Raw genomic sequence first — 47,727 nt, forward strand, 5'->3', positions numbered from 1 at the left:
GCACCGTGCCCTCGCTCGCGAAGGACAGCGTCCTGGACGGCACGGCCGACCTCGCCTGGGGCGGGCCGATGCGGCTGCTGCTCGCGCACGACAAGGACCCCGGCTGCCCGCTGCGGCTGTTCGGCGCGGTGGTCATGGGCGATCCGTTCTTCCTGATCGGACGCGGCGAACGGCCGGGCTTCCGGCTCACCGACCTCGCGACGATGACGCTGGGCTCGGTCAGCGAGGTGCCGACGCCCTGGTGGTGCCTGCAGGACGACATCCGCCGCGCCGGGCTCGACCCCGATACCGTGGCGCGCGTGACCGACCGGAGCATGGCGGAGAACGCCGCCGCGGTCGCCGCGGGCACGCTCGACGTCGCGCAGGTCTTCGAGCCGATCGCGAGCGCCATGGAGATCGCCGGCACCGCGCGGGCCTGGCATGCGCAGGCTAGCCGCGGCCCGACCTCCTACACGGCCTTTTACGGCCGCGCGGATGTCATCGCGGCGAAGCGCCCGGGCTTCGAGGCTATGGTGCGTGGCCTCGCCGCGACCCTCCGCTGGTTTGCGGCGGCGTCACCGCGCGACATCACAACGACGATCCGGCCGTTCTTCGAGGATCTCGACGAGGCGGCCGCGATGCGGGCCATCGGCCGCTATCGCGATCTCGGCGTCTGGACCGCGACGCCGCGCTTTCCGCGCGAAGCCCTGGAGCGGCTCGAAACAGCGATGCTGTCCGCCGGCGCGATCAGCCGCACGCCCGGCTATGGCGGGCTGGTGGCCGAGGAGGTGACCGAGGCCGCGCTCGGTTGATCTCGGATCGCGCCTGGTCGAGATCGGCCAGGCGCGACGACCGGGTCAGGCCGAAGCCCCGCCGGCGCCCTACCGCGCGCCCGCTACCATCCGCACTGCCGACGGCGCCGGCAGTTCGATCTCGATCGCAAGCGTCGACATGTCGCCGCCGCGGTCGAGGTTCACATTCACCTTCCCAGGGTCGATGGCGACGTAGCGCGCCACAACGGCGACGAGGTCCTGCTGGAGCTTCGGCAGGAAGTCCTCCCGCGTGCGGCCGATGCGCTCATGCGCGAGAACGATCTGCAGCCGCTCCTTGGCGGCGGACGCGCTGGCCGGCTGCTCCTGCCGGCGGCCGCGGAAGTAGTCGAGCCAGCTCATTATGCGGCCCTCCCGCCGAACAGGCGCTTGAACAGGCCCTTCTTCTCGGCCTCGATGAAGCGGTGCGGCTTCTCCTCGCCGAGGAAGCGCGAGACCGCGTCGGCATAGGCTTGGCCGGCCATGCTCTCGGCATCCAGGATCACCGGCGTGCCGGTGTTCGACGCTTTCAGCACGCTCTCGCTTTCCGGGATCACGCCGAGCAGCGGGATCGACAGAATCTCCTGGATGTCCTCGAGCTTCAGCATCTCGCCACGCTCGACGCGCACGGGATCGAAGCGGGTGACGAGCAGATGCTCCTTCACCGGATCCTTCTTCTCCTCGGCACGCTTCGAGCGCGACTGCAGCACGCCGAGGATGCGATCGCTGTCACGGACCGACGACACCTCGGGGTTCGTCACCACCACGGCCTGGTCGGCGAAGTAGAGCGCGAGCAGCGCGCCCTTCTCGATGCCGGCAGGGCTGTCGCAGAGGATGTAGTCGAAATCCTTCGACAGCTCCTCGATGATCTTCGCCACGCCGTCCCTGGTCAGCGCATCCTTGTCCCGCGTCTGCGACGCCGGGAGGATGGAGAGCGTGTCGACGCGCTTGTCGCGGATCAGCGCCTGGTTCAGCCGCGCCTCGCCGCTGATGACGTTGACGATGTCGAACACCACGCGCCGCTCGACCCCCATGATGAGGTCGAGGTTGCGCAGCCCGACGTCGAAGTCGATGACGACGGTCTTCTTGCCCCGCTGCGCGAGGCCGGTGGCGAAGGCTGCGGAAGACGTTGTCTTGCCCACGCCCCCCTTGCCCGATGTGACGACGACGACCTGTGCCATGTCCCCTGCCTCCTCGATTCAATCCCCTGCCGGCATCCCGGAGACCGCTCCCCCACCCGGCCATCCTGCACGCGCAGAATGGCGGGGTGGCCGGGTGGGGGAGCGGGCCGGTGCCGGTATCATCCTTCAGCCGATCGGGTCGAAGCGCATGCGCTCACCCATCAGCCGCACCTGCACCGCCTTGCCGATCGGTGCCCCTGTCAGCCCGTCGCGCACGGCGTAGTAGCCGGCGATCGAGATGAGCTCAGGGTCAAAATTCTGTGCGAAGACCCGCGCCTCCGCATTGTTCCCGCCACCGGCGATCGCGCGGCCGCGCAATGCGCCATAGACGTGAATGTTGCCGTCCGCGATGACCTCGCCCCCCGCATTGACGGTGGAGGTGACGATCAGGTCGCCTCCCGCGGCATAGATGCGCTGGCCGGCACGCACCGGCTGGTCGTGGACCATGGTCGGGCGGGCCGTGCCGGGGGGCGGCGGGGGCGGTGCCGCCGGTTCAGGCGCGGCGGCCGGCTGCGGCGGGGGCGCGGCAGCCAGCGGTGCCTCGTCCTCCCGCCCGCCGATCGAACGCACCGGCGGCAGACCCAGCGACATCGCCGCGTTGCGCAGTTCCGGCGATCCGCCAGTGGTGCCGATCGGCACGATGGTCAGTTCCCGCAACCCGGCAATCAGCCCGGCGAAATCCACTTCATGCGCGGGCAGCGCGATGTCATCGAGGCCCAGGACCACGGGCGCGAAGCGGAGGAAGCCAGGGGCGCGGCGGAACTGGTCGCCGATCGCCGGCACCACCGCCTCCGGCCGTGGGTCGAGCAGGCGCAGGACGAGCAGGTTGAAATTCGCACCGCGCAGGCGGAACGGTTCCAGTCGGGGCGACGTTTCGGGCCTGGGCGCGGCGGACATGAGGCTCCCGAGAGAGTTCGTCTGGTAGCCGGAACCATACGGATTGTGTCCGAAGGTCCGTGGCAGACACCAGATATAGCGTTTGGGGTTCCCCAGGCGAAGTGCACCGTCCGGTGCCCCTGCCCGGGCAACGGGTTATGGCGCGAAGTTCGCAGCCAACGCCAGGGGCGAATCGGCGGGGCTGGCGAGCCGGGGACGCATCCCGCAGGATGGCGCCCATCCCGGAGGTCCGCCTTGCACCCGATTACGCTCAACGAACCCTTCCGCGCGGTCTTCTACGCGCCTTTCTATGTCGCCGAAGCGCGCGGCCTGTTCGCCGCGGAGGGCGTTGAGGTGCGCCGCCTGACCGCGGGCGACCCGACCAAGGCAGCGGAGAACCTGCTCTCGGGTGCCGCGGACATCGCCTGGTCGGGACCGATGCGGCCGATGATGCTGCGGGATCGCGACCCCGCCTGCCCCCTGCGCTCCTTCTGCGCGGTCGTGATGAAGGACCCGTTCCTGCTGATCGGCCGCGGCCCGCGCCCGGACTTCACGCTGTCCGATTTGCCGGCGCTGCGCTTCGGGTCCGTCAGCGAGGTGCCGACGCCGTGGTGGTGCCTGCAGGATGACCTGCGCCAGGCCGGCATCGACCCGGCTGCGCTGAACCGCGTGACGGACCGCAGCATGGCGCAGAATGTCGCCGCCGTGCTGGGCGGCGAGCTCGACGTCGCGCAGGCCTTCGAGCCCCACGCCGCCCTGGCCGAGGCGCAGGGTGGCGCCGTGTGGCATCGCGCAGCCGATCGCGGCCCGTCCGCCTACACCGCCTTCTACGCGACCGAAGCGCGCATCGCCGAGCGCCGTACCGAATTCGAGGCGATGATTCGCGCCATGGCGGCATCGCTGCGCTGGATGGCGGCGGCGTCGCCCGCTGCCATCGCCGCGACGATCGCGCCGCTGTTCCCCGACGTGCCCGATACGGCGCTGACGACGGCGATCGCGCGGTACCGGGGCCTCGAACTCTGGCCGACCGACCCGCATTTCCCGCGCGCGGCCTTCGAGCAACTCCGCCGTGCGATGACCACCGCCGGCATCCTCACCGGCGCGCCGAGCTTCGAGACCTGCGTGGACGAAGCGATCGTGACCCGCGCGCTGGGCGGCTGAGGTGCCTGCGGCGCCGCGCGGCACCCGCGCCGACTACCGCTTCTTCCTGCCGATCCCGACGCGCTGGATGGACAACGACGTCTACGGCCATGTGAACAACGTCACCTACTACTCGTGGTTCGACACGGTGGTGGCGCGGTTCCTGATCGACAGCGGCTTCCTGCATGTCCCGACCGCGCCGGTGATCGGCCTGGTGGTCGAGACGCAGTGCCGCTACTTCGCGCCCATCGCCTTTCCCGACACCATCACCGCCGGGCTGCGCTGCGGCCGTGCCGGCAATACCTCGGTGCGCTACGAGATCGCCATCTTCCGCAACGGGGAGGAGGAAGCGAGCGCCGAGGGGCATTTCGTCCATGTCTATGTGGACCGCGCGACCCAGAAACAGCCGACGCCGCTGCCTGCCGCACTGCGCGACGCCCTCGCCGGCATCACGGCGGCCTGACCCCCCGGCTTGCACGCCCGTCGCGGCGGCGCGATCAAGGCAGCACGAACAGGAGACGCCATCATGAGCCAGACCACGCCGCCGCTGAAGCGGCTCGCTATCCTCGACGACTACCAGGGCGTGGCGAAGGCCATGGGCCCCTGGGACAAGCTGCCTGGTGTCGAGGTGACTGTGTTCCGCGACACGATCACTGACCGGGATGCGCTGGCGAAGCGGCTGGAGCCTTTCGACACCATCCTCGCGATGCGCGAGCGCACCCCCTTCCCGCGCGCGCTGATCGAGCGCCTGCCGAACCTCCGCCTGCTGATCACCACCGCGGCGCGCAACCGCTCGATCGACGCGGCGGCCTGCATGGAACGCGGCGTCGTCTTCTGCGGCACGGGGTCCTTCGGCGACCCGACGACGGACATCACCTGGGGCCTGATCCTGAACCTGATGCGCGACCTTCCCGCTCAGCAGGCCTCGCTGCGCGCCGGCGGCTGGCAGACCTCGGTCGGCACCGGGACGGAGGGCAAGACGCTCGGCGTCATCGGCCTCGGCAAGCTCGGTGCGCGGGCGGCGAAGGTCGGGCTCGCCATGGGCATGAAGGTCGTCGCCTGGAGCCAGAACCTCACCGACGAACGCGCCGCCGAGGTGGGCGTGACGCGCGTCGACAAGGCGACGCTGCTGTCCACCGCGGATGTGGTGACGCTGCACCTGATCCTGTCCGACCGCTCGCGCGGCATCATCGGCGCGGCGGATCTCGCGCAGATGAAGCCCACCGCCTACATCGTGAACACCAGCCGCGGCCCGCTGATCGACCAGGATGCGCTGATTGCCGCGCTGAAGGCCGGGACCATCGCCGGTGCCGGCATCGACGTGTACGACGTCGAGCCGCTGCCGAAGGACCACCCGATCCTGTCCGCGCCGAACACGGTGCTGACGCCGCATCTCGGCTACGTCACGCAGCAGAACTACACCGCCTACTACAAGGGCGCGGTCGAGGCGATCGAGGCCTTCAACGCCGGCGCGCCGGTGCGCGTCATCACGCCGTGACCTCGCCCTACGCTCTCGCCGAGAGCTGGTCCTCCTGGCCGCGCGCGCAGCGCGACCAGGCGTACAGCAACGCCGATGTGGTGCCGGACGCGGCCGAGCAGGTCGCTGCACGCAACGCGCTGTCCGCCGCCTTCCGCGCCGCGCATCCCGGGCATCTCGACCTGCCCTATGGCGACGCGGAGCGCGAACGCTGGGACCTGTTCCCCGGCGCCGATCCGGCCGCACCCTGTCTGGTCTTCATCCATGGCGGCTATTGGCAGCGCAACCGGCGGGAGGATTTCGCCATCCTCGCGCAGGGCGCGCTGGCCATGGGCTGGTCGGCGGCACTGCCCGGCTACACGCTGGCACCGGACGCGTCACTGACCGGCATCGCCTGGCAGATGAGCCGCGCGATCGACTGGCTGGCGCAGAGCGGTCCTGCGCATGGCATCGCCGGACCGATCGTCGTGTCCGGCTGGTCGGCGGGCGGGCATCTTGCTGCGCTGGCGGCGGAGCATCCGGCGGTGACGGCGGCGCTCGCCATCTCGGGCGTCTATGAGCTGTCGCCGATCCGCGACACCTACCTCAACGACAAGCTGTCGCTGACGGAGGCCGAAATCACCGATCTCTCGCCGATCCGCCGGCCGGTGGTGGCGAAGCCCATCGCCATCGCCTATGGCGGCGCCGAATTGCCGGAACTGCGACGCCAGTCGCGGACGTTCCATCGCCTGCGGGCCGAGGCGCAGGCGCCGGGGCCGCTGATTCCGATTCCCGGCGCGGACCATTTCCGCATGCTGGAATCGCTGTGGAACGCGGATGGCGCGCTGACCCGCGCGGCGGCCGAGCTGCTGCGCTGAACGGACGTCGCCGCCCTCAGGTCAACCCTGCGCGGCGCAGCCCTTCGACGTAGTGGTCGAGGTCCGCTGGCGCCTGGAAGGGTGCGCGTTCGCGCGCCTTCACCAGGTCGAAATCCGGCTCCATGGAACAGAGCCGCGTCCGTACCTCCGTCGCCTCCTTGGTCCGGCCCATGTAGCCCAGCGCCGAGAGCCAGATCTTGTAGGGGAAGGTGAATCCGGTGTGCAGCGCGGTGACCTGGCGGGCGGCGTTGTCCACCTCCTCATGCCGGTGCAGCAGCAGCAGCGGCACGAGCCGCGCGGAATCGAAGAAGAAGGCGTGCGGGTGCAGCGGCGCTAGGCGCTTGTATTTATCCCACCGCCGCAGCGCCTCCACATGCTCGCCCCGATAGGACAGGGTCAGCGCGGAGAAGACCCAGGCCATCGGCAGGTTGGGATTGAGCGCAAGGGCACGCTCATAGAGCGATACGGCCTCGGCGACCCGATGGTGCAGGAAGGCGCGAACATGGCCGAGGATGGCCAGCGCCTGCGCATCCGACGGATCGAGCGCCACGGCACGGGACGCCAGTTCCTCGCTCTTCGCCAGCACCTCGCCGCCCGCCGGCGCCCAGCCCTGCCCGACCAGGAACAGATGCCAGTAGGCGTGCCAGGCGAAGGCCGGCGCGTAATCGGGCTCGAGCCGCGTCGCCTCGGTCAGCAGGCTGCCGGCGAGTTCGTAGGATTCCCGGTCCAGCCGGTAGATCGCCGGGATCGCGCGCAACAGCAGGTCGTAGGCGGTCGGCATGACCGACTGGCGGGCGGCGGCGCGGTTCGCCTCGATCAGCAGGATCTCGGGGTCGACGCGCGCCACGACCTCGGCGGCGATCTCGTCCTGCAGCGCAAGCAGGTCGCCGGCATCGCGGTCGAAGCGCTCGGCCCAGACGACCGCCTCGGGCGGGCGGTGGTCGGTCAGGCGCAGCGTCACGCGCACCCGCCCGGCGGCGCGCTGCACCGTCCCTGACAGGGTGAAGTCGAGATCGAGCGCCCCTTGCGGCCGTTCCTGCCGCTCCGCCGCCGCAACCGAGGCGGAATCGACCAGCACCAGCCACCGGAAGCGCGCAAGTGCTGCGGTGATTTCCCCGGCGAGGCCCAGCGAGGTTCCCGAATCCCCTTCGTCCCCCAGCACCTTGAAAGGCAGCACGCCGAGCCGGGCACCGCGCAGCGTGGTGCGCCGAACCGGCTGCGGCGGCTGGGCGGGGACCTGCCCGCGCAGCGATTCGGCAAGCGCCGCCGTCTCCGGGGATGGTGCGCTGCGGAACCGCTCGGCGAAGACGCGGCGGCATTCCTCCCAGGCGGCGAAGGCGGCGCCCCGGTCGCCACGCTCGGCCTCGGCACGGATCATGATGCGCCAGACCGGCTCCTGCGCCGGGTCGATGGCAAGGACTCGCCGCGCCTCCTGCGCCCGGGCCTCGGCGGTGGTGGTGGCTGCGAGGCGGCTGGACGCCGCTTCGAGAGCGACCTCCCGCAGCCGCCGGCGCTGTTCGCCCAGCCAGGCGTCGAAGGCAACGTCGAGTCCGTCCAGGTCCGACAGCAGTTCCGCCTGGAGCAGGTTCAACGCCTCCACCCGGTCACGCGCCAGGGCCGGCAGGGCGCGGGCGTCGGTCCAGACGGCCTCATCGTTCAGCGCGATGGTCTCGCGGGTGGCGACGATCAGGCCGCGGCCCTCGGCACCGAAGGCATCCTGCAGTTCATGCAAGGCTTGGCGGAGGGATCCGCGCGCCTGTTCCTCCCCGCGCCGGCTCCAGAGCAGGTCGGCGAGACGCTGGCGGGAAACGAGGTTCGGCGATTCGAGGGCGAGGACGGCGAGAACCGCTCGCGTCTTGCGCGAGCGCGGCAGGAGCGGCTCGCCCGTGACCGCACGCGCGTCCATGCGGCCGAGCATGGTGATGCGGACCCGAATAGCCGGGGGCGTGACCATCGGCACCGCCGACAGATCAGTCGCGGTGGGAGGTCTGTCCTGGTTGGAACGCACGGCGAAGTCAGACATGATCACGCTGTCTTAACGCGCTGCTGGACATTCACCAACCGCCCTGATGCCAAGTCACGAGATGCTGGCCGCCCCGGGTGCCGGAGATGCGGCGCGGGGGCCGCGATACGATGCGGCCCGCAGCCCGATCCATACACGCAAGAAGCCCCCATCGTTACTCGCCTAGTGGTTGCGTCTTCCACCGTGAATTGCGCGTGAACCACGTTAGAGTCGCATGAAACTCCCGTTCATCTGAGTCATGGTCAAGGCCTTTAAGCCCGACTTCAGAAGATAACCCTGATCAATTTCCTACTACCAAATATAGATTAAATAAAAAATCCTGCTAGTAGGAATGTTTGCTTGTTATACCAATAAATCAACGCCAAGTTGAAGGGGTCTGGCAGGGCCTGACGGCCCACCCTGAACCCTGGAGACTCATCATGGCCACCACTTCCAAGATCCTTGATTCTGGCAAGGTCCGCATGGGCGCCGGCGTCCGCGCCCCGAAGGCCTCCGTCGCCGACAAGGGCACCGTTCGCATCGGCGCCGGCGTCCGCACCCCGAAGGCCTCCGTCGCCGACAAGGGCACCGTCCGCATCGGCGCCGGCGTCCGCACCCCGAAGGCCTCTGTCGCTGACCAGGGCACCGTTCGCATTGGCGCCGGCGTCCGCACCCCGAAGGCCTCTGTCGCCGACAAGGGCACCGTTCGCATCGGCGCCGGCGTCCGCACCCCGAAGGCCTCCGTCGCCGACAAGGGCACCGTCCGCATGGGCGCCGGCGTCCGCGCTCCGAAGGCCTCCGTCGCCGACAAGGGCACCGTTCGCATCGGCGCCGGCGTCCGCACCCCGAAGGCTTCCGTCGCCGATCAGGGCACCGTCCGCATCGGCGCTGGCGTCCGCACCCCGAAGGCCTCCGTCGCCGACAAGGGCACCGTCCGCATCGGCGCCGGCGTCCGCCGCGCCTGATTTCCGGAGCAGGGGACTCCCAGTGGGAGTCCCCGCCCCTGTCTCGCGCGCCACCAAGGACCCGTCTGATGTCCCAGGACCGCAACGCCCCGATCGTCGCCTTCCATCGCCTGATCCCGGGGATCCCGGCGCCCGAGCGCGCCGACCGTTCCGGCCTCGGCGGCCTGCCGACGCGCGCCTTTCGCTATTGCGACGCTGTAACCACCGCCGCCGGCTTCGGCTGGCACATCACCGCCCCGCTCGACCTGTCCCTGATGTGGGACGGCCACGAGGTTCTCTGGACCTGCGAGGAACTCGAGCATGAATGGATGCCGCTCGGCCTCGGCGCCGTGCAGTATCCGCATTTCCGCGCGCGCTTCGATGAGGAAGTGCCCGAGGACATCCGCGGCTTCTCTCCACCCTTCCTGACCGGCCTGCCCGAGCCCGGCGTCGTCCAGATGTGGACCGGCCTGTTCGTGCGCACCGCGCCGGGCTGGTCGCTGCTGTCGCGCGCGCCGGCCAACCTGCCGCGCTCCCCGCATTACGAGCAGTTCGAAGGTGTCGTCGAATTCGACAAATGGTTCGGGCCGCTGTTCACCAACATCCGGCTGACCCGCACCGACACACCGGTCGAGATCAACCAGCTCCGCCCCATCCTGCAGGTCCAGCCCATCCCGCAATTCGCCTATGCCGATGCGGTCATGAACGCCTCGACCACCACGGACGCCTTCACGCAGTGGGGCGATGCGGAATGGGACCTCTATCGCGAGAGCGTCGTCGCGCCCGCGAGCGTTGAGGAACACAAGCCCGGCCATTACGCCGCCGAGGTGCGCCGCCAGCGCCGCGGCCAGGGTTGCCCCTTCGCGGCCATGGCCGCCGCCCGGGAGGCTGGGCCGACCTCCTGAACCCCCGGGGTCGGCTCGGTCCGAGGCCGTCGGTTCTCGCGAACCGGCGGCTTCGATCGTTCTGCGGACAGGCGCAGCCGCGCGTGCTTGCATGCCCGCACCAGCGGCGCATCATCGCCCTCCGTCAGGAGGAACGACCATGAATGATGTCGCCGAGATCGCGGACACGCCCGCGCTGGACGCGAAACACATTGCGGAGCTGGGCCGCCAGCTGACCGAGCTGCTCCGCCTGCGTACCCTGCCCTTCGGCATGAAGCTGTTCGCCGATGCCGAGGAGATGGCGAAGGTGCCGGGCCTGCGCCGGCCGCCCGAAGGCAAGACCTTCTCGACGTGCCAGCTCGTCACCCAGGCCCGCATCGCGGGCTTCACCATGGGCATCACCACGGCGAACGTGCCGGGCTTCTCGAATTGCGGCGGCGTCATCGGACTGAACGAGCCCTCCGAACTCTACCTGTCGGGCCGCAAGTTCGAGGGCGTGTGGTTCCAGAACCGCGAGGCCGCCGCCCTGCACCAGGCGCAGATGCCACGCGTCCCGCCGCGCTATGCCGGCCTTGTCGTCTCTCCGCTGCGCAGCGCGCGGCTCGACCCGCCCGACATCTGCCTGTTCTACGCGAACCCGGCGCAGATGATCCTGTTCGTCAACGGGCTGCAGTGGAAGAACTACAAGCGCTTCGACTTCTCCATCACCGGGGAGAGCGCCTGCGCCGATTCCTGGGGCAAGGCGCTGCGCGACAACGCGCCGTCCCTCTCCATCCCCTGCTACGCCGAGCGCCGCTATGGCGGCGTCGCCGATGACGAGATGCTGATGGCGCTGCCGCCGGCCGACCTGGCCATCGCGGTCGAAGGGCTGATCGGCCTGTCGAAGGCCGGGCTGCGGTATCCGATCATGCCCTATGGCCCGCAGGCCGATCCCGGCGAGGGGATGGCGAAGTCCTACGCCGGGAAAAGCTGAGCCTTCAGGACCGAACGATCAGCCGGTTCGTGTAGGCGTCGACCGAGCCGGCATCGTCGCGGCGCAACGGCGTGTAGTCGAAGCAGCCGATCGGCAGCAGCGAGTACTGCACCTGGAGCAGGAGCCGCGCCGACTGCCGCGGCGGCACGCCGCGGTGCACCCCTGCCACGTCCCCGGCGAAGGTGGTGCCCGGCGGGCCGCAGATGGTGGCGACGCTGTCCTTGCCGAACCGCGCTGTCAGTGATTCCAACGTGAAGCGCTCATTCCTCAGCGCCGCGCGGCTGGTGTGGCTGCCGCGGAGGTATTCGTGCGGCCCGGCGCCGGCATCGACTTCCGTCAGGTAGACGAAGACCTTCACCGTCCGCCAGTCGTCGCAGTCGCGGTGCCATTGCTGGACATCCTCGACGCCCTCGCCCCGCGGGAAGGACCAGCGTACGCCGAGGCTGGAAAGCGTCGGCTTGCATCCGAGATAGGCCCCGGCGAGGCCGAGCAGGTCCGGATGGTTGACGGCGGCGAGCACGTGCGGGCAGTCGAGCACGGTCGACAGGTCATAGGCGGCCGCACGCGTGCCGTTGGGCACCTCGCCGAGTGTCGCCCGCCGTCCGCCCGACAGTGTCATCGGCGCCGCGAGGAAGTAGTCACGGACCTCCCGCAGCTGGTCCGCATCGAACATGGGATCCAGAACGGCGATGCCGTCGCGGCGCAGCGTGGCCAGTTCACGCTGCATGCCAGTTGGCGTTGCCGCGCCCTGCCGGCTCCGGATGAAGAAGGTGATTGCCCCGGTGATGGCGCGCCGAACCGGGCGAGGCGTGACCACCCGCTGCGCGTAATAGGTCAGCGCGTGACCCATCTGAAACCCGGCCCGTCTCGGGTCGAGTTGCGCATATGGAATCATCGGCCAGCCTCCCAGGCCGGCATGGATCGCCAGTAGACGCACCGCATTTGCAGTCCCTCCTGCCGATCCGCCCGCGTGAGATGACACGCAGTCGCAAGTCCGATCGCAGTCAGAACGATCCGCTTACCACTCCTGCCGCTTCAAGTTACGTCTCTGTTATGTAACGAATAATGGAATGAATCGGCGTTGCGCCGATGCATGCCGGCCGCTCCCGCCGTGCACGCTAGACGGACCGGGTGATTCCGCCATCCACGCGCAAGTTCTGGCCGGTGATGTACCCCGCGCCATCCGAGGCCAGGAAACCGACGGTCGCAGCGATCTCCTCGACGCGGCCATAGCGGCCCATCGGGATCGCCGGCAGGCGTTCCTGGCGCACCGGCAGGCTGTCGATGAACCCGGGCAGCAGGTTGTTCATCCGCACATTGTCCGCCGCATAGCGGTCGGCGAACAGCTTGGCATAGGCGGCAAGCCCCGCCCGGAACACGCCGGAGGTCGGGAAGGCCGGATCGGGCTCGAAGGCCGCGAAGGTCGAGATGTTGATGATCGCCCCGCCCTTCTGGGCGACCATGACCGGCGCGACCAGGCGCGTTGGCCGGACCACGTTCATGAAATAGACGTCGAGGCCGCGATGCCAGTCCTCGTCCGTCAGGTCGAGCACCGGCCCGCGCGGTCCATGCCCGGCGCTGTTGACCAGCACGTCGATGCGGCCCCAGCGCGCCATGGCGGCGTCCACCAGCCGCTTGAGGTCGTCATTCGACTGGTTCGAGCCGGTCACGCCGATGCCGCCGAGCTCGGCTGCCAGCGCCTCCCCCTTGCCGGAGGAGGAGAGGATGCCGACGGCGAAGCCGTCCGAGGCCAACCGCCGCGCCGCCGCGGCCCCCATGCCGCTGCCGCCCGCCGTGACGAGCGCCACCTTCACTGCCGCCATCATTTCCCCCCCTGGAAGACGATGCGCCCGCCCCGTCAGCGGCGGGCGCATGTTGCACTCACTCGCCCGCCGACATCTTGATCGGCGGATTCACGTCCGAGGGCAGCGGGCAGACATAGGGATGCGCCGAGGTGCGCGCCTTGTGATCCGCCTTGGCCGCCGCGAGCAGTTCCGGCTTCTGGATCGCGTCGATCGCCGTTCCGGCCATGATCTTCGCGACATGCACGAGGCCCTTGTGGGCGATGCCCGACTTGCCCTGCGCGGTCAGCTGCCAGGAATGCCCCGGCGTGCCGATCGCATAGGTCGCCCCGCGCGCCTGCACCGTCGGCACCGCCCAGGAGACATCGCCGACGTCGGTCGAGCCGACGCCGCCCTTCCCCTTGGCATCCAGCGGCACGATGATGTCGCAGAGCGGCTTGTCGCGATCGACGCCGAGCCCATGGCGACTGAAGGCCGCGGCGATGTCCTCGTCGGACAGCGTGCCCTGGATCTGCTTGGCATAGGCGCGGTCGGCATCGTCGAACTGCGGCGCGCCGAGGCGCTGCATGTTGTCGTACATTGCCTGTTCCAGCGGCGTGTTCGCCAGCAGGTTCGACACGGCGGAGACAACCTTGGTCTTCACCGAGGTCTCGGTCATCAGCGCCGCGCCGTCGCCGATCTTGCGCACGCGGGCCACCAGGGCGTTCAGCCCCACCAGGTCGCGCGCGCGGATCAGGTAGCGCACCGTCGCTGAGCCCTGCACCACGTTCGGCGCGATGCCGCCCGCGTCCAGATAGGCATAGTGGATGCGCGCATCGGACGGCATGTGCTCGCGCATGTAGTTGACACCGACATTCATCAGCTCGACGGCATCGAGCGCCGAGCGCCCGAGTTCGGGCGCCGCCGCGGCGTGTGACGACCGGCCCGTGAAGGTGAAGTCGATGCGCGTGTTGGCCAGCGACACCGCCTCGTTGACGCCGGTGAAGGCAGCCGGGTGCCAGCAGATCGCCATGTCCACATCGTCGAAGGCGCCGTCGCGGACCATGAAGCCCTTGGCCGCGCCGCCTTCCTCGGCGGGGCATCCATAGTAGCGCACGCGCGCCTTGATGCCGTTCTCCGCCAGCCAGTCCTTCACGGCCGAGGCCGCAAGCAGGGACGCCGCGCCCAACAGGTTGTGACCGCAGCCATGGCCCGACCCGTCACCGGGCAGCGGCTTGTGCTCGGCGACGCCGGCCTCGTTCGACAGGCCCGGCAGCGCGTCATACTCGCCGAGGATGGCGATGACGGGACCGCCCTCCCCCGCCTCGCCCATCACGGCGGTCGGGATGCCGGCGACGTCCTTCGTCACGCGAAAGCCGTGCTGCTCCAGCAGGGCGGTGTGCTCGGCGCAGGAACGGGCCTCGGCGTAGCAGAGCTCCGGCATGCCCCAGACGCGGTCGGCCAGTCCGATGGCATCCGGTGCCTTGGCATCGACCAGGCGCCAAATCTGTTCGGAGTTCTGCATGGCTCGGGTTCCTCAGCTACGGCAGAAGGGACGGATGGCGTCGCATGGGATGACCGGGGTGACAAGACGCTGCCTTGCATCCCGGCCTTGCAGGGACTGGAATGTTCCGCACGACGGTGGAGGCTTCGGCATGATCTCTCGGCGCATCCTGGCGGGCGCGGCGCTTGGCCTGCTTGCGGCCCCCGCCCTGGCGCAGTCGCCGCGGCCGCGCGGTCCGTTCTGGCCGGGCGGGGCGCGCCTCGCCGTCGGCGTCTGCATGATGTTCGAGGCGGATGGTGGCCAGCCCGGGCAGTGGCAGCCAGGGCCGCCTGGCACCGCGGGCCGCTTTCCGAACCTCCCCGCCATCCAGCAGCGGACCTATGGCGCGATCGAGGGCGCGCCGCGCCTGCTCGACCTGTTCGACCGCGTCGGCATCCGCGTCTCCTCCTTCATGATCGGCGAAAGCATCCAGCGCTACCCCGACCTCGCACGGGAAATCGTCGCGCGCGGCCATGAGGCCGGCGGCCGCGCCATCCGGCACGCCCCGCAATTCCACCTGTCCAAGGAGGCCGAGCGCGAATTCCTGCGCGAAGGGTTCGAGGCGCTGCGCGTCGCGACCGGGCTTTGGCCGAAAGGCTTCAACGCGCAGGGACTGCAAGGCAGCGTGAACACCAACGACCTCCTGCAGGAGCTCGGCCTGATCTATTCCATCGATGACCGCACGCGCGACGAGCCGTGGATCCAGACCGTCAACGGCGACAAGGATTTCTGCCTCGTCCCGTATATCGGGCACGTCAACGACCTCGGCTTCTTCCAGAACCAGCAGCGCAGCCTTGCGGACTACGAGCAGATGCTGAAGCAGGAATTCGAGACGCTTTATGCCGAAGGTGCCGCACGCCGGCGGATGATGAGCGTGCCGCTGCATGATTTCGTCGCCGGTCGGCCGGCGGTGATGCCCTCGGTGGAGCGCTTCCTGCGCTGGGCGGCGTCGCATCCCGGCGTGTGGTTCGCGCGGCGGGATGAGATCGCGGAATGGGCACTCGGGCCGGGGCAGGCGTTGACGCCGCGAGGGGCGCCGGTGATCCCCGGGTGAGGGTTGCGCCCTTTCGCGCGAAAGGGCGGGTCAGAGAGGGGCGCCGCTCTATCGCTCCGTCAGCGAGCGCGCACCCGCACGGCGAGCGGCGACAGCGGTTGGCGGCGACCGCGGACCGGCGGGTCGCCGCGGTGTTCCTGGAGCATGACGGCCGCACCGATCTGCACCGAGCCGAAGGTCAGGCCCACGAAGAACCACAGCAGCGCGATCACCGGCAGGCCGCCCTGCGTCAGGATCAGCCGCCCCACCCCGCCCGGATCGGCCCAGAGCAGGGCGGCGACGAAAATCGCAGATAGGCCGAAGCCCACGAGCCCATGGAGGATCATGAAGCGGACGGCGACGGGGATGCGGCGCAGGGACATCGGGGCCTCCTCGACCTCGGTGCCAGAGATAGGACCGCCGCCCCTCCGCCACAACGCGCTCATCCCCCCTTCACACCGCCCGCCGTCAGCCCCGCCACGATCTGCTTCTGCGCCAGCAGCGTCAGCAGCAGCACCGGTGCCGTCACCAGCAGCGCTGCCGCCGAGAGCGGGCCCCAGGAGATCTGCTCGAAGGTCAGCATGTTGTTGACGGCGACGGGCAGCGTCCGCGTCTCCCGCCCTGCCAGCACCATCGCGAAGATGAAGTTGTTCCAGGAGAAGATGAAGGCGAGGATGGTCGCCACGGTGATGCCGGGCTTCGCGAGCGGCATCGCGACATGGCGGAAGGCCTGCCAGATCGTCGCGCCATCGACCAGCGCGGCTTCTTCCAACTCCGCCGGCAGCCCCTCGAAGAAGCCCATCATGATCCACACCACGATGGGCACGGTGATGACCAAATGCGTGATGACGATCGGTGCGAGCGTACCCGTCAAGCCGATCCACTGGAACAGCAGGAACAGCGGGATCAGGTAGGACAGGCCCGGCGTGATGCGGGCGATCAGGATGACGACGGCGGCCTTCGTCGCCTTCATCTTGGCGATACCATACCCCGCCGGCACGCCGAGCAGGATGGCGAGCCCGGTCGCCGAGAAGGACACGATCACCGAATTGATCGCGTATTTCAGGAAGTTGTTGCGTTCGAACACCTGGACGAAATTGTCCATCACCGGCGGGTTCGGGATGAACACCGGCGGGTAGTCGGTGTTGTCGAGCTCGGTCTTCAGCGACAGCGACAGCATCCACAGGAACACGGTGATCGCGGGCGCGACCAGCATCACCACGCCGAAGCCGAATCCGATGTTCCAGGCGATGCGCTTGACCTTCCGCATCACGCGTCCTTCACCCGCGCTCGGGTCCACAGCAGCACCATCGCCAGCAGGATGATGATGGCGAAGAACACGACCACGACGGCGGAGGCATAGCCGAGGTTGTAGTAGGCGAAGGCCTGCAGATAGAGGAAGATGTTGATGGTCTCGCTGGCCGTGCCCGGTCCGCCCTGCGTGATGACGTAGATCGTGTCGAAGGCCTTCAGCGCATCGATGGTGCGGATGATCAGCGCGACGACGAGGAACGGCGCGAGCAGCGGCAGGGTGATGTGCCAGAAGGCCTGCCACGGCGTGGCCCCGTCGATCTTCGCCGCCTCATACGGATCGATCGGCAGGGAAGCCAGGCCACCAAGCAGGATCAGCATCACCAGCGGCGTCCAGTGCCAGACCTCGACCATCACCAGCGTCGGGATGACGGTCTCGGGCGAATAGACCCACATGGACGGCGGCAGCCCCACCTGCTGCAGCAGCCAGTTCAGCACGCCGAGTTGCGGGTGGAACATCATCGTCCAGACCAGCGCGACGGCGACGGGTGTCGCCATCATCGGCAGGATGAAGATGGTGCGCGCCAGCCCGCGCAGCGGGAACTTCCGCGCGAAGGCGAGCGCCGCCAGCAGCCCCAGCACCATCGGGATCACCACCGACAGGCCGGTGAAGTACAGCGTGCGCATGATCGACAGCAGGAATCGCTCGTCGGAGACCAGCTTCACATAGTTCGCCGATCCCACCCATTCGCGCGCGCCGCCGAGCTTGAAGTCGTGCATCGACATGTACACGGTGAAGACCCAGGGGAAGATGATGGTGCCGAGCACCACCGCCCCGCAGGGCACCACGAACCACCAGTAGCGGCGGGCGTAGTTCTGTCGGCGGCGAGGCCTGGCCCCTGCCGCCGTGCCGTCCAGCGTGGCCGCGCTGCCTGCCATCGGCTCAGCTCTCGCGTTCGGACTGCTCGAGGACCGGGCGGAAGGCTTCGGTCGCGCGGCGCAGTTCCGTCGCGACGTCGGCACCGCCGATGGTGTTGGTCAGCGCCGAGCCCAGCGTATCGCGGAACTCCGTGACGGGCACGATCTCCGGCAGGCCGGGGCGGCTGATGCGCGCGCTCTCGATCAGCGTGTTGAAGAATTCGCGCGAGAAGCGGGACTGGCTGATCGCCTCCTCGTTCCGATACGCCGAGGTGCGCGCCGGCGAGCCCGCGCCGGACGTCAGGTAGCGAAGCTGGTTCGCCTTCCCCGACGCCCATTGCAGGTACATCCAGGACGCGCCCTTCTTGCGTGACTGCTCGGCGATGCCGAAGGCCGTGCCGAACATCGCGCAGTGATGATGCGCCGGCCCGCGCGGCACGACCGCATAGCCGACCTTGCCGGCGACGCGCGACCGCGTGCGGTCCTCGAGCGGTGCCGCGAAGCCGACGCCGTCCAGCCAGAAGGCGGCGCGGCCCTGCATGAAGGTCGTCTGGCTCTCATTCCAGTTGAAGCCGGAGACGCCCGGCGGCGAGCAGTCGCGCAGCAGCTTCTTGTAGTACTCGCCGGCCCAGATCGCGTCGGGCGTGTCGCTGATCAGCCGGCGCTGCCCGTCGAGGAAGTCCCGCTGCTGCGTGCCGAGCAGGAAGGACGAATACAGCACGACATTGGCGTTCCGCAGCCCGCGCCCGACATTGCCGTAGATCTGGCGAGAGGTGTCGGTCAGCCGCCGCGCGCTCTCATACATGTCGTCGAAGGTGGCCGGCGGGGCGATGTTCTTCGCCGCCAGCAATTCCTTGTTGTAGTAGAGGATGAAGTAGTCGGTGAACTCCGGCAGCGTGTCCATACGCCCGTCGGCCTGGGTGGAATAGGCGACCGCGCCCTCCCCGAAATCCGCGAAATCGAAATCCGGGGCGGTGATGGTCGGGTCGGCCATCAGCGCCTTGATGTCGGTGCACCATCGCGCCTTGCCCACCTGCCGCTTGTTCACGTGCAGGGAGATCCCGACCACATCGAAGGACGGTCGGCCGGTCGCAAACTCGATGGCGAACTTCTGCCGGTGCTGCTGTTCGGGGATGGCTTCCGCGCCGACGCGGATGCCGGTCATGTCCTCGAACTCGCGCTGGTTCTGGATGAGGATCTGGCTGCGCGGGTTCGCGGTCAGGCTGACCTCGATGCGCTCGCCGGAAAATCGCTTCCAGTCGAACTGCGACTGGGCATTGGCCTGGCGCACCAGGGGCGGTGCGGCGAGAACGCCGGCACCGGCCAGCAGTGCCGTGCGGCGCGTGAAGCCATGGGTCATGTCGGTTTCCTCCGCCTGAGCGGCGGGTCATCTCGCCCGCCTTTGATCAGGCACCCATGATCCGCACGAAGCCGCCGGGCAAGCAAGTGTGGCGAGGCCAGGGGCGGCCACCGATCCCTTATCGGCGCCGACCCATGCCCAAGTTGCGGTCATTCGCCCTCTGTGTCGCCGCCACGCTCCTGCTCGCGATCACGCCCGGCCCCGGCTCTTCCATGTCGCTGCGCGAACCCTCGCTGGCGGACGGGGGGCCGGCGTCCTGACCCGGCCGGCCGGCACCCACCGTCAATGCATCCGCGGATGCTTCAGGAAACTCACCCGGTCGGCCGAAACCACCGCGATCTCCCGCGACCCGCGGGACCGGCCGAGCTTCAGCTTCACCGTGGCCCCCGCCTGCCCGCAGGCCCACACCGCACGCCACATCTCCGCAAGGTCCGTGACGACCGCGCCATCGACCGACAGCACGCGGTCCCCGGTGCGGACGCCGCAGCTTTCCGCCGGCCCGCCGGGTGCCAGGGAGGCGATCGCCACCCCCTCGTCATCCTCGGTCGCGTACAGGCCTAGCCAGGGCCGCGCGGGCCGGTTCACCCGCCCGAGGGTCACGAGGTCGTTCAGTACGGGCGACAGCCGATGCACCGGCACCACCATGTTGAGGTCCAGCCGGCGCCCTTCTTCCCCCTGCTGCAACACCAGGGAGCCGATACCCATCAGCTTTCCATCGGGCCCGAACAGCCCAGCCCCGCCCCAGGAAGGGTGCGCGGGCGCGGTGAACAACGCATCCTCGACCAGGTACTCCCAATAGCCGGCGAAGGGCTGGCGAGCGACCAGCTTGCCGCTGATCGCATGCGCGCGACCGCCACCCGCCCCAAGCATGACCGGCGCGCCGATGCGCAGCGCCTCGCTGTCGCCGAGCTCGGCCGGCGCGACGCCGAGCTGTCCGAGCGCCTGCACCAGCCCGAACCCCGTCTCCTGGTCCACTGCCAGCGTGTGGCCGAGGACGACCCGGCCATCGGCGGTGGTGATCCAGATGCCCTCTGCCTCCGTCACCAGATAGCCGATCGTCAGGATGAGGCCGTCACGGATAACGACGCCGCTGCCCTCCCGCTCGGTGCCAAGGGCGCGTGAGGTGAAGGCATCGGGCGGCACGTGGCTGCGCAGCGTGACCACGCGCGAGAGGACCTCCTCGATGTCGAAGGACCATTCCGTGGGGTCGGGCCGAAGATGCTCGGGAATGTCCAGTTCGTCCTTGCTCATGCCTTGCCGCCGGCGCCTCGTTCGGATTGCCGCGCCATAGGTAGCACGATCCGGCCGCGCGCGCATGACGCCCGGCCGTTCCGGCATCCGCCCCTTTCCTCACATCCCAGCGCGGGCCGGACGGGTACCTTCGCCACATCGTGGCAACACGGCGAACGTCGGAATCATTCCGGGACCGCGGTTGCGCATGCAGGTCGCAGCGCGCACCCGGTATCGCGTCGCGACCGGCCTGCGCTAGCATCGTCCGGGATGGAAAGCGTACCTGACGAGATGAACGCCGGGCTGCAAGGCCTGGGGCTGCTCGATGTCGGCGCGCGGGCGCGCGGGGAACCGCTGTCCGGCGGCGTCTCCTCCGACATCTGGCACGTCGTGCTGCCGGATGGCCGGGAAGCCTGCATCAAGCGAGCGCTGGCGAAGCTGAAGGTGGCGGCCGATTGGCGCGCGCCGATCATCCGCAACCGTTACGAGGCGCGCTGGCTGGCCCGTGCGGCCGAAGCCGTGCCAGGTGCGGCCCCGGCCTTGCTGGGACAGGACGAGACGACCGGCACGCTTGCGATGGAATGGCTGCCACCCGACCGGCACCCGGTTTGGAAAGCCCGGCTGCGCGACGGCCATGCCGACCCCGCTTTCGCGGCCGAGGTCGGCCGGCGCCTCGCACGCATTCATGCCTTTGCCGCGGCACGGCCGGAACTCTCGGCGGATTTCCCGACCGACTCGCTGTTCCACGCGATCCGGCTGGAACCCTATCTGGTGGCGACGGCGCAGGTGCATCAGGACCTCGCCCCGGCGCTGGTCGGCCTTGTCGCGCGGACGGCATCGACCAAGCTCACCCTCGTGCACGGCGATGTCAGCCCGAAGAACATCTTGGTGGGGCCGGACGGACCGATCTTCCTCGATGCGGAATGCGCCTGGTGGGGCGACCCCGCCTTCGACCTCGCCTTCTGCCTGAACCACCTGCTGTTGAAGTGCCTGTGGAACCCGGCTGCGGCATCAGACTTCCTGCATTGCTTCGAGGTGCTGGCGACGGCCTATCTCGCCGGCGTGGCATGGGAAGCGCCGGCAACGCTCGAAGCCCGCGCCGCCTCGCTCCTGCCCGGCCTGTTCCTCGCCCGCGTGGACGGCAAGAGCCCGGTCGAGTACCTGACCGAGGAGAAGGACAAGGACCGCGTGCGCCGCGTGGGGCGCAAGCTGCTGCGTTGCCCGCCCGACCGGTTGCGGACGGTGCGGGCTGCCTGGGGGGAAGAGATCGGCGCATGAGTTCGACCATCATCGCATCCGTGCGCGGCCGCCGCGTATGGGACAGCCGCGGCCGCCCGACGGTCGAGGCGGAAGTGCGCCTCGAAGGCGGCGCGCGCGGCATCGCCATTGCCCCCGCCGGGGCGAGCACGGGCAGCGGCGAGGCGCTCGACCGCCGTGACGGCGGCACGGCCTTCGGCGGCTACGACGTGAAGGGCGCGGTCGCCTCGGTGAACGAGGAGATCGCACCCCGGGTGACGGGCATGGATGCCGCCGATCAAGCGGTGCTTGATGCCGCGCTGATCGCGCTGGACGGCACGCCGAACAAGTCGCGTCTCGGGGCAAATGCGACGCTTGCCGTGTCGATGGCCGCCGCCCACGCCGCCGCCCACGCGAACGGGAAGCTGCTGTGGAAGCACGTCGGCGGCGACGGCGCGACGCTGCTGCCGCTGCCGCAGATCCAGATTCTCGGCGGTGGCGCGCATGCCGGCCGGCGCGTGGACATCCAGGACTTCCTGGTGATCTGCCCGGCCGCCACATCCTTCGCCGAGGCGCTGGACTGGACTGCCGAGGTCTATCGCGCCGCCGGCGGCATCATGAAGGATCGCGGCCTGCTCCAGGGCGTGGCCGACGAAGGTGGATGGTGGCCGGCCTTCACCGCCAACGAACAGGCGCTGGAGACGTTGGTCGCCGCCATCGAACGCGCAGGGTTCAAACCCGGCACGCAGGTGGCCATCGCGCTCGACATCGCCGCGACCGACTTCGGCAAGGGCGGCCGCTACAGACTCGGCCTCGAAGGGCGGGAACTGGATACCGACGGCATGATCCGCATGCTGCTCGGCTGGATCGACGCCTATCCGATCGCCTCCATCGAGGACCCCCTCGCCGAGGACGACGCCGCCGGCTTCGCCGCCTTCACCAGGGAAGTCGGCGGGCGCATCCAGGTGGTGGGCGACGACTTCCTGGTCACGGATGCAGCGCGCGTACACGAAGCCGCGAAGGCGGGTGCGGCCAACACCGTGCTCATCAAGCCGAACCAGCGCGGCACGCTGACCGAGACAAAAGCCGCCTGGGAGGCGGCGAAGGAGGTCGGCTACGCTGGCATCGTCTCGGCGCGGTCCGGCGAGACGGAGGACGTGACGATCGTCCATCTGGCGCTGGGCTGGGGCGTGGGCCAGCTCAAGGTCGGGTCCTTCGCGCGATCGGAACGCATGGCGAAGTGGAACGAGGCGCTGCGGATCGAGGAAGGTCTCGGCGCGCGCGCGAGATTCGCCGGCGGGGCGGTGCTGGGGCGGTCGCGGCGATGAATGGCGGTCGGCAGCGGAGAGGGGCGCCGCCCCTCTCCGGACCTCACCCCGCCAAAGGCCGAATGGCCTTTGGAAACCTAAACGCAGCGTCGGGCGCGAAGCGCGGGTCGAGTGTCGAAGGGGCGCTCGGAGCGCCATGAAGGTCCTGCTCCACTATGCGGCGGGGCCAGGGCTTGCGGATCGGCTGCGCAGGCTGCCCGACCTCGACCTGACGATCTGCCCGGAAACGGACGACGCCGCCCTCGCCGCCGCCCTGCCGGACGTCGAGGTCATCTGGCACGTGCTGAAGCCGCTGACCGCCGCGCATATCGCCGCGGCGCCGAAGCTGCGGCTGATCCAGAAGATCGGCGTCGGGGTGAACACCATCGACCTCGACGCGGCGCGGGCGCGCGGCATCGCCGTGTGCAACCTGCCGGGCACCAATTCCCGCGCGGTCGCGGAGCTGACCCTGCTGCTGATGCTCGGCGCGCTGCGCCGCATCGCGCATTTCGACGCCGAGACGCGCGCCGGGCGCGGCTGGGCCCAGCCGCCGGCGCTGCAGGACGGGTTGTTCGAACTCGGCGGGCGCACAGTCGGGCTGGTGGGATACGGCGCCATCCCGGCGCTGCTTGCCCCGGTACTGGCGGCGCTTGGCTGCCGGGTGCTCTATACCGCGCGCGCGGCGAAGGCCGATGCGGTGGGGGAGTATCGCAGCCTCGACGATCTGCTCGCCGAGAGCGACGTCGTCTCCCTGCATATTCCGCAGACACCGGAGACCGAGCGGCTGATCGATGCGAGCGCCATCGCCCGGATGAAGCCGGGCGCGGTGCTCGTGAACACGGCACGCGGCGGCCTGGTGGACCAGGCGGCGCTGGTTGCGGCGCTGCGGTCGGGGCATCTGGCAGCGGCAGGGCTCGACGTATTCACGCAGGAGCCTGCCGACCCGGGCGATCCGGTGTTCTCCCTGCAAAATGTCGTGGTGGCGCCGCATGTCGGCTGGCTGACGACGGGTACCTTAGACCGGTCCTTCGCCATCGCGGCTGAGAACGTGCAGCGGCTGGGTGCGGGCGAGGCGCTGCTGCATCGCGTGGCGTGAGCGGCTGCGGAGTGGGGCCCTGCCCCCGCCGGAGCGCCTTCGCGAACCTCAACTCGGCGCCGGGCCACACGCGTAGAATGGATGCGGAAGCGTGCCTCGCGCACGAAGCGCGCCCGAAACGGGCAACAGAGCCCGCCGCGCTCGGCGCCAAACGATTGCGGTCCAGGATGCCCAGCATCCTGGCGGGGTGAGGTTTGGAGAGGGGCGGCGCCCCTCTCCAACACGCGTCAGATCGGGCACGCCCCGTTCGCGCAGGCCAGATGCGCCATGTCCAGCGCCTCATGCAGCGCCGGATCACGGATCGCCGCGACGATCGCCTCGAACTCCGCTTCGGTGACTTCCTGTTCAGGCAGATACTCGTAGCCGAGCGCGGCATCCGGCGCCGAGGGCAGCACGGCGCAGCAGCGCACGTGCGGCTGGTGCGTCAGCAGCATGTCGCGGAAGGCATCGAGATCGTGCCGGTCGGTATAGACCTTCAGCGTGTAGGAGATCTGGTTGCCGCGTTCAGCGCCGATCCAGTGGCGTTCCATCAGCGACAGCCAGCGATACTGCTCCTCGGGACTCGCTTCCGGCGCGGTCTTCAGCTTGTCGCCAAGGCCGAGGCGCTGGATCAGCGGCAGGGTTGGAAAGCCGACGACGCTCATGCCCGGGAAGGACCGCAGCGCCTTCACCGGATAGCCACGCGCCTCATAATCCGCGAGCAGCGGGTCGGCATCCTTGTGCCAGCCGCCGGCCTCGTCGCGCGTGCCCTTGAACTGCACCCACCGGAGGTACTGCCGCCGCGCCGGCAGATGCGCGCCTTCGGTCAGGCCGAACAGCTTCGACGTCGTGCCCGCCGGCTTCACCGTCGTGACCGTGAAGGGACGCACGCGGCCGAGCTCGTCGGCATAGGCGTCCGCTTCATCCTTCGCCGCCTCGGAGAAGCGGGCGAGTGCCTCCCAGAACGGTGCGGACTTCGCCTCGTCGAGCACGTCTTCGAAACCGAGGCCGAAGCGCGCCCAGGCCCATTCGTGCAACCCGGTGGGGCCGATGCCCATGCGGTTGGTGCGGCGGACTTCCTCGCCATACAGCGCGTCCATCGAATTGGCGCGCATCAGGAAGCGCACGCCGAGGCGGACGGAATCCTCCACGCGGGCGTCCCATTCCTCGGCGAGCGCGTCGGGCATGATGCCGGGCAGGACAGTCGCCGGATCGACCGGGCAGGCCAGCAGCGGCGCGAAATCGGCGATGACGCAGTAACCGCCAGTGACGTGCAGGACGATCTCGCCGCACGGGTTCGTGGTGCAGGGGAAATGCGCATCCGCCGCCCGCGCCGAGAGGTCCGCGAGCAGCGCCGAGGCGTGGTCCACCTGGTAGCGGCTTGAGCGCACGTCGCGGCCGTCGTGATAGACGGGCTTCTCCCGCGCGCGGCCGGTGCGGTGGTCCTCCAGCATGTCGCCATTGATGAAGCCGGGCTCGCCATTGACGAAGGCGCAGCGGGTGACCTCGTCGAAGACTTCCAGCGCGCGGCGGTCCTCGGCGCGCGCGGAACCGTGCCGCGCCGCGCGCACGCCGCGCCAGAAGGCGGCATCGACCATCACCGAGTTGTTCGCCGTCCAGAGCCCGCCTTCGGACTTCGCGCGGATGAAGCGCAGGATGCCCGGGTCGCGCCAGTTCTTCGTCGCCATGCGGGCTGCGCGGCGGGCGCCGCCCACCTGCACTTCCACCGACAGGAAGTGGTCGACCAGCATCGCCTGTTCCCAGGGCTCGGCCAGGCGGCCGTCGCGGGCGGGTTCGATCACCTCCCGCCGGATCGCCATGACGGCGCGCATCAGGGACAGCGGGCCCGAGGCCGGTCGCCCCTGCATGCCGCCGATCGGCGCGCCGCGCGGGCGGATCGCGGAGAAGTCCAGCAGCACAACGTGGTCGCGCGCGCCCGCGAAGGCCATGCTCTCGATGATCTCGATCGCCTTGGCCCAGCCTTCGCGGCTGTCCTCTATGCTGACGCGGATGGCGTGCGCGGGCGCGGCCTCCGAGGTCGTCCACTCGCGCGCCATGAAGGCGCGGATCGCGGCCTCGTCCATGTCGGCCTCCGCGGTGCCCCAGGGCAGCAGGCCGAACTCGGTGCCGAAGCGGTGCAGCGCGGCGCGGTCATGCGGGTAGTCAGGATGGTCTGCTGAAAGCTGCACCATCACCTGCGGCGCCCGCGACCAGTCGACCGCCATCAGCGCATCGTCATAGGCACGGCCGACGCCGGACCCGTTCAGCAGGAGATAGAACTTCGCGAAGGACGCGATCGCCGTCGCGCAGTTCGTAAACACCTCCATGTTGCGGCCGGCCTGCTGCGCATCACCGTGCTGCAGATGCCGGCCCGAGGTGATCAGCGCGCCGGTGGCGATCGCATTGCGCAGGCGGTCGCGCTCCCGGCGGTCGCGTGCGGTCAGGCCGCGGCCAAGCAGCGACATGTTGCCTTCCGCGACGCGGTCGGCGACGCGGCCGAAGGATTCCTGGTCATCGGGGCGGAACACGGTGCGGCGGGCGACGGCCAAGCCCATGCCGGCATCGAGCGAGCGCGGAGGCAGCTTGGCCTCGCCAAAGCTGCCGCCGGGCAAGGGCTGCACGATCCCGTTCGGTGCGCGAAGGGCACCGGGCTGCATTCCGTCCATGTCGATCTGTCCCCGCGACCGGCGGCGCCAAGTTGCGCCGCCGGAGTTGCGAGAGGCTATCAATGATTCGCTCGTCACGCCACCAGATATGGTGTGTTGCAGCTCCCACCGCCACAACACATGGTGAGATTCACGCGAATCGTGATGCAGCGGGGACTTCCCTCAACGGCCAACCGCGCACCAGCCGGCAGCCGCCTTCGTTCGGCGGCCGAAACGCTCCCTCGGCGGGAACCGTGGCCTTGAGATGGTAGAAATCCCATGGTCCGCGGCTCTCCTCCTCCCGCACGCGGCCCGGCCCGGCGGCGTCATCGTCGGTCGGCATGCGCTTCATGAGGCTGATTGCTTCGAGCCCCGCCCGCCTTGGCACGCGCCACGCCGGGCGCGCCGAAGGTCGCGGTCAGAACCGGAAGTTCAGGCTCACGCCGGGTCCCGGCACGTAATAGACGGGCGGCGGCGGCGCGTAATACGCGGGCGGGGCGTAGTAGACCGGCGGCGGGCGATAGCGCGGGCGCGGCGGTGGCGGCGGAGCGTAGTAATAGCCACGCGGCGGACCCCAGCCGTAATGGTAGCCGGGCGGGTAACCACGCCGCCAACGGCCGCGGCCTCCCTCCCCGCCCTCACCCACCGGGAGCAGCGCGGACTGGCGGGTCTCGGGGATGTCGAGGAAGGGTGTCGCGCCGGCGCGCGCCAGTGTCACGCCGGCATCGCCGCCCGCGCCGTCGGCCATGGCGGCGGGCGGTGCCGGCATCGCCGCCTCGGCTGCGCCGCCGAAGCCGACATGGGCCACGCCCAGCAGCACCGCAGTGATCGCGACCGAGCGCATCCGCTTCCTCCGACCTCTCAACTGGTCATCGAATGGCACCGCCGCGTGGCAGAGTCATGGCGGATCGTCCATGGTCCGGACACAAGATCGGGAGAGGACAGCGCGCATGCACCGACCCGCACCGCCGCTCGACGTCGTCTCCGCTATGCCCGGCATTGCCTGGCCGGCGCTGCCGGCGGCGTCCGGCGCGGCGCTCCTCGCCATCCTGTTCCAGCTCGAACAGACGCAATGGTGGCCGGGCGAGCGGATCGAGACGGCGCAGCGGCGGCAGCTCGCCCAGTTGGTCAGCCATGCGGCGGCGACCGTCCCGTTCTACCGGGACCGGCTCCCGCGCGACTGGCCGGCCGCGGAGGATGGCGCCGCCTGGGAAGCAGTGTGGCGGTCAGTGCCGATCCTGCGGCGGCACGAGATTCAGGCGGCCGACGAGAGCGATGCCATGCTCGCGGACCAGCTGCCGGCGGGCCATGGCGAATACCGGGAGATCTTCACCTCGGGCTCCACCGGCCGCCCGATCCGCGCCGTCCGCAGCCAGCTTTGGGAACTGGTGTGGTCCGCCTTCACGCTGCGGGACCATCTGTGGCACCGGCGGGATGTGACGGGGACGCTCGCGGTCATCCGCGAGAGCGGCGCCGGCAAGGCGGCCTGGCCGCAGGGCGATGCGCAGCAAGGCTGGGGCTTCTCCAGCGCGGGGCTGTTCGAGACGGGGCGGCTCGTCAGCCTCAACGTCACCACGCCGGTCGACCAGCAATTGGAATGGCTGCAGCGGCAGGACGCGGACTACCTGCTGTCGCATCCCTCGATTCTGGCGCGGCTGGCCGCGGCGTCGCAGGAGGCCGGCATCCGCCTGCCGCGGCTGCGCCAGGCGATCGGCATCGCCGAGATGCTGCGGCCTGAGGCACGCGCGGCGATCGAAGCCGCCTGGAGCGTGCCCGTCATTGATGTCTACAGCACGCGGGAGGCCGGCTATCTGGCCCTGCAATGCCCCGATCATGGCGGGTACCACGTCCAGTCGGAGGGGCTGCGGCTGGAGGTGGTGGCGGAGGACGGCACACCCTGCGGGCCTGGCGAAACCGGCCGCGTGCTGGTCACGCCGCTGCACAACCTCGCCATGCCGCTGATCCGCTACGACATCGGCGATGCGGCGGAGCTCGGCGCGCCCTGCCCGTGCGGACGCGGGCTGCCGGTGCTGACGCGCATCCTTGGGCGGCGGCAGAACATGCTGCGCCTGCCGGGCGGCGGGCGACGCTGGCCGCTGCTGTCCTCAGGTGATCTCGGTGCGCTGCAGAGGGCCGTGCCGCCGCTGCGACAGTATCGCATCGTGCAGAAGGCGCTGGACCATCTGCACCTGGTCCTCGCAATCGCGCGGCCGATGACGGCGGAGGAAGCCACCGCCGCCCAGGGCTGGGCGCAGGCGAAGTTTGGCACCGGCTTCCGGATCACGGTGGAGAGCCACCGCGAACTGCCCCGCAGCGCCGCCGGCAAGTCGGAGGACTTCATCTGCGAGGTGCCTGACGGCGGCTGATACCAACAGCCCCTGTTCGGGACCATTGGTCTTCGCTTCTGCGTGCCCCGTATGCCCCGGGGTTCCGCTCCCGTCGCCCGCGCGCCATCATCGCCGTGCTCACCTCGATCGGGATTGCGAATCATGGCGCTGCGCTGCGACCTCATCATCCGGGATGCCACGATCTTCGACGGCACCGGCGGCCCGCGGCGGCGCGGCGATGTCGGCGTCAGCGGGGACCGGATCGTGGGCGTCGGGGACCTCGGCGGAGCGAGCGCGGATCGGGAGGTGATCGCCGGCGGCCGTGCCCTCGCGCCCGGCTTCATCGACGCCCATACGCATGACGACCGCGCGGTGATGTGCGGGCCGGACTGCATGACCTGCAAGATCAGCCAGGGCGTGACCACCGTCGTCGTCGGCAATTGCGGCGTGTCGCTGGCGCCCGCGCGGTTCAAGCGCCTGCCGCCGCCGCCGCTCGACCTGATCGGGGAGGAGGGCTGGTGGCGCTTCGACAGCTTCGGCGACTACGCGCATGAGCTGAAGAAGCGCGGTTCCGAGGTCAACACCTACGCCCTCGTCGGCCACCAGACGATGCGCGTGGAAGCCATGGATGGCGACGTGATGCGCGTCGCGAAGGATTCCGAGATCGAGCACATGCGGCTGCGGGTGAAGAACTCGCTGGCGGAGGGTGCGTCGGGCTTCTCCACCGGCCTCTACTACCCGCCCAACATGCACGCGACGACCGAGGAGGTGATCGCCGTCGCCGAACCGTTGCGCGCCTTCGGCGGCATCTACGTGACCCATATGCGCGACGAGGCGGACCGCGTGCTGGCCTCGATCGAGGAGACGGCGAAGATCGGCAAGCGCGTCGGCGTGCCGGTCTGGATCAGCCACCACAAATGCTCGCTGCCGGACAATTACGGTCGTTCCGTGCAGACCCTGCCGCTGATCGAGGCGTTCAACCAGACGCAGGACGTCTTCTTCGACATGTACCCCTATCCGGCGGGCTCCACCGTGCTGATGCCCGACCGGCTGCGCGACGATGTGAAGGTGATGATCACCTGGTCGGTACCGCATCCCGAGATGGCGGGAAAATACCTGTCGGACATCGCGCGCGGCTGGAACACCGACATCCGTCAGGCGGCGCAGCGCCTGCTGCCGGCTGGCCAGGTGACGTGGCAGATGGATGAGGAAGATGTGCGCCGCATCATGGCGCATCCGATGTCGGTGATCGGCTCGGACGGCATTCCGCATGATGCGCATCCGCATCCGCGGCTGTGGGGCACCTTCCCGCGCGTGCTGGGGCTGTATGCGCGGCAGTTGCGGCTGTTCTCGCTCGAGACCGCGATCCACAAGATGACCGGCCGCACCGCGAACCTGTTCGGCATGATCGACCGTGGGGAAATCCGCGAAGGCGCCTATGCCGACCTCGTGCTGTTCGACGCGGACACTGTCATCGACAAGGCGACCTTCGAGGAACCGAAGCAGGTCAGCGCGGGCATCGAGGAAGTCTGGGCGAATGGCGTGCCCACCTATGTCGCCGGCAAGGGCGCGACGGGCGAGAAGCCCGGGCGGCTGGTGACGCGCAACCGCGTCTGACCGGCACGCGGCCGAGTGCTGCGATCACAATCCGCTCGCGACGCGCATTCGGCGCTCGCGAGGGATTGCGTTGCATCAAGTTTTCGCCATTCTCGCAATCACTGATTGCGGCTCCGCGACAATTACTCAACCATTGGTTCGCCGCCGCATCAACGAATGGATGGGACGGCGCATGGCTGAGATCGAACCAGTGTATTCGGAGCCGAAGGGCGGGCTCTACGGCGGTCATTTCGACAGCTCGGGCCTCGACCCGAATGTCCGCGCCGTGATGATGGATGAGCGCTGGACGACCAGCTATGGCGGCAGCGAAGCGGCGACGGTCATCACCTACGCCTTCCCCACGCAGGCCTCGGATTATCTCAACGCCCCCGGGGGCTACCCGCCGGCCGATCCGGATGCGGAGCACCCGGCGTACAGCTTCGCCCCGATCAACGAGATCCAGATCGAGGCGGTGCGTGCCGCCTTCGGCCTCGTCTCGTCCTACACCAACCTGACCTTCGTCGAGCTGGATTCGAGCCACGCCGCCGATGCGGCTTTCCGCTTCGGCCAGTTCGACGACAGCGGTTCGCAATCCGGCTTTCCGCCGAACGAGGGCGAGTACAGCCCGCAGGACAGCCGGCTGTCGGGCGATACCTGGCTTGGCGGCAACGGTACGCCGCCGTCGATGGCATTCTTCGGCACCGACCACTTCAACACCATCATGCACGAGATGGGTCACGCCTTCGGCCTGAAGCACGGCCATGACCCCGACTACAGCGGTGCCCTCTCGAGTGACCGGAACAACAACGAGTTCTCGGTCATGACCTATGCCAGCTACTTCGGCGCGGATTCCGAAGGCGCGACCGAGGCATGGGCCGGATCATCGCCGTCGAGCTACATGATGTACGACATCGCGGCGTTGCAGGCGTATTACGGTGCGAACTTCGGGAAGGTCGGCACTGAGGCGGTCTATTCGTGGGATACCCAGACGGGCCAGCAATACATCAACGGCCTGCCGGCGGAATTCACCGGCGCAAGCAAGGGTGCGAAGATCCTGACCACGGTGTGGACCCAGGGTGCGATCGCCACCTACGACCTCAGCAACTTCGCTGAGAACCAGGTGGCGGATCTGCGGCCCGGCGAATGGCTGCGGTTCTCGTCGACGCAGATCGCCGACCTCAATGACCAGGCGCCGACGGGCACGCCGGAATTCCAGGCGCAGGGCAATGTGTACAACGCCCTTTTGTACCAGGGCGACGAACGCTCCCTCGTCAGCAACCTGATGACCGGCGCCGGGAATGATCGGCTGATCGGCAACGACATCGCCAACCGGCTCTCCGCCGGTGCCGGCAACGACACGATCGACGGCGGCCTCGGCGATGACACGATCAGCGGCGGGGCCGGCGCGGATACGGTCACCTTCGGTGCCGGGCGCAGCCTGCTGCGGGACACGCTGGAAGATCTCAACGGCGACGTGGTGCTCGACCTCGGCAGTGCGAATGCGATCCAGATCCTCGGCCTCCGTGCTTCACGCGACGACTTCACCGTCACCTTGGGCGACGGTGGCGTATCGTTCGGCCTCGAGGGCAGCGTCTTCGACCTGCGCGGGGATTTCAGCGGCGGCGACTTCATCGCGGCGGCCCGTGGATTCGGCAAGGATGGCTTCACGCACCTATCCTTCATCACCTACTTGCCGGAGCTGACCGAGCAGGTCACCGTGGCGCCGAGCGCCATCAACGGCATCGCGGCTGAGGTGCTGCTGGCCGGCGACGGCTTCACCAACTTCACCGTCACGCTCGATTCCAGCGGCACCATCTGCCGCAACACGATCGGCACCTATCGGATCGGGGCGGACGGCACGATCAGCGACGTGTCGATCCTCTTCGGCGATGCGCAGCAGGCGGATGCAGGCACGGCCCTGGCGCTCGGGAGGCCGGAGGCCGGCGAAAGCATCGGCTTCTTCCTGATCCAGGACGGCCAGAACGTGTATGGCGAGCTCACTGACGACCTCGCCTTCCGCTGGGAGGGCACGTCGCTCGTCCTGAGCAGTTCGAGCCGTGGCGACCTGTCCGACGCCGACATCTTCCATTCCGTGGCGAACTACAACGCCGGGGGCACGACGCAGGTCCTGTCCGGGCTGCATCAGGATGGCGACGGGTTCTGGATCGGCTTCGAGGACACGGCCGGCGAGTTCAGCGACTATGACTTCCAGGACGTCGTGCTGAGGGTGCACGAGTCGATGTCCATCCTGGTCTGACCGGAGCACCTTCGCTCCCACTTCGGCGGCGCCGGTCCTTCGGCGCTGCCGAAGGACGTCCGCAGGCTTCGCGACTCAGCAGGGCTGCGCCCGGAACACCCGCGACGGCGCGACGAATTCCTCCTGCGCCGCAACCGTCAGGATCTCCCGCGACCCGGCTTCCGCCGTCCGGCGCAGAAGGCCGAAGATCGACGATGCCGCGGCCGACAGCGCGGCATCGGCGCCACCGCGCAGCCGGTGGAACAGGAACAGCGCGGCGATCGCATCCCCTGCCCCGTTCACCGACAGCGGCAGCATCGGGGTCGAGACACGCCAGAACTGCCCCGCCTCGGCGGCCAGCATGCCGATCTCGCCCTCCGGCGTGTCTTCCAGATGCAGCGACGTCACTAACACGCAGCGCGGTCCCCTAGACTGCAGGGCAGCGACGGCCCGCTTCGCACCGTCCAGCGTCGTCACCTTCGCGCCGGTCAGCCATTCCAGCTCGAACTGGTTGGGCGTGAGGATATCGGCGGCGGGCACGGCCGCGTCGCGCATGAATTCCGGGATGCCGGGGCGGACGAACACGCCGCGCCCGACATCGCCGATCACCGGGTCGCAGCACCACAGCGCCGCCGGGTTCGCGGCCTTCACGCGCGACGCGGCCGACAGGATCGCCTGCCCGATCCCCGCGGAGCCCATGTAGCCCGACAAGACGGCGTCACAGCGCGGCAGCGCCCCGCGCTCCTCGATGCCGGTCACGAGGTCGCCGATCAGTTCCTCCCCGAAGACCTGCCCGCGCCAGGCGCCATAGCCCGTGTGATTCGAGAACTGGACGGTGTGGACGCCCCATACCTCCGCCCCCAGCCGCTGGAGCGGGAAGATCGCGCTGGCATTGCCGACATGGCCATAGGCGACCCAGGACTGGATCGACAGGATCGAGGTCATCCGCTCATCCGCAGCAAGAAGGGCCGCGGACGCTAGAGCAGTTCGGTGCGCGGTGGAATCACCCGCCCCACGCAAGCCGCTTCACAGCGGCGCCCGGCCCGGTCATTCTGCCTCCGATTCACCGGATCAACCGGGAGCGACCCTCGAGGGAGGAAACCAGATGACCGCGCCCTTCTCGCGCCGTGACGCCCTTGCTGCGGGCTTCGGCGCAGTCCTGCTGCCATCCACCCTGTCCGCCCAACCCGCGCAGAAGCCGGCCGAGTTCAAGATCGGCGTAACGACCTTCCTCTCCGGCCCGGCTTCGGTGTTCGGCGTGCCATCGCGCAAGGCCTGCGAGATGCTGGTCGACCAGATCAACGCCTCGGGCGGCATCGCCGGCGTGCCGATCCGCGCGAGCTTCGTGGACGAAGCCCCGGGCACCGACCATCTGGTCGGCGAGTTCCGCCGCCTCGTGCAGTCGGAAGGCGTGCACGCGATGTTCCAGTCGATCTCGTCCGGCTCCTGCCTCGCCTGCACGCCGCTTTCGGCGGAACTCCAGAAGCTGACCATCTTGTGGGATTGCGGCACCCAGCGCATCTTCGAGGAGAATCGCTGGCAATACGCCTTCCGCACCCAGGGCTACGGCACGCCGGAAGTGCTCGCCCCGCTGCTGTACCTGCTGAAGCACAAGCCCGACTTCCGCACCATCGCGGTGATCAACCAGGACTACGCCTGGGGCCGCGATTCATGGGAGCTGTGGAAGACCGGCATGGACGCAATGAAGCCGGGCGTGCGCGTGGTGGCCGAGATGTTCCCCCGCTTCGGCTCAACCGACTTCTCGACCGAGATCACGCGCCTGCTGGCGCTGCGGCCGGATGTGATCCTCTCCACCTCCTGGGGCGGGGAGCTCGTCACCTTCATCCGGCAGGCGGCGGAACGGCGGCTGCATGAACGCTCCCTGATGGTGCTGCCGGTGGCCGAGGCATCCATGCCGACGCTCGGCCGGTCGATGCCCGAGGGCCACATCATCGGCACGCGCGGCGACCACTGGAACAACCACCCCTCGCCCGCGAACCCCGCGCTGTTCAACGGGCTGGTCAATTCCTACCGCCAGCGCTTCAACGAATGGCCGATCTATCCGGTGCACCACATGGCGCAGGCCATGTGGGCGCTGAAGGCGGGCGTCGAGAAGGCCGTTGCGGCCAAGGGCGGCGGCTGGCCGTCGGATTTGGAGATGGCCAACGCCTTCCGCGGCCTGTCCTTCCCCACGCCCACCTCGACCATCACGCTGCGTGAGGACGGCCAGGGCCTGGAGGACCAGATCGTCGGCCTGTCCTCCTTCAACGACCGGTTCCCCTTCGCCGTCCCGAAGGACATGATCCAGTTCCCCGGCGAGCAGGTCTCCGCCCCGGTCGGCCAGAAGTCGACCGATTGGCTGAAGACGCTGAAGCCGGACTTCATCGCCTCCGCCGGCGCGCGCATCGGCTGAGGCGGCGCCATGGCCGAGTGGTTCCAGGACAATGGCCTTCTGCTCGGCCTGGCCCTGCTGGACGGGCTCTCCTCGGCGGGGTTGATCTTCCTCGTCGCGGTGGGGCTCAACCTCGTCTTCGGCGTGCTGCGCATCATCAATGTCGCGCATGGCTCGCTCTATGCCATCGGCGCGTATAGCGCCGCATCCATCGGCATCTTCCTGTCCGGCCGCGGCCTGCCGGACTGGGCCTCGATACCGACGTTGATTCTCTCCGCGGCGCTGGTCGGCGCCATCCTTGGCCCGATCATCGAACGGCTGCTGCTGCGCCGGATCTATGCGCAGGAGGAGGTGGTGCAGCTCCTCGTCACCTTTGCCCTGTTCATGATCCTGGAGGATGTCCAGAAGCTGCTGTGGGGCGTGCAGCCGATCCACCATGACACGGCGATGCGCTGGCTCGGCACGATCGACGTGCCGTTCGGCGCCGACTTCATCCCCTTCACCAACTACCAGCTGTTCGTGCTGCCGGGCATCGCCATCGTCACGCTGGTCGGCCTCGCCTGGTTCCTGCGCCGCACGCTGACCGGCCGCGTCATCGTGGCCGTCACCACGGACCGCGAAGCCGCGACGGCCATGGGCATCGACGCCGCGAAGGTCTTCCTGCTGACCTTCACCTTCGGCGCGATGCTCGCCGCGCTCGGCGGCGCGCTGTCCTCGCCGACCGCCGCGCTCGTGCCGGGCATCGGTGCGCAGACCATCGTGCTGTCCTTCGCGGTCGTCGCCACCGCCGGCCTCGGCCAGATCGAGGGCGCGGCGCTGACCTCCCTGATGATGGGCCTGGGCCGGTCCATCGCCGTTTATTTCGAGCCGGAGCTGGAAGTGGTCGTGCCCTACATCATCATGGTGCTGGTGCTGCTGGTCCGGCCGCAGGGCCTGTTCGGCGTGATCGAGACGCGGCGCGTATGAGGAAGATCGAACCTTTCCTGGCGCTGCTGCTCGCTGCGGCAATGATCACCGCCGCGGTTACCGCCCCCTGGCTGCGCTTCGTGCTGACTATCGCACTCGCCAAGGGCATCGCGGTGATAGGCATCCTGCTGCTGCTACGCGCGGGGCAGGTCTCCTTCGGGCATGCGCTCTACATCGCCTTCGGCGCCTATACGGTCGCGTTCCTGGCGCCGCGCTACGGCGATGCCGTCGTGCTGCTGCTGCTGGCCGCTGTCGGCGCGGGGCTGCTCGGTCTCGTCATCGGCCTGTTCGTCACGCGCTACCGGCAGATCTTCTTCGGCATGCTGAATCTCGCGATGTCGATGGTGTTCTATTCGCTGCTCGAGAAGCTCTACCACTACACCAAGGGCAGCGACGGCATCCGTGTCGAGATCATGCCGATCGCCGGCCAGACGCTCGACCGCGTCGCCTATGAATGGTGGATCTTCGGCATCGCCATGGGCCTCGCCTTCGTTCTCGGCTTCCTGATCCGGCTGTACCTCTCCTCCCCGATGGGCGAGGCGCTGGCCGGCATCAAGACGCGCGAGACGCGGCTGGAGTTCATGGGCGTGCCGGCCCGCGGCGTGCTGCTCGCCGCCTATGTCATGTCGGCCATGCTGGGCGGCATCGGCGGCGCGATCATCGCCATGACATCCCGCCACGTCACGCCGCTGCTGTCCTACTGGACCTCATCCGGTGAGCTCGTCTTCATCGCCATCCTCGGCGGCGCGGGCGGCGTGCTCGGGCCGTTCCTGGGCGCCGCCGCCTACGAACTCGTCCGCATCTACGCCGCCGCTTCCTTCGCCGATGCCTGGCAGATGATCCTCGGCGCCGTGCTGCTGCTGGTCATCCTGTTCGCACCCGGCGGGCTGTGGGGCATGGCGGCACGGGTGATGAAGGGGCGCGCACAATGAGCGACGTGCTCCTCCAGGCGACGGGCCTGCGCCTCGCCTTCGGCGGCGTGAAGGCGGCGGACGGCATCGACCTCGGCGTGATGAAGGGCGAGTTCCTCGCCATCATCGGCCCGAACGGCGCCGGCAAGACCACCTTCATCAACATGTCCACCGGCTATCTCCGCCCCAATGCCGGCGAGATCACCTATGAGGGAAGCCGCATCACCGGCCTGTCGCCACGGGCCATCGTGAAGCGCGGCATCGCGCGATCCTTCCAGCTGCCGCAGCTATTCGCCGAGCACACGGTCGAGCAGAACATCGCGCTGGCCGTCGCGTCGCGCGACGGCATCTGGTCCCCGCTCACGCCCCTGCTGCGCCCCGGCTACCGGGACGAGGCGCGCGACCTGCTCGACCGCTTCGGCCTTTCCGCGATCGCCCATGCCCGCGCCGATGCGCTGAACGAGGGGGCGCGGAAACTCGCGGACATCGCCATGGCCGTCGCACTGAAGCCGCGGCTGCTTTTGATGGATGAGCCGACATCCGGCGTCGCGGCGTCAGAGAAGATGGGGGTCGTCGAGACGCTCGCCCGCGTGCTGCGAGATGCCCAGGTCACGGCCGTCTTCGTCGAGCACGACATGGACGTGGTCGAACGCTTCGCCGACCGCGTCGCCGTGTGGTCCCAGGGCCGCATCGCCGCGCTCGGGCCGCCGCAGCAGGTGCTGTCCGACCCCGCCGTGCAGCGCGACGTGATCGGGATCGAACGCCATGCTTGAGCTCAACGGCGTCTCCGTGGCCATCGCCGGCGTGCCGGTCCTGCGCAACGTGTCCCTGACTGTCCCCGCCGGCGGCCGCGTCGCGCTCATCGGGCGCAACGGCGCCGGCAAGACGACCACGCTGCGCACGCTGATGGGCCTCGTGACGGCCGGCAGCGGCCGCGTGATGATCCATGGCGAGGACGAAACCCGCCTTCCGTCTCATCACCGGACCCGCCACGGCATCGGCTATGCGCCCGAGGACCGGCGCCTCTTCGGCTCCTTCACCGTCGAGGACAACATGCTGCTGCCGGCCCAGGTGCTGCGGCTCGATCCATCGGAGATCAACCGGCGGATCGAGCGCGTCTATGCCCTGTTGCCGGAGCTGAAGGATCTCGCACCACGCAAGGCCGCCGGCCTCTCGGGCGGCCAGGGCAAGATGGTGGCGCTCGGCCGCGCACTGATGGTGGGCACCCGCGCCGTGCTGCTTGACGAGCCCTTCCAGGGCCTCGCCCCCGCCCTGGCGCTACGCTACGCGGAAGCGCTGAAGCGCCTGCGGGCAGCCCTGCCCGACGTCGCCATCCTGATCACCGAGAGCAACCCCGAACTGCTCCGTCCGCTGGTCGAGCAGACCTATGTGATCGAGCGGGGGGAGATCGGCGCGAGCTAAGCCGGGGCCGAAGGGCCGTCGCTGGAGATCGGAGGGGCGCTGCCCCTCCGAACCACCCCGCCAGGGGGTTGGACCCCCTGGACCGCAATCTGTTGGTGCTGGGCATGGTAGGCTCGCGGCCTTCTTCAGATGCGTTCTCGTGCGCAAGAGCGAGTCCCTGCACCATTCCTGGCCGTGGCGCACAGCGCCAGGTCGAGGTTTGCAAAGGCCTTTCGGCCTTTGCTGGGGTGGCTTGGAGGGGCAAAGCCCCTCCAACGCCGTCCGTGGGAACTGCCTCAGTTCGCCGTCACGAACGCCCGCGCTGCCACCAGCTCCGGCCGTGCGGTGTCCGCCTGCGCCGCGATGACCAGCAGCGCCTCGTAGTGCCGGCGCGCCGCCGCGCGATCGCCGGCCTGCTCCGCCGCCTGGGCGGCGCCCGCCACGGCGCGGTAGCGGCGCGGCTCGATCTCCTGCACTGCCTCGAACTCGCGCTGCGCCTCCGCATGGCGGCCCATCAGCGCCAGCATCTCGCCGAGTTGCTCCCGGGCTGGCATCAGCGGCCCCGGCGTCACCGGATGCTTGTCGGTGCGGGCTTCGCGCTCGGTCGCCTGGCGCAGCAGGACGAGGCCGTTCTCCTGTTCCCCGCGCGCGAAGGCGACCCAGGCTTCGGCGGCCAGGCGCAGGATGTCGACCTGCTCCTGCCAATAGGCGTCACGCCCCTGCAGCGCGGCAACGGCGGTGCGGAGCGCATCGATATCCGTGGCCGCGTCATCCGGCCGGCCCGACCGCGCCGCTCCGATCGCGCGGGTGAAGTGGGTGTTGGCATCCACGACGGGCGCGTTGCGGAGCCTGGTGTCGAGCGCGGCGGCTTCCTCCCAGGCGCTTCGTTCCAGGGGCCAGCGCGCCCGCATCGCGCTCAGCCCCCAGGCGAAGATCGGCGCCGGCGGCGTCCAGTTGTCGAAGCGGGTAAGGCCGTCGAGTACCGCGCGCGCCGCATCGAGTTGCCCGGTCTGGAGATAGCCGTAGACCATGTAGTCAAACGCATGGATCTCATCGAACACGGCTTCCCGCGCGCGTGCCGTCTCGGCTGAGCGGCGGTTGGTGTCGATCGAATCCTCCCAGCGCCCGACGCGGGTGAAGATGTGGGACGGCATGTGCAGCGCATGCGGTGCATCCGCCGCGATGACGGCATAGCGTTCCGCCGCAGGCACGCCGCGATTGGCCAGCGCGGGGGTATCGTAGGTGTGGATCAGGTAGTGCACGACGCCCGGATGCTGCGGCTGGCGTACCGCTTCGCGCTCGAGGATATCGGCGGCGCGGATCTGGCGGGCGTAAGTCTTGTCGGTCGGCGGCGCGACCATCACCAGGGAAAGGGCATACTGGATCGCAATCTCGGAATCGTCCGGGAAGCGCTCATGCAACTGCGCCATCGCCTGTTCATAGCGCTCCATGCGGGCGCGGTGCTGGGCCGGGTCCTCATTGCCGTAGAGCTCTCCCAGAGCAGCGATGAGGCCGGCCTCGCGCTCGCTGCGCGCGCCCTGGCGCTGCGCCTCCGCCAGCAGGGCGCGGCCGGCGCGCAGATTGGCGGCGGTCGTGACGCCGAAGGGATTCAGCAAAAGGGCCAAGGTTTCGCCCCAATAGGACATGACGCAGTCGGGGTCGGTCTGGCGCACCTGGCGGAAGGCCTGGCCGGCCGGCTCGTACCAGAAGGAATGCTGGAGCAGCATCGCCTGGTTAAAATCCGCCTGCGCCGCCGGCGTACAGGTCACGGGGAAATTGACGGTGCCAAGGACCTGATGCGAGCGATGCGCAGGATCGGCAGGGGCTGCTTGCGCCCAGGCGGTGGCGCCCGGCACGCACGCAAGCCCGACGGCCAAGGCGAAACGCGGTCCCATTCTATGGAACATCGGACGCTCTCCCTTGCTAAGGGGGCGCCGTCCCGGCGGGTTCCCACCGCGACGGGTTCCCGGCGCGGACCCTGGGCCTGTCATGCCGGCCATGCAAGGAAAACCGTGTGGCGGTTGCGCCTGCCCCTGGCCTCCCCTATACGCCGCAATTCCCTGCCCGCCGGTCGGCATCGTCGGGCCCTTCTGCATGAGTGTCGCCCGATGAAGTCCGATATCCATCCCGACTATCACGAGATCACCGTCATCATGACCGACGGGACCGAGTTCAAGACGCGGTCCTGCATGGGCAAGGCCGGCGATACGCTGCGCCTGGACATCGATCCGAAGTCCCACCCGGCCTGGACCGGCCAGCAGCGCGTGATCGACACGGGCGGCCAGATCGCGAAGTTCAACAAGAAGTTCGCCGGCATCGGCGTGCGCAAGAGGGCCTGATCAGGCCATGCCCCTGGGCGGCGAGGCGGTCGCGACCGACCCCGCCCAGGTGGCCCGCCTCTGGGAGGCGAACGCGGTCGCCTGGACCGCACTGTCCCGCGCCGGCGGCGACATCTATCGCGACCACCTCAACACACCGGCCTTCCTGCGTCTTCTACCGCCGGTAGCCGGGCTGCGCGGGCTCGATATCGGCTGCGGCGAGGGGACCAACACCCGTGCCGTCGCGGCCCTTGGCGCACGGCTGATGGCGCTCGACGTCGCGCCCTCCTTCCTCGCCGCCGCCGCGGCGACCGAGGCCGCCGACCCGCGCGGCATTCGCTTCGTGCGGGGCAGCGCCCTGTCCCTGCCCTTCCCCGATGGCTGCTTCGACTTCGCCACCTCCTTCATGTGCCTGATGGACGTGCCCCGGCCCGAGCAGGCGCTTGCCGAAGCCGCGCGCATCCTGCGCCCCGGCGGCTTCCTGCAATTCTCCATCCTGCACCCGAGCTTCACCGGCGCCGGCCGCCGCGTGCTGCGCGACGAGACCGGCCACGCCTACGCCATCGAGCTGCGCGAGGCCTCCCTGCCCGACGGCGCCATCGAGCGCTGGCGCTTCTCCGGTGCCCCGGCCGCGCTGCGCGACGCCTACCCGCCCTTCCAGGTGCCGCGCTTCGACCGCAGCCTCGCCTGGTGGCTCAACGCCGTGGCCGGCACCGGCCTGCGCCTTGCAGCAGCCGAGGAACCCGTCGCTGACCCCGAGACGGCCGCGCGCGTTCCGACCGTCGCCGACACCCGCATCGCGCCCCTCTTCCTCATCCTCCTCGCCCGGAAGTGACGCACGCGTCGGGGGCTTGAACGACCCGCGGCCGTTTCCCAACTCTGTGCGGTCGGCGGTGCCCCAGGGGCCGCCGGCGCGGAACGGCAGGGTCGCCCGATCGGGGGCCCGATGAGACCGGATCCGCCCCGCAACGGACCTTGCTCAAGCAGGAGGTTCCTCGTGAACGCGATCGATTTCTCCCCCCTCTTTCGTTCGGCCATCGGCTTCGACCGTCTCGCGCGTCTGATGGACAATGCGCGCAACGTGTCGGACGCGACCGGCTACCCCCCGTACAACATCGAGAAGACGGGCGATGACAGCTACGTGCTGACCATGGCCGTCGCCGGCTTCTCCGAAGCCGAGCTCGAGATCACCGCGCAGGAGAACACGCTGACCGTCGCCGGCAAGCCGCAGGCCCAGCCGGAAGACGGCCGCAAGTACCTCCATCGCGGCATCGCCGGCCGCGCCTTCGAGCGCCGCTTCGTCCTCGCCGACCACATCGTGGTCGAAGGTGCGGACCTCGCGAACGGCCTGCTGCACGTCGCGCTGAAGCAGGTGGTGCCCGAGACGCTGAAGCCGCGCCGGATCCCGGTGCAGGGCACGCAGAAGGTGCTTGAGGCGGAAGCCGCCTGAGGAAAGGTCGGGGGAGGAACACCTCCCCCGAGCCCCCTCCGTTTTTTGTCTGTTGGACTGTCGCGCCCGGCGCGGCGGTCGGGCCCACCGGGGAGGTCACGTCCCCCGGTGGGCCTTTCGATTCAGGTGCCGCAGAACGTCGCGGTCACGCGCTCGTCGGGCTGCGCCGGCATCGCGTAGCGCTCGCGGCCGGGCTGCTCCTCGAAGGGGCAAGACAGCGCGGCCAGCAGCGCCTCGAACGGGGCGAGGTCGTCACGGGACGCCGCGGCGGCCAGCGCCTCCTCCACCAGATGGTTTCGCGGGATGTACAGCGGGTTGATTGCCCGCATCGCCGCCGCGCGTCCCGGCGGCTCCTGCGCCAGCCGGGCCCGCCAGGCGTCGGCCCAGCCGTCAAAGGCGGCGGGGTCCGCGAACAGCGCGCGCGCCGCCATGTCACCATCGGCCGCATCGGCCAAGCGCCGGAAGAACAGGGTGAAATCCACCTGGTTCGCCGAGAGCCGCACCAGCATGTCCTGCAGCAGCTCGTCATCGCCGTCGCGCGCCGCGGTCAGCCCGATCTTGCGCAGCAGGCCGTCGCGCCAGCCGGCGCCGAAGCGCGGCGCATAGGCCGCAAGCGCCGACTGCGCCTTCTCCACCGCCGCCGCCTCATCCGCATCGATCAGCGGCAGCAGGCATTCCGCCAGCCGCGCCAGGTTCCAATGCGCGATGCCGGGCTGGTTGCCGTACGCATAGCGACCCTGCTGGTCGATCGAGGAGAACACCGTCTCCGGATTGTAGGCCTCCATGAAGGCGCAGGGCCCGTAGTCGATCGTCTCGCCCGAGATGGCGCAATTGTCGGTGTTCATCACGCCATGGATGAAGCCGACGAGCATCCATTGCGCGACGAGGTCAGCCTGCCGCAGCGCCACGTTCTCGAGCAACGCAAGCGCGGGGCTCGCCGCCTCGGCCGCCGCCGGGTAATGGCGGGCAATGGCGTAGTCGGCCAGCACGCGCAGCGCATCCGTATCCCGCCGCGCGGCGAAATACTGGAAGGTGCCGACGCGCAGATGGCTCGCCGCCACGCGGGTCAGCACGGCGCCCGGCAGTACGTCCTCGCGAAAGACGTCGTCACCGGTCGCCACGGCCGCCAGCGCCCGCGTCGTCGGGATGCCGAGCGCGGCCATAGCCTCCCCGATGATGTATTCGCGCAGCACGGGCCCAATCGCGGCGCGCCCGTCGCCGCGTCGGGAGAACGGCGTCGGACCGGACCCTTTGAGCTGGATGTCGCGGCGCTCGCCCGCAGGCGTGACCACCTCGCCGAGCAGGATGGCGCGACCGTCGCCGAGGCTCGGCACGAAATGCCCGAACTGGTGGCCGGCATAGGCCTGGGCGATCGGCTCGGCACCGGCGGGCACGTGGTTGCCCGCCAACATAGCCACGCCAGCCGGTGAAGCGAGCCAGGCGGCATCGAGGCCGAGTGATCCGGCCAGCGCGGCGTTGAGCCGCAGCAACCGGGGCGCGCTGACCGGCGTCGGCGGCAGGCGCGCGAACAGCCGTTCCGGCAGGCGGGCGTAGGAATTATCGAAGGCTGGGCGGCTGCCGGTCTCCGGCAGCGGCGCGGAATCAGCGAGGGCAATGTCCGACATGGTTCTTCGCAGATCGGTACCCGAATGCCGCGGACAACCCCTTCATGTGCGCAAGCCCGGCCTTCTGCAGCGTTCCCGCCCGCCACGGCGGCCACCAGACCGAGGTTTCCTAAGGCCCTTCGGTGGGGTGAGGACAGGAGAGGAGCAAAGCCCCTCTCCGCCCGCGCACACTAACCCTTGCGAAAGAACGCCTCCGCCGCCGCGCGATGGCCTTGCCGCGCCCCGATGGCGGCCTCGGCGCGCGCGATCTCGGCCTTCAGCTCGGCGATGTAGTCCTGTAGCTGCGACACATCCCAGCCATCGAACCGCGGCTTCTCCAGCACCTGGCGGCGGCGCGGTTCGGAATCATCATCCGTCAAGGGCATGGTGCCTCCTTTCTCATCAAGGCTTTGACCCTGTCATCTCGCCTCATTATACGGGGCGCAAGTCTGTCGCGGGGGTTCGCTCCTGCCGCCCCTCCCCGACCACCCTGAGGTCTGCCCATGCCCCAGCCGCTGATGCCGAAGGCCACTGCCGTGTGGCTGATCGACAAGACGTCGCTTTCCTTCGATCAGATCGCCGATTTCGTCGGCATGCACCCGCTGGAGATCCAGGCCATCGCGGATGGCGAAGTGGCGCAGGGCATCGTCGGCTTCGACCCCATCGCCTCCGGCCAGTTGACGCGCGATGAGATCCTCCGCTGCGAGGGCGACACCAACGCCCGGCTGCACCTGCAGGAAAGCAGCATCGTGCTGCCGAAGCAGCGCGCGAAGGGCGGGCGCTACACCCCGGTGTCGAAGCGCAACGACCGGCCTGACGGCATCGCCTTCCTGCTGCGCAACTACCCGATGCTGCCGGATGCGGTGGTCGCGAAGCTGCTGGGCACGACGAAGGACACCATCGCCAAGGTTCGCGACAAGACCCACTGGAACAGCCCCAACATCAAGCCGCGTGATCCGGTGATTCTGGGCCTGTGCAGCCAGGGTGACCTGAATGCCGCGATCCACGCGGCGGGTGGCAGCCTGACGCCGCCGCCTCCGGCCGAGGATGCGGCCTGAGCTCGACGACGGCGCAGAGCGGTGCTGGAAATGCGCCTGACGGCGCATTTCCAGACTTCCGGCTCAGTGCGGCCTGCTTGACCGCAGCCGCTCCATCTCATCCTTGAGCCTGAGTTTTTCCAGCTTCAGCCGGACCAGTTCCGTGTCGTCCGGTTTCGGGCGGCGATCCTCATCCGTGATCCGGCGATCGAGGGCCGCGTGGCGTTCCTCGAGAGAGGCGATCCGGGCGTCCATGGGCATGCGCTGCGCATCCTCCGTTGCTGACGGGTGCCGGGCCGGCCGGCCCGACACCGGGGCGGGCTGATGCAGCCCCCCTTCCGGCCGGATGCGCTGGGGACCGGAATGGCCTGTCGCGCCCCGGCCTGATCATGATAAGGGCGATGACACGGGTATTGCACCTTCAACTTCGTTCCGGGGCCGCCGGCCATGATCGCCGACCGTGACGCCATGCTGCGTCGCCTGCACGAGCTGCGCAGTGAGCATCGCGACCTCGATACCGTCATCGCAAGGCTCGATTCCTCGCCGGTGGACCAGCTTCAGCTGCAGCGGCTGAAGAAGCGCAAGCTGAAGCTGAAGGACGAGATTGCCTGGGTCGAAGGCCGGCTTGTCCCCGATATTATAGCTTAGTTCGCCCCCAGACGCCGGGCGGCCCGCCTCCCCCGGCCTTGGCTTCGCGCCATGCACTGCCGTATTGGCAGCCGTTGACGGTTTCTGCGCGGTCGCGCTGCGCGCTCCCGGACCGAGGCTGCGGTCCTCGACCGGGTTCTCTCTATGGCTGACGGTGAATTGAAGATGAGTGAGACGGGTCTGGCGCCGCTGGTCGGCATCATCATGGGAAGCCGTTCCGACTGGGAGACGATGCGCCATGCCGCCGAGACGCTCGACGCGCTGGGCGTGCCGCATGAGACGCGCGTCGTCTCGGCCCATCGCACCCCGGACCGCCTGGTGTCCTATGCCAAGGGCGCGGCCGAGCGCGGCCTTAAGGTGATCGTCGCCGGCGCCGGCGGGGCCGCCCATCTGCCGGGCATGGCGGCCTCTATGACCAGCCTGCCGGTGCTTGGCGTGCCGGTCGAAAGCCATGCGCTCAAGGGCATGGACAGCCTGCTGTCCATCGTCCAGATGCCGGCCGGCATTCCGGTCGGCACACTGGCGATCGGACGGGCCGGCGCGGTCAATGCAGGGCTGCTCGCGGCCGCCATCCTCGCCACCGCCGATCCGGCGCTGGCCACCCGCCTCGATGCTTGGCGCGCCGCGCAGACCGACGCCGTGCCGGACGCGCCGGCATGACCGGCTTTCCGCTTCCCCCCGGGTCGGTCATCGGCATCCTCGGTGGCGGCCAGCTCGGCCGCATGTCGGCGCTGGCGGCCGCACGGCTCGGCTATGCCTGCCATGTTTTCGCGCCGGACCCCGATTCCCCGGGCATGCAGGTCTCCGCGCACCGCACCGTCGCGGCCTATGAGGACCGCGACGCCCTCGCCCGCTTCGCCGCCTCCGTCGCCGTGGTGACCTTCGAGTTCGAGAATGTTCCCGCCGCGGCGCTGGAGGCGCTCGCCGGCCTCGTGCCGTGCCGGCCGGGCCTCGCCGCACTCGCCACCTGCCAGGACCGCGCGGCGGAGAAGGCCTTCCTCGACCGCATCGGCGTACCTGTCGCGCCCTGGCGGCTGGTGGAAAGCGAGGCCAACCTCGCCGCCGCCGTCGCGGAGATCGGACTGCCTGCCGTGCTGAAGACGACGCGGCTCGGCTATGACGGTCGTGGCCAGGCGGTGCTGCGGAATCAGGCCGACCTCGCGCCGGCCTTCGCGCGGCTCGCGCCGCGGCCGCTGATCCTCGAGGCCTTCGTACCCTTCACGGCCGAAGTCTCGGCGATCGCCGCGCGCGGGGCTGATGGCGCGATCGCGGTATTCGACCCGGCCGAGAACCGCCACGCCCACCACATCCTCGACCTGTCCTTCGCACCCGCCCGCCTGCCCCCGGCGGTGTCGGAGGCGGCGCGCGCGCATGTCGCAGCGGTGGCCGCCGGGCTCGAACTGATCGGCCTCGTTGCGCTCGAGCTGTTCGTGTTGCCGGACGGCAGCCTGCTCGGCAACGAGATCGCCCCGCGGCCGCACAATTCCGGGCATTGGACGATGGATGCCTGCGCGGCATCGCAATTCGAGCAGCATGTCCGCGCCGTGGCCGGGCTGCCGCTCGCGGCACCGGAACGCCACCACGATGCGGTGATGCGCAACCTGATCGGGCCCGAGGGACTCGACGCCTGGCCGCGCCTGCTGCGGGAGCCGGGCGTCGTGCCGCACCTGTACGGCAAGGCGGAGGCCCGGGCGGGCCGCAAAATGGGCCACGCCAACCGCCTCCTGCCGCGCGGCAGCCTTGAGGGACTCACCGACGAACAGGCTCTCTCCGGCTTGTGACCGATTTGCCACCGGGACCCGTGGCGTCGATGCAACACTCACTGGTCAACCGTGGGGCGAGCCCTGGCGCGGTCGCGTGAGAATGATACAAAGTGTGCGTGTCGAGCCGACTGGCGCCGCGGGCGCCGGGGCTTCGAACGGATCTGACGGCCCATAGGGGCCTGGAGCAGGAGAATACCGATGAGCCTGAAGAAGGCGCTTCTCGCCGCGACGCTGCTGTCGCTGCCGATGGCCGCGACCGCGAATGCGCAGAGCTGGGACCCGCGGACGACCGGCATCTACATCGGCGCCGGCGCCGGTACCAACTTCCTCGACGACTCGGACTCCAACCGCGGCATCTCGGCCTCGTTCGAGTGGGGCTACATCGGCACGCTGTCCGTCGGCTACGGCTTCGGCAACGGCCTGCGCCTCGAGCTCGAGGGCAGCTACCGCCAGAACGACGTCGACGGCATCAGCACGCCGGGCGGCAACGTTCCCCGCACGACCGGCACCGTCCGCAGCTACGGCCTGATGGCCAACGTGCTGTATGACTTCGTGCTCGGCCCGGTGGTTCCCTATG

The 47,727-nt window shown here is 69.3% G+C and carries 47 protein-coding genes (1 of these 47 cut by a window edge); 28 read left to right on the forward strand and 19 right to left on the reverse strand.

Annotated features, from left to right (window positions below; genetic code table 11):
• Nucleotides 1-791: the 3' portion of an ABC transporter substrate-binding protein gene (locus GXW78_RS08435; protein WP_211867832.1), read on the forward strand. 118 nt of this gene lie to the left of the window's left edge; 791 of the gene's 909 nt are visible here — the last part of the coding sequence; its start codon lies off the left edge, out of view; the stop codon is at nt 789-791.
• A 69-nt stretch (nt 792-860) separates the two neighbouring features.
• Here GXW78_RS08435 and minE read toward each other — a convergent pair whose 3' ends face one another.
• From minE to minC, 3 genes are all read right to left on the reverse strand, one after another.
• Nucleotides 861-1,151: a cell division topological specificity factor MinE gene (minE, locus tag GXW78_RS08440; protein ID WP_211867834.1), complete on the reverse strand. Its 291-nt coding sequence runs from the start codon at nt 1,149-1,151 to the stop codon at nt 861-863.
• Entirely contained in the window at nt 1,151-1,969 is an 819-nt protein-coding gene (gene minD, locus GXW78_RS08445; RefSeq protein WP_211867837.1) for a septum site-determining protein MinD, read from the reverse strand. Before minD ends, minE begins: the two co-directional genes overlap by 1 nt.
• 126 nt (nt 1,970-2,095) lie before the next feature.
• The gene (gene minC / locus GXW78_RS08450) at nt 2,096-2,866 is read right to left on the reverse strand and encodes a septum site-determining protein MinC (RefSeq protein WP_211867839.1); all 771 of its coding nucleotides are present in this window, start codon (nt 2,864-2,866) and stop codon (nt 2,096-2,098) included.
• Between the two features lie 234 nt (nt 2,867-3,100).
• Between minC and GXW78_RS08455 the strand changes: the two genes are divergently transcribed.
• The 4 genes from GXW78_RS08455 to GXW78_RS08470 all read left to right on the forward strand — a co-directional run bounded on the left by GXW78_RS08455 (nt 3,101) and on the right by GXW78_RS08470 (nt 6,319).
• The gene (locus GXW78_RS08455) at nt 3,101-4,006 is read left to right on the forward strand and encodes an ABC transporter substrate-binding protein (protein WP_211867841.1); all 906 of its coding nucleotides are present in this window, start codon (nt 3,101-3,103) and stop codon (nt 4,004-4,006) included.
• Nucleotide 4,007: 1 nt separating this feature from the next.
• Nucleotides 4,008-4,448, forward strand: coding sequence for an acyl-CoA thioesterase (locus GXW78_RS08460; protein WP_211867844.1), 441 nt, complete (start codon nt 4,008-4,010; stop codon nt 4,446-4,448).
• A gap of 63 nt (nt 4,449-4,511) precedes the next feature.
• The gene (locus tag GXW78_RS08465) at nt 4,512-5,483 is read left to right on the forward strand and encodes a D-2-hydroxyacid dehydrogenase family protein (RefSeq protein ID WP_211867846.1); all 972 of its coding nucleotides are present in this window, start codon (nt 4,512-4,514) and stop codon (nt 5,481-5,483) included.
• Complete coding sequence (locus GXW78_RS08470) at nt 5,480-6,319, forward strand: alpha/beta hydrolase (protein WP_211867848.1); 840 nt, start codon at nt 5,480-5,482, stop codon at nt 6,317-6,319. The genes GXW78_RS08465 and GXW78_RS08470 overlap by 4 nt, the downstream gene beginning before the upstream one ends.
• 16 nt (nt 6,320-6,335) lie before the next feature.
• On the opposite strand, the gene GXW78_RS08475 is transcribed toward GXW78_RS08470, so the two are convergent.
• Complete coding sequence (locus GXW78_RS08475; RefSeq protein WP_211867850.1) at nt 6,336-8,342, reverse strand: BTAD domain-containing putative transcriptional regulator; 2,007 nt, start codon at nt 8,340-8,342, stop codon at nt 6,336-6,338.
• Between the two features lie 419 nt (nt 8,343-8,761).
• Here GXW78_RS08475 and GXW78_RS08480 point away from each other — a divergent pair, with 419 nt between their 5' ends.
• The 3 genes from GXW78_RS08480 to GXW78_RS08490 all read left to right on the forward strand — a co-directional run bounded on the left by GXW78_RS08480 (nt 8,762) and on the right by GXW78_RS08490 (nt 11,122).
• A complete protein-coding gene (locus GXW78_RS08480) occupies nt 8,762-9,286 on the forward strand; it encodes a hypothetical protein (protein ID WP_211867852.1) in 525 nt (174 codons plus the stop codon).
• 68 nt (nt 9,287-9,354) lie between these two features.
• On the forward strand, nt 9,355-10,170 hold the full coding sequence (locus GXW78_RS08485; protein ID WP_211867854.1) for a DUF6065 family protein: 816 nt from the start codon (nt 9,355-9,357) through the stop codon (nt 10,168-10,170).
• A 139-nt stretch (nt 10,171-10,309) separates the two neighbouring features.
• The gene (locus tag GXW78_RS08490) at nt 10,310-11,122 is read left to right on the forward strand and encodes a DUF169 domain-containing protein (protein ID WP_211867856.1); all 813 of its coding nucleotides are present in this window, start codon (nt 10,310-10,312) and stop codon (nt 11,120-11,122) included.
• 4 nt (nt 11,123-11,126) lie between these two features.
• Here GXW78_RS08490 and GXW78_RS08495 read toward each other — a convergent pair whose 3' ends face one another.
• From GXW78_RS08495 to GXW78_RS08505, 3 genes are all read right to left on the reverse strand, one after another.
• On the reverse strand, nt 11,127-12,017 hold the full coding sequence (locus GXW78_RS08495) for a phytanoyl-CoA dioxygenase family protein (protein WP_211867858.1): 891 nt from the start codon (nt 12,015-12,017) through the stop codon (nt 11,127-11,129).
• Nucleotides 12,018-12,240: 223 nt separating this feature from the next.
• Complete coding sequence (locus GXW78_RS08500) at nt 12,241-12,996, reverse strand: SDR family oxidoreductase (protein WP_456307078.1); 756 nt, start codon at nt 12,994-12,996, stop codon at nt 12,241-12,243.
• A gap of 7 nt (nt 12,997-13,003) precedes the next feature.
• Nucleotides 13,004-14,428, reverse strand: a complete 1,425-nt coding sequence (locus GXW78_RS08505; RefSeq protein ID WP_211867860.1) for a M20 family metallopeptidase — start codon at nt 14,426-14,428, stop codon at nt 13,004-13,006.
• A gap of 130 nt (nt 14,429-14,558) precedes the next feature.
• Here GXW78_RS08505 and GXW78_RS08510 point away from each other — a divergent pair, with 130 nt between their 5' ends.
• Complete coding sequence (locus GXW78_RS08510; RefSeq protein WP_211867862.1) at nt 14,559-15,500, forward strand: polysaccharide deacetylase family protein; 942 nt, start codon at nt 14,559-14,561, stop codon at nt 15,498-15,500.
• A 59-nt stretch (nt 15,501-15,559) separates the two neighbouring features.
• On the opposite strand, the gene GXW78_RS08515 is transcribed toward GXW78_RS08510, so the two are convergent.
• From GXW78_RS08515 to GXW78_RS08535, 5 genes are all read right to left on the reverse strand, one after another.
• Nucleotides 15,560-15,862, reverse strand: a complete 303-nt coding sequence (locus GXW78_RS08515) for a hypothetical protein (protein WP_211867863.1) — start codon at nt 15,860-15,862, stop codon at nt 15,560-15,562.
• 59 nt (nt 15,863-15,921) lie between these two features.
• On the reverse strand, nt 15,922-16,749 hold the full coding sequence (locus GXW78_RS08520) for a carbohydrate ABC transporter permease (RefSeq protein WP_211867864.1): 828 nt from the start codon (nt 16,747-16,749) through the stop codon (nt 15,922-15,924).
• Nucleotides 16,749-17,669 (reverse strand): carbohydrate ABC transporter permease, encoded by a 921-nt coding sequence (locus GXW78_RS08525; RefSeq protein WP_211867865.1) that lies wholly within the window; start codon nt 17,667-17,669, stop codon nt 16,749-16,751. The genes GXW78_RS08520 and GXW78_RS08525 overlap by 1 nt, the downstream gene beginning before the upstream one ends.
• A 4-nt stretch (nt 17,670-17,673) precedes the next feature.
• Nucleotides 17,674-19,008 (reverse strand): extracellular solute-binding protein, encoded by a 1,335-nt coding sequence (locus GXW78_RS08530; protein WP_211867866.1) that lies wholly within the window; start codon nt 19,006-19,008, stop codon nt 17,674-17,676.
• Nucleotides 19,009-19,290: 282 nt separating this feature from the next.
• Nucleotides 19,291-20,259, reverse strand: a complete 969-nt coding sequence (locus GXW78_RS08535; protein WP_211867867.1) for a S1C family serine protease — start codon at nt 20,257-20,259, stop codon at nt 19,291-19,293.
• A gap of 249 nt (nt 20,260-20,508) precedes the next feature.
• Here GXW78_RS08535 and GXW78_RS08540 point away from each other — a divergent pair, with 249 nt between their 5' ends.
• The 3 genes from GXW78_RS08540 (at nt 20,509) to GXW78_RS08550 (ending at nt 23,877) form a co-directional block, all read left to right on the forward strand.
• Entirely contained in the window at nt 20,509-21,516 is a 1,008-nt protein-coding gene (locus tag GXW78_RS08540; protein ID WP_211867868.1) for a phosphotransferase family protein, read from the forward strand.
• The gene (gene eno / locus GXW78_RS08545; RefSeq protein WP_211867869.1) at nt 21,513-22,802 is read left to right on the forward strand and encodes a phosphopyruvate hydratase; all 1,290 of its coding nucleotides are present in this window, start codon (nt 21,513-21,515) and stop codon (nt 22,800-22,802) included. Before GXW78_RS08540 ends, eno begins: the two co-directional genes overlap by 4 nt.
• A 136-nt stretch (nt 22,803-22,938) precedes the next feature.
• Nucleotides 22,939-23,877 (forward strand): 2-hydroxyacid dehydrogenase, encoded by a 939-nt coding sequence (locus GXW78_RS08550; RefSeq protein ID WP_211867871.1) that lies wholly within the window; start codon nt 22,939-22,941, stop codon nt 23,875-23,877.
• Between the two features lie 227 nt (nt 23,878-24,104).
• On the opposite strand, the gene GXW78_RS08555 is transcribed toward GXW78_RS08550, so the two are convergent.
• A complete protein-coding gene (locus GXW78_RS08555) occupies nt 24,105-26,522 on the reverse strand; it encodes a recombinase (protein WP_246521970.1) in 2,418 nt (805 codons plus the stop codon).
• A 397-nt stretch (nt 26,523-26,919) separates the two neighbouring features.
• A complete protein-coding gene (locus GXW78_RS08560) occupies nt 26,920-27,345 on the reverse strand; it encodes a hypothetical protein (RefSeq protein ID WP_211867873.1) in 426 nt (141 codons plus the stop codon).
• Between the two features lie 106 nt (nt 27,346-27,451).
• On the opposite strand from GXW78_RS08560, the gene GXW78_RS08565 reads away from it, so the two are divergent.
• From GXW78_RS08565 to GXW78_RS08575, 3 genes are all read left to right on the forward strand, one after another.
• Nucleotides 27,452-28,867 carry a phenylacetate--CoA ligase family protein gene (locus GXW78_RS08565; protein ID WP_211867875.1) on the forward strand — a complete coding sequence of 472 codons (1,416 nt, stop codon included), beginning with the start codon at nt 27,452-27,454 and terminating at the stop codon, nt 28,865-28,867.
• A 123-nt stretch (nt 28,868-28,990) separates the two neighbouring features.
• A complete protein-coding gene (locus GXW78_RS08570; RefSeq protein WP_211867877.1) occupies nt 28,991-30,445 on the forward strand; it encodes an N-acyl-D-amino-acid deacylase family protein in 1,455 nt (484 codons plus the stop codon).
• A gap of 172 nt (nt 30,446-30,617) precedes the next feature.
• Nucleotides 30,618-32,681 carry a M10 family metallopeptidase gene (locus GXW78_RS08575; protein ID WP_211867879.1) on the forward strand — a complete coding sequence of 688 codons (2,064 nt, stop codon included), beginning with the start codon at nt 30,618-30,620 and terminating at the stop codon, nt 32,679-32,681.
• 75 nt (nt 32,682-32,756) lie between these two features.
• On the opposite strand, the gene pdxY is transcribed toward GXW78_RS08575, so the two are convergent.
• Nucleotides 32,757-33,605, reverse strand: a complete 849-nt coding sequence (gene pdxY, locus GXW78_RS08580) for a pyridoxal kinase PdxY (protein ID WP_211867881.1) — start codon at nt 33,603-33,605, stop codon at nt 32,757-32,759.
• A gap of 160 nt (nt 33,606-33,765) precedes the next feature.
• On the opposite strand from pdxY, the gene GXW78_RS08585 reads away from it, so the two are divergent.
• The 5 genes from GXW78_RS08585 to GXW78_RS08605 are packed head-to-tail and all read left to right on the forward strand — an operon-like array spanning nt 33,766 to nt 38,351.
• Nucleotides 33,766-35,073, forward strand: coding sequence for an ABC transporter substrate-binding protein (locus GXW78_RS08585; protein ID WP_211867883.1), 1,308 nt, complete (start codon nt 33,766-33,768; stop codon nt 35,071-35,073).
• 9 nt (nt 35,074-35,082) lie between these two features.
• Complete coding sequence (locus tag GXW78_RS08590) at nt 35,083-36,018, forward strand: branched-chain amino acid ABC transporter permease (protein WP_211867885.1); 936 nt, start codon at nt 35,083-35,085, stop codon at nt 36,016-36,018.
• On the forward strand, nt 36,015-36,950 hold the full coding sequence (locus GXW78_RS08595) for a branched-chain amino acid ABC transporter permease (RefSeq protein ID WP_211867887.1): 936 nt from the start codon (nt 36,015-36,017) through the stop codon (nt 36,948-36,950). The genes GXW78_RS08590 and GXW78_RS08595 overlap by 4 nt, the downstream gene beginning before the upstream one ends.
• On the forward strand, nt 36,947-37,702 hold the full coding sequence (locus GXW78_RS08600; RefSeq protein ID WP_211867889.1) for an ABC transporter ATP-binding protein: 756 nt from the start codon (nt 36,947-36,949) through the stop codon (nt 37,700-37,702). The genes GXW78_RS08595 and GXW78_RS08600 overlap by 4 nt, the downstream gene beginning before the upstream one ends.
• Nucleotides 37,695-38,351, forward strand: coding sequence for an ABC transporter ATP-binding protein (locus GXW78_RS08605; protein WP_211867891.1), 657 nt, complete (start codon nt 37,695-37,697; stop codon nt 38,349-38,351). The genes GXW78_RS08600 and GXW78_RS08605 overlap by 8 nt, the downstream gene beginning before the upstream one ends.
• 275 nt (nt 38,352-38,626) lie before the next feature.
• Here GXW78_RS08605 and GXW78_RS08610 read toward each other — a convergent pair whose 3' ends face one another.
• Nucleotides 38,627-40,099, reverse strand: coding sequence for a hypothetical protein (locus GXW78_RS08610; protein ID WP_211867893.1), 1,473 nt, complete (start codon nt 40,097-40,099; stop codon nt 38,627-38,629).
• 339 nt (nt 40,100-40,438) lie between these two features.
• Here GXW78_RS08610 and rpmE point away from each other — a divergent pair, with 339 nt between their 5' ends.
• From rpmE to GXW78_RS08625, 3 genes are all read left to right on the forward strand, one after another.
• On the forward strand, nt 40,439-40,669 hold the full coding sequence (gene rpmE / locus GXW78_RS08615; protein WP_211867895.1) for a 50S ribosomal protein L31: 231 nt from the start codon (nt 40,439-40,441) through the stop codon (nt 40,667-40,669).
• Between the two features lie 7 nt (nt 40,670-40,676).
• Nucleotides 40,677-41,483, forward strand: a complete 807-nt coding sequence (locus tag GXW78_RS08620) for a class I SAM-dependent methyltransferase (RefSeq protein WP_211867896.1) — start codon at nt 40,677-40,679, stop codon at nt 41,481-41,483.
• A gap of 162 nt (nt 41,484-41,645) precedes the next feature.
• Nucleotides 41,646-42,098: an Hsp20 family protein gene (locus GXW78_RS08625; RefSeq protein WP_338147708.1), complete on the forward strand. Its 453-nt coding sequence runs from the start codon at nt 41,646-41,648 to the stop codon at nt 42,096-42,098.
• A gap of 122 nt (nt 42,099-42,220) precedes the next feature.
• Here the strand turns inward: GXW78_RS08625 and GXW78_RS08630 are convergent, their stop codons facing one another.
• Nucleotides 42,221-43,723 (reverse strand): protein adenylyltransferase SelO, encoded by a 1,503-nt coding sequence (locus tag GXW78_RS08630; protein WP_211867898.1) that lies wholly within the window; start codon nt 43,721-43,723, stop codon nt 42,221-42,223.
• 170 nt (nt 43,724-43,893) lie between these two features.
• Nucleotides 43,894-44,088 carry a DUF1192 family protein gene (locus GXW78_RS08635; RefSeq protein ID WP_211867899.1) on the reverse strand — a complete coding sequence of 65 codons (195 nt, stop codon included), beginning with the start codon at nt 44,086-44,088 and terminating at the stop codon, nt 43,894-43,896.
• Between the two features lie 117 nt (nt 44,089-44,205).
• On the opposite strand from GXW78_RS08635, the gene GXW78_RS08640 reads away from it, so the two are divergent.
• Nucleotides 44,206-44,760: a DUF1013 domain-containing protein gene (locus tag GXW78_RS08640; protein ID WP_211867900.1), complete on the forward strand. Its 555-nt coding sequence runs from the start codon at nt 44,206-44,208 to the stop codon at nt 44,758-44,760.
• 63 nt (nt 44,761-44,823) lie between these two features.
• On the opposite strand, the gene GXW78_RS08645 is transcribed toward GXW78_RS08640, so the two are convergent.
• Complete coding sequence (locus tag GXW78_RS08645; protein ID WP_408904171.1) at nt 44,824-44,994, reverse strand: YdcH family protein; 171 nt, start codon at nt 44,992-44,994, stop codon at nt 44,824-44,826.
• A 192-nt stretch (nt 44,995-45,186) separates the two neighbouring features.
• On the opposite strand from GXW78_RS08645, the gene GXW78_RS08650 reads away from it, so the two are divergent.
• The 4 genes from GXW78_RS08650 to GXW78_RS08665 all read left to right on the forward strand — a co-directional run.
• Nucleotides 45,187-45,387 carry a YdcH family protein gene (locus GXW78_RS08650; protein ID WP_211867903.1) on the forward strand — a complete coding sequence of 67 codons (201 nt, stop codon included), beginning with the start codon at nt 45,187-45,189 and terminating at the stop codon, nt 45,385-45,387.
• Between the two features lie 165 nt (nt 45,388-45,552).
• Nucleotides 45,553-46,047 carry a 5-(carboxyamino)imidazole ribonucleotide mutase gene (gene purE / locus GXW78_RS08655; protein WP_211867905.1) on the forward strand — a complete coding sequence of 165 codons (495 nt, stop codon included), beginning with the start codon at nt 45,553-45,555 and terminating at the stop codon, nt 46,045-46,047.
• On the forward strand, nt 46,044-47,168 hold the full coding sequence (locus GXW78_RS08660) for a 5-(carboxyamino)imidazole ribonucleotide synthase (RefSeq protein WP_211867907.1): 1,125 nt from the start codon (nt 46,044-46,046) through the stop codon (nt 47,166-47,168). Before purE ends, GXW78_RS08660 begins: the two co-directional genes overlap by 4 nt.
• 180 nt (nt 47,169-47,348) lie before the next feature.
• Nucleotides 47,349-47,727, forward strand: a 379-nt coding sequence (locus GXW78_RS08665) for an outer membrane beta-barrel protein (RefSeq protein ID WP_211867909.1), incomplete at its 3' end; no start/stop codon positions are given.

Origin of the sequence: Neoroseomonas terrae (assembly GCF_018129025.1) — a bacterium.
Lineage (GTDB): Bacteria > Pseudomonadota > Alphaproteobacteria > Acetobacterales > Acetobacteraceae > Neoroseomonas > Neoroseomonas terrae.

Excerpts from the sequence above, each read along its gene's own strand:
- minE (WP_211867834.1), bottom strand. The coding sequence starts at position 1,151 with ATGAGCTGGCTCGACTACTTCCGCGGCCGCCGGCAGGAGCAGCCGGCC.
- minD (WP_211867837.1), bottom strand. The coding sequence starts at position 1,969 with ATGGCACAGGTCGTCGTCGTCACATCGGGCAAGGGGGGCGTGGGCAAG.
- minC (WP_211867839.1), bottom strand. The coding sequence starts at position 2,866 with ATGTCCGCCGCGCCCAGGCCCGAAACGTCGCCCCGACTGGAACCGTTC.
- GXW78_RS08465 (WP_211867846.1), top strand. The coding sequence starts at position 4,512 with ATGAGCCAGACCACGCCGCCGCTGAAGCGGCTCGCTATCCTCGACGAC.
- GXW78_RS08475 (WP_211867850.1), bottom strand. The coding sequence starts at position 8,342 with ATGTCTGACTTCGCCGTGCGTTCCAACCAGGACAGACCTCCCACCGCG.
- GXW78_RS08480 (WP_211867852.1), top strand. The coding sequence starts at position 8,762 with ATGGCCACCACTTCCAAGATCCTTGATTCTGGCAAGGTCCGCATGGGC.
- GXW78_RS08485 (WP_211867854.1), top strand. The coding sequence starts at position 9,355 with ATGTCCCAGGACCGCAACGCCCCGATCGTCGCCTTCCATCGCCTGATC.
- GXW78_RS08490 (WP_211867856.1), top strand. The coding sequence starts at position 10,310 with ATGAATGATGTCGCCGAGATCGCGGACACGCCCGCGCTGGACGCGAAA.
- GXW78_RS08495 (WP_211867858.1), bottom strand. The coding sequence starts at position 12,017 with ATGATTCCATATGCGCAACTCGACCCGAGACGGGCCGGGTTTCAGATG.
- GXW78_RS08500 (WP_456307078.1), bottom strand. The coding sequence starts at position 12,996 with ATGCGCCCGCCGCTGACGGGGCGGGCGCATCGTCTTCCAGGGGGGGAA.
- GXW78_RS08505 (WP_211867860.1), bottom strand. The coding sequence starts at position 14,428 with ATGCAGAACTCCGAACAGATTTGGCGCCTGGTCGATGCCAAGGCACCG.
- GXW78_RS08510 (WP_211867862.1), top strand. The coding sequence starts at position 14,559 with ATGATCTCTCGGCGCATCCTGGCGGGCGCGGCGCTTGGCCTGCTTGCG.
- GXW78_RS08515 (WP_211867863.1), bottom strand. The coding sequence starts at position 15,862 with ATGTCCCTGCGCCGCATCCCCGTCGCCGTCCGCTTCATGATCCTCCAT.
- GXW78_RS08520 (WP_211867864.1), bottom strand. The coding sequence starts at position 16,749 with ATGCGGAAGGTCAAGCGCATCGCCTGGAACATCGGATTCGGCTTCGGC.
- GXW78_RS08525 (WP_211867865.1), bottom strand. The coding sequence starts at position 17,669 with ATGGCAGGCAGCGCGGCCACGCTGGACGGCACGGCGGCAGGGGCCAGG.
- GXW78_RS08530 (WP_211867866.1), bottom strand. The coding sequence starts at position 19,008 with ATGACCCATGGCTTCACGCGCCGCACGGCACTGCTGGCCGGTGCCGGC.
- GXW78_RS08535 (WP_211867867.1), bottom strand. The coding sequence starts at position 20,259 with ATGAGCAAGGACGAACTGGACATTCCCGAGCATCTTCGGCCCGACCCC.
- GXW78_RS08540 (WP_211867868.1), top strand. The coding sequence starts at position 20,509 with ATGGAAAGCGTACCTGACGAGATGAACGCCGGGCTGCAAGGCCTGGGG.
- eno (WP_211867869.1), top strand. The coding sequence starts at position 21,513 with ATGAGTTCGACCATCATCGCATCCGTGCGCGGCCGCCGCGTATGGGAC.
- GXW78_RS08550 (WP_211867871.1), top strand. The coding sequence starts at position 22,939 with ATGAAGGTCCTGCTCCACTATGCGGCGGGGCCAGGGCTTGCGGATCGG.
- GXW78_RS08555 (WP_246521970.1), bottom strand. The coding sequence starts at position 26,522 with ATGGACGGAATGCAGCCCGGTGCCCTTCGCGCACCGAACGGGATCGTG.
- GXW78_RS08560 (WP_211867873.1), bottom strand. The coding sequence starts at position 27,345 with ATGCGCTCGGTCGCGATCACTGCGGTGCTGCTGGGCGTGGCCCATGTC.
- GXW78_RS08565 (WP_211867875.1), top strand. The coding sequence starts at position 27,452 with ATGCACCGACCCGCACCGCCGCTCGACGTCGTCTCCGCTATGCCCGGC.
- GXW78_RS08570 (WP_211867877.1), top strand. The coding sequence starts at position 28,991 with ATGGCGCTGCGCTGCGACCTCATCATCCGGGATGCCACGATCTTCGAC.
- GXW78_RS08575 (WP_211867879.1), top strand. The coding sequence starts at position 30,618 with ATGGCTGAGATCGAACCAGTGTATTCGGAGCCGAAGGGCGGGCTCTAC.
- pdxY (WP_211867881.1), bottom strand. The coding sequence starts at position 33,605 with ATGACCTCGATCCTGTCGATCCAGTCCTGGGTCGCCTATGGCCATGTC.
- GXW78_RS08585 (WP_211867883.1), top strand. The coding sequence starts at position 33,766 with ATGACCGCGCCCTTCTCGCGCCGTGACGCCCTTGCTGCGGGCTTCGGC.
- GXW78_RS08590 (WP_211867885.1), top strand. The coding sequence starts at position 35,083 with ATGGCCGAGTGGTTCCAGGACAATGGCCTTCTGCTCGGCCTGGCCCTG.
- GXW78_RS08595 (WP_211867887.1), top strand. The coding sequence starts at position 36,015 with ATGAGGAAGATCGAACCTTTCCTGGCGCTGCTGCTCGCTGCGGCAATG.
- GXW78_RS08600 (WP_211867889.1), top strand. The coding sequence starts at position 36,947 with ATGAGCGACGTGCTCCTCCAGGCGACGGGCCTGCGCCTCGCCTTCGGC.
- GXW78_RS08605 (WP_211867891.1), top strand. The coding sequence starts at position 37,695 with ATGCTTGAGCTCAACGGCGTCTCCGTGGCCATCGCCGGCGTGCCGGTC.
- rpmE (WP_211867895.1), top strand. The coding sequence starts at position 40,439 with ATGAAGTCCGATATCCATCCCGACTATCACGAGATCACCGTCATCATG.
- GXW78_RS08620 (WP_211867896.1), top strand. The coding sequence starts at position 40,677 with ATGCCCCTGGGCGGCGAGGCGGTCGCGACCGACCCCGCCCAGGTGGCC.
- GXW78_RS08630 (WP_211867898.1), bottom strand. The coding sequence starts at position 43,723 with ATGTCGGACATTGCCCTCGCTGATTCCGCGCCGCTGCCGGAGACCGGC.
- GXW78_RS08635 (WP_211867899.1), bottom strand. The coding sequence starts at position 44,088 with ATGCCCTTGACGGATGATGATTCCGAACCGCGCCGCCGCCAGGTGCTG.
- GXW78_RS08640 (WP_211867900.1), top strand. The coding sequence starts at position 44,206 with ATGCCCCAGCCGCTGATGCCGAAGGCCACTGCCGTGTGGCTGATCGAC.
- GXW78_RS08645 (WP_408904171.1), bottom strand. The coding sequence starts at position 44,994 with ATGGACGCCCGGATCGCCTCTCTCGAGGAACGCCACGCGGCCCTCGAT.
- GXW78_RS08650 (WP_211867903.1), top strand. The coding sequence starts at position 45,187 with ATGATCGCCGACCGTGACGCCATGCTGCGTCGCCTGCACGAGCTGCGC.
- purE (WP_211867905.1), top strand. The coding sequence starts at position 45,553 with ATGAGTGAGACGGGTCTGGCGCCGCTGGTCGGCATCATCATGGGAAGC.
- GXW78_RS08660 (WP_211867907.1), top strand. The coding sequence starts at position 46,044 with ATGACCGGCTTTCCGCTTCCCCCCGGGTCGGTCATCGGCATCCTCGGT.